Raw genomic sequence first — 56,692 nt, 5'->3', positions numbered from 1 at the left:
GACGGCGCGGGTGTTCTTCCCGAACTGGAGCCAGGAGCTGGCGGACCAGCTCATCGACGAGTTCCAGCTGCCGACCAAGAAGCGCATCAAGAAGCTCTCGCGCGGACAGCTGTCCGCCGTCGGAGTGATCATCGGGCTGGCTTCCCGTGCGGAGATCACCTTCTTCGACGAGCCGTACCTCGGCCTGGACGCAGTCGCACGCCAGATCTTCTACGACCGCCTGCTGGAGGACTACACCGAACACCCGCGCACCGTCATCCTCTCCAGTCACCTCATCGACGAGGTCGCCAACCTCATCGAGAAGGTGCTCGTGATCGACCGCGGGCGCATCGTCCTGGACGAGGACACCGACGCCCTGCGCGACCGGGCCGCCACCGTCGTGGGCGATGCCGCAGCGGTGGATGCCTTCGTCGCGGGGCGCGAGGTCATCCATCGCGAGAGCCTCGGCCACGTCCGCGCCGCCACGGTCCTCGGTGCCCTGTCTTCGGCGGACCGCGAAAGGCTCACCGGCGCCGGCCTGGAGATCGCGCCCGTGTCGCTCCAGCAGTTGATCGTCAGGCTCACCCAGCACGCCGCCGGAGATCCGGTCACCGTCCCCACCGAAGAAGGAGTCCTGCGATGACTGCGTCCACATTCAACGAGGCGGGGTCGGCCACGCGCGCACCCAACCGCACACTCAGCGTCGTGCGCATGCAGCTGATCAACAAGCAGACCTACATCTGGATCCCGCTGATCGTCCTGGCCGGTGCCTTCGCCCTCGCCCTGGCCGTCTACGCGATCCTCGCCAACGCCGGCGTCGACGGCCCCAAATACGGCGGTGGCGCCCAGGCGCCGCTGTGGTACTTCCTGGCCGTCGGGGTTCAGGCGCTCACACTCACCTTCCCGTTCTCCCAGGCGATGAGCGTGACGCGCCGCGAGTTCTACCTGGGCACCCTCCTCACCGCCGCACTGACCTCTGCGATCCTCGCCGGGATCGCCGTGGTCGGCGGGCTCATCGAGCGCGCCACCGACGGCTGGGGCGTGAACGGCTGGTTCTTCGGCTTGCCGTGGATCTGGGAGGCCGGCCCGCTCGGCGCCGTGCTTGTAAACTTCGTCGCGGCGATGCTCTTCTTCGTGATCGGGTTCTGGGCCGCGACGATCTACAAGCGCTTCGGCGCGCTGTGGCTCACGATCGTGCTCGTCGGGATCGGCATGCTGCTGGTCGCCGGGATGTGGCTGGTGGGTCGCCTGAACGCCTGGGTCGAGGTGTTCTCGTGGTTCGCCACCGTCGGGGTGGTCGGGCTCTCGCTCTGGGGAGCGGTGCTGACCGCAGTACTCGCGGGGATCGCCTTCCTCACGCTCCGACGCGCCATTCCCTGAGCGGCGGGAGGGATGCGTCGGCCGCTGACGGCGGGCCGAGGCATCGGCGTCGGCAGCGTGGTCGAGGCCTGAACGGACGGCTCAGCGGAGCGGCACCTTCACGTCGGTGCCCCCCTCGTGAGTGAGTCTGGCCCCCATCTGCACCAGGCTGGGCTGGTCGACGAAGCCGCCCGCGAACAGCACCTGGCCCTGTGCGAAGCCCGGCGAGCGCTCCAGCAGCGACTCCGGTGCGTACCCGAACACCGATGCCAGCTCCGCCAGGTCGCGGGGCGAACTCATTCGCAGCAGAGCCAGGTTGTCGCACTGCGAGAGGGCGTTCGGGTGCACTTTGGAGGGGCGCTGGGTGGACAGCAGCAGCCACAGCCCGTACTTGCGGCCCTCGGCCGCGATCTGCACGATCCTCTCGGTGAGCAGGCGCTCGACCGGCGTGGCGGGGTCGGGGGTGCAGAGATTGTGCGCCTCGTCGATGACGATCAGCCGTCCGATGCGCTGCTCGCGGTTCTCCCACAGGTGGTCGAGTACCGCGAGCGCGGCGGCGCGCGACTCGGCCTGGGTGGCGAAGCCGCCGAGGTCGACGACCGTCGCGTCCGGCTGCTCGTCGATGTCGTCGGTCACACTGCGCTGGCCCCACGCCCACAGCTGCCATTCCGTGACGCCGAGATTCTCCAGTCGCATCGCCAGCTGGTGGCGCACCCGGCCGGGGTGGCTGCGCATGAAGCGGACCAGGTCATGGTCCTCGACCTGCGAGAGGTCTCCCTCCATCCTCAGCATCGTGTTGTAATCCTCGGCGTCCAGAAGGGGGTCGATCTGCAGGATGGCCGCTCGGGAGCGCAGGGGCATCGAGAGGAATCGCGTACGCAGCGGCTCCACCGCGTCCGCCGAAGAGCGTCGGACCCGGATGTCGCGGGACGCAAGCTCCTCCGCCTCAGCCGCGGGCGCGTCCGCACGCAGGTCGCCCATCCGCACGAAGTCGGAGTTGGGGTCAAGGATGACCAGAGGCAGTCGGGTGTGCAGCATGATCTGCTCGAGCGCGACACCCAGGGCGTAGGTCTTGCCCGAGCCGCTCTGCCCGCACCAGAACGTGTGCCGGTTCAGCTTCGAGGCGAGCAGGCGGGCGGGGGCGGCGTTCTCGGACTCCAAGAGCGTTCCGATGACAAGCTCTGTGACCATTCTGTGCCGTCCTCCCCCGCGGGGCTCAGCGGTCCTCTGCCGCCTCGACGTGATGGCGGATGACCTCGGCCACGACGAACGTGAACCACTTCTGGGCGAACTCGGGGTCCAGCTCGGCGTCGATGGCCAGCGCGCGCAGCCGCGCAAGCTGCTGCTCCTCCCTCGACGGGTCGGATGCCGGCATCCCGTGCTCCGCCTTGAGCCTGCCCACCTGCTTGGTCGCACGGAAGCGCTCCGCGAGGAGGTAGACGAGTGCGGCGTCGATGTTGTCGATGCTGCCGCGCAGGCGCTGCAGGGTCTGGATCGCCGCGGCGTCGGCGGCGATCCGCTCGGACGTGTGATCGGTCATGTCGTTCCTCTCTCGCTCCCCGACGATACCGCGGCGAGCGCGCGGCAGCAGTCGCCATGACCACGCCCCGACTCCAGGCCTAGAGTGTGTCCATGACCGATGGCACACCCTCGCCCGAACCTCTCGCGGCCGGCCCCGCAGCCGGCACGGACGCCGGCGGATCGGCCATCCCAGCGGACCCGGCGGCCCCCGTCGAGAAGCACCGGTCGTTCTGGGCGCGCTTGGACAGCCCGTTCACGGCGGGATTCCTGCTGACCCTGGGCGGGCTCGCCGCCGCACTGCTGGGCATCGCGGTGACCAATATCGCCACGGTGATCATCTACATCGCCCTGGCGATGTTCGCCGCCCTCGGACTGGATCCGGTGGTCAGGTGGTTCGGCCGCCACAACGTTCCGCGCCCCTGGGCGATCGCCATCGTCTTCCTGATCTTCGGCGTGCTGGCTGTCGGCCTGCTCTGGCTGGTCGTGCCGACACTGATCGAACAGGTCCGCCAGTTCATCGACGGCATCCCGGACACCATCAAGGGCTTCGAGAGCTCCGACACATACACGTGGCTGGAGGGGATCTTCGGACCCGGGCTGACGACGCTCGTCAACGACCTCGAATCGTTCATCACCAACCCCTCGAACATCGCCGCGATCTCCGGCGGTCTGCTCAAGATCGGGGTGGGGATCGCGTCCGCGGTTTCCGGTCTGCTGATCGTCATCGTGCTGACCCTGTACTTCGTGGCATCGCTGCCCGGCATCAAGGTGTCGCTGATGCAGCTCGCGCCGGCGCGCAACCGGCCGAAGGTGCGCGACATGACCGAGCAGATCACCGACTCGATCGGTGGATACCTGATGGGCATGGTCATCCTGGCCTTCTTCAACTCGGTGGTGGCATTCCTGCTGCACCTGTTCCTCGGTCTGCCCTATCCCCTGCTGATGGGCGTCCTGGCGTTCTCGATCACGATCATCCCGCTCGTCGGCCCCGTCCTCTATTGGATCTTCGGCACCGTGCTGGCCCTGTTCACCAGCCCCATCGCAGCGCTGATCTTCGGACTGGCGTACCTCGTCTACATCCAGATCGAGGCGTACGTGATCACGCCGAGGGTGATGAGCAAGGCCATCTCGATCCCCGGATCGCTGGTGGTGATCGGGGCGCTGATCGGCGGCACCCTGCTGGGACTGCTCGGGGCGCTGATCGCCGTGCCGGTGACCGCCTCGATCCTCCTCATCATCAAACAGGTGTTCATCCCGAGGCAGGACGCCAAGGTCTGAGATGGGCGGGCCGCCCGGCGGCAGGATCGAGATCTCCCCTTCTCCTCCAGGAACACCCCAACCCGCGTGCATGCGGCTTCGACTCACGATCGAGCGGGCCGCGCAGCGGTGGCATCCGGGTCTTCCGCCTCGTCCGCCTGTCGTTCGACGGCCGTGGCCAGGGTGCCGATCCCGCTGCGGATCTGCTGCTCGTCAACGTTTCCGAAGCCGAGCACGAGAGCGGGTGGGTGGCCGGGGCCTTCGGCGTCCCGGCCACCCGCGAACCGGTAATGGCCGAGAGGGTTGACCCGCACGCCCATCGTCGCCGCGGTGGCCGCGACGGCACGCTCGGATGAGCGGTCCGGGAGCTGCAGCAGTGCATGACAGCCGGCTGCCAGCCCACGCAGCCGACCGGGGCCGAACGCCCTGTCCACTTCGGCCGCCAGAACGTCCCGCCGCCCTCGGTAGATCTCCCGCATGCGCCGCAGATGTCGATCAAACCGACCGGTCTCCATGAGCAGAGCCAGTGCTTCCTGATCCAGGCCGGGCGCGCCCCGGCTGCCGAGCCGCTTCTCCTCGATGATCCCGGCAACGAACCGCGCTGGTGCGAGCACCCAGCCCAGCCGGATCGCGGGGGCAAGGGTCTTGCTGACCGAACCCAGGGCGATCACACGGGCTGGACTGAGGCCCTGCAGAGAACCCACCGGCTGGCGGTCGTAGCGGAACTCGGCGTCGTAATCGTCCTCGAGGATCACGCCGTCCACCTCGTCCGCCCAAGCGATCAGGTCCCGGCGTCGGGACGGCGACAGTGCGACACCGGTCGGGCATTGGTGCGCCGGTGTCAGCAGGACCACCCGCGCCCCGGACTCGCGCAACCGGCCCACGTCCACGCCGGACCCGTCGACCGGAACCGGTACGGCCTCGAGCCCCGCACGCCGCGCGATCAGGTCGTGATCGCGCGGACCCGGGTCCTCCAGCGCGATGCGCCGCAGGCCATGGCGGGCCAGTGCCGCGAGCGTGAACGTCAGCCCCTGGCGGAACCCCGAGACCACGACCGCGTCCCGCGCCGTGGCGCATCCTGCGCGAACTCGCCGATGGTAGGCGGTGAGGACCTCGCGCAGGTGCCGCGACCCGGGCAGATCCTCGTCGCCCAACGCCGCAGTCGGAAGGGTCTGCGTCGCCTTCGAGACCGCCCAGCTCCAGTCGGTCAGCGGCACGGTGCGCAGGTCCGGGACGCCGTACTCGAAATCGACCGGCCGGGCGGAGCCGGGCCGAACCAGATGGACGCCCTCGTCGTGACCGGTCGCCGCGGCCGACGACGGGATGGACGCGACCCGCGTCCCCGAGCCGACGGCCGCCTCGAGATAGCCTTCGGCGAGCAACTGCTGGTAGACATCGACGACCGTCCCACGTCCGACTCCGAGCAGCTCGGCAAGTCGCCGGCTCGAGGGCAGACGCTCGCCGGCGCCCAGCCGTGCGTCGCGGATGGCGGTGCGCAGCTGATCCTGGATCTGCGCGCCCAATGCGCCCGCCCCGCGGTCCACCGCCACGAGCAGGTCGGGACCGCCGCGCGACCACTGCACCGCCATGCGACCATTACACCAAATGGTCCACTCCTCGGGAACCCAAGCGGATCTTCACTTCGGACCGCATCGGCCGCAGGGTCGATGACATGAGCATCGGCATCCTTCTGGCCATGGGATCGGCTGTCGCCTATGGCGCGTCGGACTTCATCGGCGGCGTCGGTTCCCGTCGGTACTCCTCGTGGCAGGTCGTGCTGGTGGGGCAGAGCGCGGGGGCGCTGGTCATGCTGGCCGGTGGACTGACCCTGCCGGGCAATCCGGTCGCTCTGGACTTCGTCTGGGCGGTTGTGGCCGGAGTCGGCTCGGCGACCGGCAGCATCTTCCTGTATCGCGGGCTCGCCCGCGGCCGAATGGGCCTGGTCGCACCCGTCTCGGCGGTCGGGGCGGCCACCCTGCCCGTGCTGGCCGGCGTCGCCTTCGGCGAGCGCCCCGGCTGGTTGGCCTGGATCGGGATGCTCGCCGCCCTGCCGGGGATCTGGCTGGTCTCGCGCAGGACCGACACGGACCGACCGACGAACGTGCGGGGCGGGCTCATCGACGGCATCGTCGCGGGTGTCGGTTTCGGCGTCCTCTTCATCGCACTGGCCCAGATCTCCGAGCACGCGGGTCTTCTCCCCCTCGCCGCCAATCAGCTGATCGGTGCCCTCCTGACCGTTCTGACCGCGGCCGGGCTCGGACAGGTCTGGCGTCCCACGTCCGGCGTGCTGGGCTGGGGAACCGCCGCCGGGGTCCTCGGCGCCGCGGGCACCCTCGCCTTCATGATCGCCACCGAAGCGACCACGCTCGGAATCGCCGCAGTCCTGGCCTCGCTCTACCCGGCCGTGACGGTGCTGCTCGCCGCAGGCGTCCTGCGCGAGCGGGTCGCCGTCACCCAGGGCGCCGGCATCGGCATCTGCACACTCGCCGTTGCGGCCATGGCATTGGGTTGAGTCGCGGCCGCGGCATCCGCTTCATCGCAGCATTCAACGCAGACAGGAGAGACCGATGAACGCCACCCTCACCGAGACCGAGCAGGAGGCAGCCGATGCTCACGCAGGTCGCTGAAGGCGTACTCGTCCACGAGAGCGAGTTCATCTCGAGCAACTCCACGGTCGTGCAGGGCCGGGACGGTGTGCTGCTGGTCGACCCGGGCCTGACGGTCGACGAGATGACGCAGCTGTCACACGACCTCCGCGAGCTGGGGCAGCCGGTCGTGGCGGGATTCTCGACCCACCCCGATTGGGACCACGCGCTGTGGCACGCGAGTTTCGGCGATGCGCCCCGCTACGGCACGGCCCGTTGCGCAGCCGCGCTGCGGGAGGTGCTCGCCGACCCGCAGTGGCAGGCCGGCCTCGCCGAGGCCCTGCCCCCGGAGTACGCGGAGGTGATCCCCCTGGGTCTGTTCGGTCTGATCACCGGCCTGCCGGTGGGGACCGAGCTCCTGCCCTGGGACGGCCCGAGAGTTCGGATCCTCGAGCATCGGGCCCACGCCGTCGGCCATGCGGCGCTGCTCGTCGAGGACGCGCGCGTACTCGTCGCCGGCGACATGCTCTCGGACATCCTGGTGCCGTTCCTGGACCTGGCAGCCGAGAATCCGATCGAGGACTATCTGGCTGCGCTGCGGCTGTTCCAGGGCGTGGCCGACGAGGTCGCGGTCCTCATTCCCGGTCACGGTTCGGTCGGTGGCGCCGGGCAGCTGCGGGCGAGAGTCGAACTGGATCGTGCGTACGTGCACGCGCTGCGCGCCGGCGGCGAGCCCGATGATCCGCGGATCGGTCCGTCGGCCCCGCTGGATTGGCTGGCCGACGTGCACCGATGGCAGCGGCAGCGCCTGGCCGAGAAGGAGCGGGGCGAAACCGCGTAGCGGGCGCCAGGATCACGACACCGCGGTACCGCGGGCGGCGGACACCGGATTCCCGCGCGTGCGCACCTACCGCGCGGTCAGCACACACGTCGGCGACGGTGCCTCGACACGGTGCCGGACCCGACCGGGGACGCCGGTGCGCAGATCCAGAGTCAGCGACGCGACTTCGTCCGAGCGCTGGCCGGCCACGAGCAGGGTGTCGCGCACCACCAGATGGTGACGCGGCCAGTCCACCCCTGAGTCGGCGAGGGCCACGGTCGCGAGCGAGTCCCCCGCCCCCCGCACGCGCAGGATCGCGATGGTATTGCTGCCGCGAACGCCGGCGTAGAGGAACTCTCCATCGCGGGACGCTGCCAGTTCGGCGGCCGTGTCGCCGGGGAGGATGCCCGCGCCCAGCGGCGTTCCGGCCACCACACGCCAGGAACCGGTCACGTCCGGGGCGAGCGCGTAGACCTCGCAGCTGTGCTCGGTGACGACGTACAGGTGGCCACTCGGGTGCCACACCATGTGCCGGGGTCCGGTGCCCGGAGGCAGCGTGACGTCCTGGACAGGCCGCAGCCCGTCCGGGCTCGTCCGCCAGACCCGCACCCGGTCGAGTCCGACATCCGTGGTCGCCACCAGGCCGGTCGGCAGGAAGACCGCCTGGTGCGCCCGGGAGACGGCGGATGCCGCGTCCTGCGCCACCGGCGGCGCCGGCGGCTCGGGTTCGGCCGTGTCGTAATCGGGTATGAGGTGCGCGTACTGCTCGCCCGCGGCTGCGCGCAGAGCACGGGCCGCCTGCGCGAGGTCGATGCCGCCGCCCGCCGACCCGGTGGAGTCCGCGTCGTCGGCAGCGGCCTCGGCCAGAACCGGAGTGGAAGGGCGCCCCGCGGCATCCAGCGTCATCCGGACGATACGTCCGTCCCCCCAGCAGGACGCCACGAGCGATCCGCCGTCGGGTGCCACCGCGACGTGGCACACGGCCTCACCCGCGACGACCGGACCGCCGAGCGGCACGAACGAGGTCTCGCCCGTGCGGCGGAAGGCTCGCACGGTGCCGGCGTCCTCCATCGCCGCGTAGATCACATCGAGTGTCGGGTGAACTGCGAGCCAGGATGGTGAACCATCGGTGCTCACCGCATCCCCGGCGAATCTGAGCTGCCCGCCGGCCAGGGGGTCGTCGGCGTCGCCTGCCACCAGAGTCCCTATGCCGGTGGCGGTGCCTTCGGAACGTGCCGTGTAGCCACCGAGCCAGAACCGCATCAGTCGATCAGATCATGGCGGACGATGACCGCGTCGCGCGCTGCACCCACACCGATCACCGAGATGCGGGTTCCGCTCATCGCCTCGAGCGCGAGAACGTACTCCTGCGCGGCCGGCGGCAGGTCCTCGAACGTGCGGGCACCCGAGATGTCCTCGGACCAGCCGGGGAGCAACTCCAGGATCGGCTTGGCGTGGTGGAAGTCGGACTGGTTGACCGGCACCTCGTCGAAGCGGACACCCTCCACGTCGTAGGCGACGCAGACCGGGATCTGCTCCAGACCGGTCAGGATGTCGAGCTTGGTCAGCACGAGGTCCGTGATGCCGTTGATTCGGGTGGCGTAACGCGTGATCGGAGCGTCGTACCAGCCCACCCGTCGCGGACGGCCGGTCGTGGTGCCGAATTCGAAGCCGCGCGAACGCAGCCATTCACCCTGCTCGTCGAAAAGCTCCGTCGGGAACGGTCCCGAGCCCACCCTCGTGGTGTAGGCCTTGACGATCCCCACGATGCGGTCCAGCCGGTTCGGGCCGACGCCCGCGCCCGTGGCCGCGCCGCCGGCGGTCGCCGATGAGGACGTCACGAACGGGTAGGTGCCGTGATCCACGTCCAGCATCGTGGCCTGGCCGCCTTCGAAGACGACCACCTCACCGGCATCCAATGCCTCGCTGAGCAGCAGCGAGGTGTCGCTGACCATCGGCCGCAGTCGCTCCGCGTACGAGAGCAGGTCTTCGACGATCTCGTCGCACGTGATGGCGCGGCGGTTGAAGACCTTCACGAGCAGGTGGTTCTTCTGATCGAGGGCGCCATCGACCTTCTGGCGCAGGATGTTCTCGTCGAACAGATCCTGCACGCGGATGCCGACGCGATTGATCTTGTCGGCGTACGCCGGTCCGATGCCGCGGCCGGTCGTGCCGATCATCCGCTTGCCCAGGAACCTCTCGGTCACCTTGTCCAGCACGCGGTGGTACTGCGTGATGATGTGCGCGTTGGCGCTGATCTGCAGGCGGGAGGTGTCGACTCCGCGGGCGTTGAGCGCCTCGAGCTCCGCGAAGAGCACCTCGAGGTCGACCACGACGCCGTTGCCGATCACGGGCGTGACACCGGGGGAAAGGATGCCGGAGGGCAGCAGGTGCAGCGCGTACTTCTCATCACCGATCACGACCGTGTGACCGGCGTTGTTGCCGCCGTTGAATTTGACGACCCAGTCGGTGCGACCGCCGAGAAGGTCCGTCGCCTTACCCTTGCCCTCGTCTCCCCACTGGACTCCGACGATCACGATGCCTGGCATGGGCTACTCCCCCGTTATCGGACGGTTACACCCCATCCTATCCGGCGGTGGTCGGCCGCTTCGCCGGACCGTGTCCGTGCGTGCCCGGGGCCATCCGAACGTGAGGATAAGGTGACGGTCATGACGGCACGGCGGCCGGGGGGCCGCGCACGACCGCTGCCTGGGGAGGCGCCGCGATGAGCGCGAGGGCCTGGGCGTGCGTGCGTGCCGCGGTCGCCGTCGTGATCGCCGTGGCGTTGACGGTGCAGCTCGTGGCCAGCGCCGGTGCGGCAGTGGACCGGGGCTGGGACCTGGCCACGACCGTGGCGAACTTCTTCAGCCTGTTCTCGGTGCAGGCCAACATCCTCGCGATGCTCTCGCTGGGCGCAGCCGCGGGCTGGACCTGGTGGGCTCGGCGTCGCGGGGCGGACGAGCCGCCCCTCATCGCGGCAGCGCTGGCCGCGGTCACGACCTACATGATCTGGACGGGCATCGTCTATAACGTCGTGCTCCGCTCACCCCCGGTGCCGGAGGGGACGCGCGTGTTGTGGTCCAACGAGGTGGTCCACGTGGTGGTGCCGCTGTTCCTGATCGCCGACCTGCTGCTCGCGCCCCGCCTCCGCACAGTGCCATGGACCGCGCTCGTGGCCCTGCCGGTCTTCCCGATCTGGTGGGGCTTCTACACTCTGTTCCGCGGTCCGGTCACGGTGGATCCGCGCACCGGTGCGCCCTTCTGGTACCCGTACACCTTCTTCAACCCGAACGTCGTGCCCGGCGGTCTGGTCGGCGGGTACGTCGGCGTCGGCGTCCGTTTCGTCACGATCGCCCTCGTGCTGACGGCGATCGGTGCTGTGGTGATCTGGTTGAGCCGGCGACGGGTCACCACGGGCCGCAGCCCTGCACCGGCCGGCCCGCCGGCCGGCCGCATCAGTGGGTGACCGCGAATTCTCGGGCGTACTGCGCGACCTGCTCATCGGCGGGCCGGATGAGGCCCAGCGCCGACGATAAGCTGGAGTCCATGTCGAAAGTGCTCCAGTCCCTGCCCGTCGGCGAACGCGTCGGCATCGCCTTCTCCGGGGGCCTGGACACATCCGTCGCCGTGGCCTGGATGCGCGACAAGGGCGCTGTGCCGTGCACGTACACCGGCGATCTCGGCCAGCCCGACGAGGATGACATCGACGCGATCCCCGGCCGCGCGCTGGAGTACGGCGCCGAGATCTCACGCCTGGTCGACTGCAAGACCGCGCTGGTCGAGGAGGGTCTGGGCGCCCTGGCCTGCGGAGCCTTCCACATCCGCTCGGGCGGCAAGACGTACTTCAACACCACCCCGCTGGGCCGTGCGGTCACCGGCACGCTGCTGGTGCGCGCCATGAAGGACGACGGCGTGGACATCTGGGGCGACGGTTCCACCTACAAGGGCAACGACATCGAGCGGTTCTACCGCTACGGCCTGCTCGCCAACCCCCGCCTGCGCATCTACAAGCCCTGGCTGGACGCCGACTTCGTCACCGAGCTCGGCGGTCGCGCCGAGATGTCGGCGTGGCTCACCGAGCACGGCTTCCCCTACCGCGACAGCGCCGAGAAGGCATACTCGACCGACGCGAACATCTGGGGGGCCACACACGAGGCCAAAACACTCGAGCACCTGGACGTCTCGCTCGAGACCGTCGAGCCGATCATGGGTGTGCGCTTCTGGGACCCGGCCGTGCACATCGAGACCGAGGACGTGACGATCACGTTCGAGCTGGGTCGGCCGGTCGCCCTCAACGGCGTCGAGTACGCCGACCCGGTCGAACTCGTCCACGAGGCGAACCGGATCGGCGGGCGACACGGCCTGGGCATGAGCGACCAGATCGAGAACCGCATCATCGAGGCCAAGAGCCGCGGCATCTACGAGGCACCCGCCATGGCGCTGCTGTTCATCGCCTACGAGCGTCTGGTCAACGGCATCCTGAACGAGGACACGCTCGCGACCTACCACGAGCAGGGGCGCCGGCTGGGGCGCCTGATGTACGAGGGCCGCTGGCTCGAGCCGCAGTCCCTCATGCTGCGCGAGTCCATCCAGAAGTGGGTGGGTTCGACCATCAACGGCACGGTCGCACTGCGACTGCGCCGCGGTGAGGACTACACGATCCTGGACACGACGGGCCCGAACCTCTCCTACGCTCCCGCGAAGCTGTCCATGGAGCGCGTCGGCGACGCGGCGTTCGGCCCGACCGACCGCATCGGCCAGCTGACCATGCGCAACCTGGACATCGCCGACTCGCGGGCACGCCTCGAGCAGTACGCGGGGCTGGGAATGATCGGCGGCGCCACCGGCGCCCTGGTCGGCCGCATCACCTCCGGTGAAGCGGACGAGATCACCGAATCGGCCGCACCGGCGGATGCCGAGACGGAGGCCCTCGAAGAGGCGATCGAAGCGGCATCCGAGTCCGTGATGTACGACGCCGGCACCGACTGACTCGACCGGCACGACCCGGGTGCGCACGAGGCGGGCCGTGACTTCGACATCGGGCGGTGTGGGGCTAGCATTCCAGACAGTGCCCGCGCGACCGGACCCGTGGGACTGAGGGCCGCGGCGGATGACACCGCGTCTCCCCCGGAACCGATGAAAGCCCTTCGATGCTGAAGCCCGCCACCGCCCCGCTGCCGACCTCGCAGCCGGAGCGCCCGGGAAAGCGCTCGATCGGACGCACGCTCGGCATGACGGTCTTCGGCCTGATCGCGGGTCTCACCGTGATCGCACTGGTCGCGGCGGGCTTCGTGGTCTGGACCATTCAGCGATCCTTCCCGCAGCTGGACGGCACGGTGGCGGTGTCCGGTCTGGACCGCGACGTCGTCGTCCAGCGGGATGAGCTCGGCATCCCCACCATCACCGCGTCCGGCAGCGACGATCTGTTCTTCGCCCAGGGCTACGTGCACGCGCAGGACCGGTTCTGGGAGATGGACTTCCGACGCCACGTCACCAGCGGCCGCCTGTCCGAGCTGTTCGGCGCATCCCAGCTGCAGACCGATTCGTTCCTGCGCACCCTCGGGTGGCGGGAGGTCGCGGCAGCCGAGGTCGCCGCGCTGGAGCCGGCGGTCGCGTCCTACTACGAGGCGTATGCCGACGGGGTGAACGCCTATCTCGCAGATCACGACGGTGCCGACGCATCGCTGGAGTACGCGGTCCTCGGACTGCAGAACGCCGACTACGAGATCGAGCCGTGGACGCCCGAGGACTCCGTCGCATGGCTGAAGGCCATGGCCTGGGATCTGCGCTCCAACCTCGAGACCGAGAGCGAACGGGCGCTGCTGGCGACCCGGCTCGCGCCCGAGGAGGTCGCGGAGCTGTACCCCGGGTATCCATACGATCGTCACCCCGTGATCGTTCCCACCATCGCCACGACCCGGTCCGCAGGCGCGGCGACTCCGGCCGGCCCCGGTACGGTCACCGCGTCGGTCGAGTGGACCGAAGCCGAGGGCGTGCTGGCTGCTGTCAGCGCCCTGGTCGGCGGCGCCGGTGAGGGTATCGGCTCGAATTCGTGGGTGGTGTCGGGGGAGCTCACCGAGACCGGGATGCCGCTGCTGGCGAACGACCCCCACCTGGGCGCCGCGCTGCCCAGCGTGTGGCACCAGGTCACCCTGAAGTGTCGTGCCACGACGCAGAGCTGTCCGTTCGACGTGTCCGGCTTCGCGTTCTCGGGCGTGCCGGGCGTGGTCATCGGCCACAACAGCCGCATCGCGTGGGGCTTCACCAATCTGACCACCGATGTCACGGACCTGTACCTCGAGAAGGTGGACGGCGACTCCTATTGGCGCGACGGACAGCTGGTCTCGCTGCAGGAGCGGTCCGAGACGATCCGCGTCGCGGGCGGAGACGACGTCCAGCTGCGGATCCGCTCGACGGTCAACGGACCGATCGTGTCCGGCCTGACCCCCGCGTTCGACGCCATGGCCGCGGATCCGATGATGGGCACGCAGGGGGTCGCCACCGACCCGGCGGCGCCACCGGAGGGGGAATATGCGGTCAGCCTGAAGTGGACCGCGCTCACTCCCGGCACCACCGCGGCATCCATCTTCGACCTCAACGTGGCGCAGGACTTCAACGAGTTCCGCGCCGCGGCCGCCCGGTTCACCGTGCCGGCGCAGAACCTGGTCTACGCCGACGTGGACGGCAACATCGGTTACCAGACACCCGGCATGCTGCCGATCCGCGGCGCCGGCGACGGCTCACTGCCCCAGCCGGGCTGGGACTCCGCGTACGCGTGGCAGGGCTTCATCCCGTTCGAGGAGCTGCCCACCTCGTTCAATCCCACCGCCGGCTACATCGTCACAGCCAACAACGCCATCGTGACGGACGCGTTCCCGTACTTCCTGACCGACGACTGGGATTACGGCTGGCGCGCCGCGCGGATCGTCGACCTCCTTCAGCGCAAGTCAGCGATGGGCGAGCTCAACGCCGAGGATATGCGCGAGATCCAGGCCGACAACGAGTTCGCGATGGGCAGGCAGCTCGCCTCGGCATACATGGACATCCAGACCGGGCGCCGCGGACCGGACGCCGCGTTGGACCTGTTGCGCTCCTGGGACGCCCAGAACAGCCCGGATTCGGATGCCGCGGCCTACGCGAACGTGCTGTGGGATGAGCTGGTGACCGACCTGTTCGTCGCGGGACGCGACTCGCCGGCGCCGGTCACCGGGCAGAGTCGTCTCTTCCTCGTCGTGGACCGGCTTCTGGAGGACCCGGACGCGCAGTGGTGGACCAACGCCGAGCTGGGCATCCGCGGCCGGGACGAGATGCTCGTGTACGCCGCGGACCGTGCCTACGACCGACTGGTCCAGCTGCAGGGGGACAACCCGGCGAAATGGAACTGGGGCTCCCTGCATGCCCTCTCGCTGAGGAACGGCACCTTCGGGTCCTCGGGCATCGCGCCGATCGAGATGCTGTTCAATCGTGGACCGTACCGGGTCGGCGGGGGAACGTCGGTGGCCAACGCGACCGGCTGGAACATCGGCGGCGGGTTCGAGACGGTCACGGTCCCATCGATGCGCATGGTGATCGATCTGTCCGACTTCGACGAATCCGGCTGGAACCATCTCACCGGCGCCAGCGGCCACGCCTTCCACCCGAACTACGTGGACCAGACCCCGACGTGGCAGCGGGTGGAGCTGACGCCATGGGCCTTCAGCGACAGCGCGGTCGACGCTTCAACCACGCACACGCTGACCCTGGTCCCGGCATCCTGACGCGAGGAACTGCTCAGCCGCCGGCCGCGGGCGGTGTCCGCCGGGACTCGGCGAGCTCGTCGACCAGAAGCGAGCTTTCGTCGACGGTGCCGTTGCGGTAGGCCTGCCGGCTGACCATGTGCGCGGAGAGGGGAGCGGTGGCGAACTGGATCAGCACCACCGGCACGAGGAATGCCACCACCGGCCAGGAACGCAGCGAGAGGGCGATCGCCAGGCAGATCACCATGAGTCCGAGCACCTGCGGCTTCGTCGCGGCATGCAGCCGGGTCGGCACATCACGCCAGCGCAGCAGGCCGATCGCGGCGGTCAGGCACAGCAGCGCGCCGAAGAGGATGAGCACCAGCGACGTGGCGTCCAGCCACAGGTCCACAGGTGTGGGGGCGCGCGTGTCCACGCCGTCCGCAACGGTCGCCGCCCAGGCGACGGGCCCAGAGATGAGTGCGGTCATCGGTCGACGTTGTCCTTCCTCGCCACGAAGCGCGCGATCGAGATCGAACCGAACACGCCCACCGCGGCGATGATCAGCAGCACCGGCAGCGCGCGGGTGTGCTGGTTGATGGCCATGTCGGCACCCAGCACGCACATGACCTCGGTGAGGAGGACGTCGGAGGCGACCGCCCGGTCCAGGATCGACGGACCCAGCACGATCCGCCACAGCGTGAGGAGCGCGGCGACGCCGAAGACGATGTAGATCGCCACAAGCAGCGGGTTCATGGCGCTCCTCCCGAGCCGGTGTCCGTAGCGGCGGCCGCACCGGACGTGCCTGCGCGGGACGCGACAGCAGCGACCTGTGCGCGGGAACCGACCGCCATCACGATGCGGCGCTCCCACCCCAGCACGGCCTGCCGCTGCGCTTCGACGTCTTCGGCGTTGCGCACCCCGATGACGTGCAGGTAGAGGATGCGCCGGTCGCGGTCGGCGTCGACGATGAGGGAGCCGGGGATCAGCGAGGCCGTGATCGCCGTGTGCGTCATGATCAGGTCGTCGTCGATGCGCACCGGAACGGCGATGATGGCGGTGCCGGGCTGGTGGCGGAAGTCGAGCACCTGCGCGGCCACGGTCAGCGAGCCGCGGACGACGGCCCACAGGAAGGAGACCACGAAGATGGCGCCGTACCAGATGTTGACACGCCCGGAGAGCTCGACCGGCGGCAGCCGGAACACACGGGTGACGGCCACCGCGGCGATCAGGCCGGTGACGAACGCGAGCACGGTGAACTGTCCCCACAGCAGCATCCACAGCGCGATGAGCCAGACGAAGAACGGCAGCTGGCGCCACACCTGCTGCAGGACGCCGCGCTTGCCGCCCAGCACTCCGGACCCACCGCGGGCGGCGCCGCGGATCGGGTCGCCCGCCTCGTGCCCCGCGGTATGACGGGGGCGCGAGGTGTGATGGATCGGCGCGGTCATCGGCCTGCCTCGTCCTCGAGCTGCGAGATGCTCACCGGCTCCAGCAGCGCCGCGCCGATGCGCGTGCACACCGCGTAAAGCGGTCCGGCGAAGATCGTCAGCGCCACCGTGACCGCGACCATGCCGGCGGTGGCGGCGGTCATGATGCGGGGGATGACGCGACGCTCGGTCTCCACGGCGGCGGCGGGGGCACCGCCGAGATAGGAGATCCGCGCCTCGGTCTCGGCGGAGTCGTCCTCCTCGCGCCAGAACGCCAGGTTCCATGCCCGCATCAGCGCGTACAGGGTCAGCAGCGAGGTCACGATTCCGCCGACGATCAGCACGAGCATGATCGGCGTGCCCACCTCTGCGGCCGCGTCGAACAGCGCGTACTTGCCGATGAAGCCGGAGAACGGCGGGAGTCCGCCGAGGTTGATCGCCGGGATGAAGTAGAGCACGGCGATCACCGGCGCCGCGCGCATCAGTCCTTTCACCCGCAGAATCGACGTGCTGCCCGCGTTGCGCTCGATGAGCCCGACCGCCAGGAACAACGTCGTCTGCACGACGATGTGATGGACCATGTAGTAGATCGTCGCGCCGATCGCCGCCGGGGTCGCGATCGCCAGGCCGAACACCATGTACCCGACGTGGCTGACCAGTGTGAAGGACAGGATGCGTTTCAGCTCCGCCTGCGCGACCGCGCCGAGCACCCCGACGATCATGGTGGCGAGCGCGACGATCAGCAGCAGCAGGTTGACGTCGTTGTCGCGGAACAGCTCGGTCTCGGTGCGGATCATCGCGTAGACGCCGACCTTGGTCAGCAGGCCGGCGAAGACCGCCGTGACCGGAGCCGGCGCGGTCGGATACGAGTCGGGCAGCCAGAAGGACAGCGGGAAGACGGCCGCCTTGATGCTGAATGCGAGCAGCAGCAGGATGTGCAGCACGGTCTGCGTCTGCTGCGGGAGCTGGATCATCCGCTCGGAGATCTGCACCATGTTGACCGTGCCCAGCGCGCCGTAGATCACCGCGATCGCGGCCAGGAACAGGATCGACGAGACCAGCGAGACCACGATGTAGACGACACCGGTGCGGATGCGGGATTCGGTGCTGCCGAGGGTGATCAGAACGTACGACGCGACGAGCAGAATCTCGAACCCGACGTAGAGGTTGAACAGGTCGCCGGCGATGAACGCCGTGAAGATGCCCGCCGCCAGGATCAGATACGACGGGTGGAAGATCGAGACGGGCGTATCGTCATCGCCGTCGGCGGCGCCCTGGCCGACCGAGAAGAGCAGCACCGCCAGGAGGACGACGCTGGAGACGACCACCAGCAGGGCCGCCAGGCGGTCCACGTACAGCACGATCCCGAACGGGATCGGCCAGTTGCCCACCGAGACGGCGAGGGGGGCGTCGCCGACGTCGACGACCACCAGCAGCACAGCGGCGATCACCAGCACCGCAGTGAGCGTCAGGACCGAGACCGCCACCTGTGCCTTGCGGTGCCGCCCCGCGATCAGCGCCGCCGCGGCACCGAGCAGCGGGAGGGTGACCAGGAGAGGAACGAGGGCGTTCACGAGTCGTTCCCGTCTTCGGGGGGCCTGATGCGCCGCGGCGGCTCGTCGCGCCGTGCGGCCGGTCGGTCGGTGGGGGCGTCGTCGCGGATGCCCGCGAAATCCCGGCTGCCGAGCAGCGTGATCGGCGCGGTTTCGGTCCCCAGGAAGTCCGTGGTGGTGTCGTCGCTGACCAGCTCGGTCTCGTCGTCCATCGCGTCCTCGGCGACCGCGCCGCGTGCGCGCAGCGCGATGTCCTCGGCGTCGTCCTCGACCGTGTCGGCCTGGCCGAGCTGCCAGGAGCGATAGATCAGCGCGAGCAGGAACGCCGAGATGCCGAAGGTGATGACGATGGCGGTGAGCGTGAGGGCCTGCGGCAGCGGGTCCGACATCTCTTCGGGCGTTGCGGCGGCGCCGAAGAACGGAGCGACGCCGGGGCGGCCCATCACGATCAGCAGCAGCAGGTTCGTCGCGTTGCCCAGCAGCAGGAAGCCAATCAGCACGCGGGTCAGGCTCCGCTCCAGCATCGCGTAGACGCCGCAGGCGAACAGCACAGCCATCACGATGATCAGCACGAGCGAGACATCCATCAGGTGCTCACCCCGCTGCGCGCGTTCGACGTGCCGGATGCGGAGGGCAGGCTCAGCTCGTACGTCTGGCGGTCGACCTCGGCTCCCAGGCTGCGCAGCACGTCGAGCACGAGGCCGATGACCACCAGGTACACCCCGATGTCGAAGAACGTCGAGGTCACGAACTCGAGGTGTCCGAGGATCGGCACCTGGATCTCGAAGAACGCACTGGTCAGCGGTGGTGCGCCGAAGAAGAGCGGAATGATCGCGCAGGCGACGGCGATCGACATTCCCGTGCCGAGCAGTCGACCGGCGTCCGTGGGGGCGGCGGCCCCGAGTTCGTAGCGACCGCCGGCCACATAGCGCATGACCAGCGCCATCCCGGCGATCAGCCCGCCGGCGAATCCGCCCCCGGGCAGGTTGTGCCCGGCGAAGAGGATGTACAGCGACACGATGATGATCGAGTGGAACAGGACGCGCACGACCACTTCGAGCATGATCGACCGGTTCTCGGGTCGCACACGCTGGCCGCCGACGAGCCAGGCCATCCGCTCGGTGCCGGCGCTGTCGCCGCGGGGGCGAACCCCTTCGTCGGTCTCGACGAGCGGCCGCCGTGTGCGCGCCGCCGCGGGCGGCAGCGCGGTGGAGAGCGAGAGGGTGTCGGCTCGGTGGGTGACGAAGACCAGCGATGCCACTCCCGTCGCAGCCAGGATGAGCACCGACAGTTCACCCATCGTGTCCCACCCGCGCAGGTCCACCAGCGCCACGTTGACGACGTTCTTGCCGTGGCCGAGTTCGTACGCGAGCTCCGGGAAGGAGTCGGAGATCGGCTTGGCCGACCGTGCGGCGGTCGCGACGATGGCGATGACGCCCATGGTGACGCCGACGGCGGCGGCCAGGACGGCGCGGGCGACCGGCCAGACCGAGGCGTTGTGCTCACCCATGCGGGAGGGGATCCGGCGCAGCACCAGGGCGAAGGCGACCAGGGTGACCGTCTCGACGAGGATCTGGGTGAGAGCCAGGTCGGGGGCCCCGCTCGTGGCGAACAGCAGCACCATGCCCAGCCCGGTCACCGAGACCAGGACGACGCCGCTGTAGCGCTTCTGGGCGCGCACGGCCAGCAGACCGGCGGCGATCATCAGCGGAGCGACGACCAGTTGCATCGGGGTCTGGAAGGCGTCCAGCTTGGCCGTCCACTCCGTCCCGAGCAGCAGTGCCGTGCCCTCGGCGGCGACGAAGACCACGAAGATGGTGCCGACGTACACCGGGAGCGAGCCGCGCTGGGTGAAGGTGGTGATCACGACCGACAGCCGAGCGATGCCCCGCAGCGCCCCGTTGTAGATGTCCGCCGCCGTGAAGGGCAGCATCCGCCGACTCCAGCCCGTCGTCCCGACCAGCCAGAACAGTGCGGCACCGGCCGCAATGGTGCCGAGCGAGATCCACAGCGCCGGCTCGAGACCGTGCCAGAGGGCCAGATGCGCAGGATGCGCGGGCGCCGCCACCCCCGCGGAGGACGCCGGCGCCAGCGCCGCGTAGGTTGCCAGCACGGGGTCCAGCACAGAGGCGGCGAGCCCGGCCACGACGGTCAGCGCGGCGAGCAGGACGGGGGCTCCGAGGAATCCGATCGGGGGGTCCGGCCATTCGGTCGGCGGCAGCGTCGTGCCGCGTGCCGGCCCGAGCCGGGCGGCGGCCACGCGCAGCGCTTCGGGGTCCTCGGGGGCCGGTGCGGCCACCTTCTTGGTCCAGAACGCTCCCCACAGGAAGCGGATGCCGTATGCCGCCGTAAGAATGGATCCCAGGACGATGCCGATCAGGCCGACGATGCCCCAGACCGCGCCGCCCTGAGCCTCGTGCAGGAAGGCGGTCAGGATCGTCTCTTTGGCCACGAAGCCGATCGTCGGGATGACCCCCACCATCGAGGCGATGGCGATGAACGAGAACGTCGCCATGACCGGAGCCTGACGGCCGACTCCGCTCAGCTCCCCGATGTCGCGTGTGGAGAGCTGCCGGTCGATGACGCCCACGACCAGGAACAGCGCCGACTTGAACAGCGCGTGGCTGATCAGCAGGGCCAGACCTGCGAGAGCGGCATCCTGGATGCCGTAGCCGAGCACGACCGTCAGAAAGCCCAGCTGGCTGACGGTGCCGAAGGCGAGGATCCTCTTGAGGTCGGTCTCCCGCAGAGCCTGCACGCCGCCGAGCAGCATGGTCAGCGCGCCGAGCCCGACGACGATCGGTCGCCACGGCGCGGAGGCGGCGAAAACGGGCGCGAACAGGGCGATGAGATAGATGCCGGCCTTGACCATCGCGGCGGCGTGCAGATACGCGCTGACCGGAGTGGGCGCGGCCATCGCGCCCGGGAGCCAGAAGTGGAAGGGGAAGATCGCCGACTTGCTGAGCGCGCCGACGAGGATCAGGACGAGCGCCGCGTCGACGACGGCCCCGGTGGGCGCGGCCGTCAGAATCGCGGAGATGCTCGATGTGCCGGTGTCGACCACGAGAAGCACCACCCCGATGAGCATGACCAACCCGCCGAGGGTGGTCACCAGGAGCGCCTGGAGCGCGGCCCGACGGCTGGTCGCGCGGCGGTTGTAGAAGCCGATGAGCAGATACGACAGGACGCTGGTCAGTTCCCAGAACATCACCAGGACGATGAGGTCATCAGTGATGACAAGTCCGTACATCGCGCCGGCGAAGCCGAGAAGCACCGCGGAGAACTGACCGACGCCCTCGGTCTTGCCGCGGAAATACCACCGGCAGTAGAGCATCACCAGGGCACCCACGCCGGTCACGATGAGCGCCATCATCCACGACAGCGTGGTCAGGCGGGCGGACAGCTCGATGCCGAGGGAGGGGATCCAGTCGAATGCCTCGAACGGAATGTCTCCGGCCAGCACGGCCGGCATCTGCACCGCGGTGTAGACGAACGCGGCGATGGGCAGCAGCGCCGCCCCGTAGAAGGCTCTCGCTCCGATGCGTCGGACCAGCCACGGCAGCAGCAGTGGGACGAGCGCGAACGCGCCGAGGAGGACCAGCATGCGGCCTCCTCGGTGTTCGTCGGCCGAACGACTCGGGGGCGGCGGCGCGGGCGATCGGCGTGTCCGAATAAGTGTAACCGCGCGAATCCACGCGCCCCGCGCGACGGGAGCCGTGCGGGGGGCGGATTCAGGCGCGCGGACCGGTCGTGTTTCCCACCCGGAAGACGCACGTGAAACGGATGGATGCGGCGGGCTGACCGGCCAGCATGGCAGCGACGGCCTGTCCCGCGGCGCGGCCCTTCTCGGCGGCGGGTTGGACCAGCGTGGTCAGTCGATACGGTGCCAACCCGTCCACCACGATCCCGTCGAATCCGGTGACGCTGAGCTGCTCGGGAACCCGGAGGCCAAGCTCGTCCGCGGCACGGATGACCCCGGCGGCGAGCAGATCGCTCTGCGCCAGAACGGCGGTCGGACGGGTGATCGGATCGGCCAGCAGTGCGCGGCCGGCCGCCAGTCCCTCGTCGATGGAGCTGCCCTGCGCCGCGTACGCGGGGGCATCGGGGAAGACCTCGCGCGCGCCGGCCAATCGTTCGCGCGTGACGTCGACGGTGATCGCCGCCTCGGGCCCGAGCCGGCCGCGCACCCATCCGGCGTGCGCCGGCAACGTGACCAGGGCGACCCGGGTGTGACCCAGGGTGCGCACGTGGCTGGCTGCCTGGCGCTGCGCCTCGCGGTTGTCGAGCTGGATCTGAGGGATGCCGTCGCCGGCGTCCCCTTCGATCACCACGACCGGGATGCCCCGTGCCTGGACCGCGTCCAGCGACTCGCGCAGCATGCCGCTGCACCCCACGAGCACCGCCGCGTCGAGCGGTGCGGTGGTCAGCGACGGTTCGGTGCCCAGCGGCGCCCGGTCGCGCAGCAGCAGCAGGCCGGCACCGAGGGAGGCGACCCCGTCGGTCAGACCGTCCATCATGAGCGTCTTGACCGGGTCGAGGAACGCGGCGCCGAGGTGCTCTTCGAAGACGACCCCCACGATGCCGGAGCGGCCGCGGCGCAACGACGCCGCGCGGGGGTCGGGGCCGGTGTAACCCAGTGAGCCCGCGGCGTCGAGCACGCGCTGGCGGGTGGCATCGGAGACGGCTGTCTTGCCGCTGAAGACCACGGACGCGGTGGAGGGCGAGACACCGGCACGGCGGGCGACGTCGTTGATCGTGGGTCTGCGAGCGGTCATGGCGCCTCGATGCTACCCCGCGGCTGCGGTACGCGGCCGAATCGATTCGACCTGCCGAGGACGCTGATGGAATCGAATCGATTCGCTAAGGTTGCCCGCATGGAACTCGAACTCGCCCGCGCGCAACTGGTGCGGTGGCGCACCGCGATCTTCGCGATCTTCCTCGCCAGCGGTCTGAGCATCGCGACGTGGGCATCTCGCGTGCCGGCGATCAAAGTCGCGCTGGACGTCGACAACATCCAGATCGGCCTCATGCTCCTCAGCGCGGGCATCGCCTCGATTCTGGGTCTGTCGCTGGCGACGCTGGTGCTGGCGCGGTTCGGCGCACGAAGCGGCATGCTCGGAGCGATCCTGGTGTTCGCGCTCGGGGTGGCGGTCATCGGCGTCGGCACCGACGTGCTCCACTCGTACGTCGCAGTGGTGGCCGGTCTGGCGCTGTTCGGCCTGGGCAACGGGGCGGTCGACGTCATGATGAACGTCGAGGGCGCCGCGATCGAGAAGCAGGTGGGAAAGACGATCCTGCCGCTGTTCCACGCATTCTTCAGCGTCGGCACGGTGATCGGCGCCGGCCTGGGCGCCCTCGCCGCGACGATCGGGCTGAACGTGCTGGTCCACACTTCGGTGATGGCAGTCGTCATCGTGGTCATCGCCTTCGCCTCCCATGCCAACGTTCCCGCCCGGGAGATCACGCTCGACCGGGTCGAGGCCGGACCGAAGTCCCGCTGGCAGACACGGCTGCACACCGCGCTGTCCGCCTGGCGAGAACCGCGCACCTACGCGCTGGGAGTCATCATGCTCGGGATGGCATTCGCCGAGGGCGGCGCCAACGATTGGCTCGCGCTGGGGATGGTCGAAGGCCACGGCGCCACTCAGGCTGTCGGTGCGCTCGGCCTGACGGTCTTCTCGGTGAGCATGACGGTCGTGCGCGTCTTCGGGGGTCCGCTGGTGGACCGGTTCGGTCGGGTCTGGATCCTGCGCGTGCTCTCCGTTCTGGCCACGGCGGGTCTGCTGCTGTTCATCCTGGCCCCCAGCATCCCGCTGGTGTTCGTCGGGGCGGCGCTCTGGGGAGCGGGCGTCTCGCTCGGCTTCCCGCTCGGTATGTCGGCGGCCGCCGATGATCCGGCCAAGGCGGCGGCGCGCGTGAGCGCGGCCGCCACGATCGGCTACATCTCCTTCCTGTGCGGGCCGCCCATCCTGGGGTTCATCAGCGAGCACATCGGCCTGCTGAACACGCTCTACATCCTGGTCGGGCTGGCGATCGCCTCCGGACTCGCGTCGGGCGCCGCCAAGCCGCTGCCCGGAACGACCGTGGACGCCGCTGCGTCGCACGCGCCGTCCGAGCGGGGTTGACCATTCCCTGATCTCTGACGCCGGAGACGCGATCAGGCACCTGCTGCTCGGGGTGATGGAGAAACGCGCCTCCGATCGCGGTCTCGACGCGATCCTCACCGCGCCGGGCCGAAACGCGCGGTTCGCCGATGAGTTGGGCCGCCGATTCATTCCGACCGTGGACCGGCTCGTTGCCGGCGCCGTCGAGGCCGGCGAGCTGCGTCCCGACTTCAGCGGCCAGGAAGTCTGCTTCCTGCGGTTCATGGTCGGCAAGGTCGCGGACATCACCCGGGAATCGAACCCCGAGGTGTGGCGTCGCTGCGCACAGCTGCTCATCGACGGCACTCGCCCGTCGGAGAAGACCCGACCGCGACCTGGAGTTCGATGTGCTGGTCCCCTGGGGAACCACCGACGAAGGTTCCTCCGTGGGACCCGTGCGCTCGCGGACCGAGATCCGCGACCGATCCACGCGATCATCGACCGCGTCCGCGCCGGAGGCAACCGCTAGGGCGCCGCCCTCGGCACGTTCCACTGCCGCACGCGCGGCCGGTACCGTAGCAGGAATGAGACTCGTCATAGCCCGGTGCTCCGTCGACTACACGGGACGTCTCACTGCGCATCTGCCGCTCGCCACCCGACTGCTGATGGTGAAGGCCGACGGCTCAGTCCTGGTTCACAGTGACTCGCTCAGCTACAAGCCTCTGAACTGGATGAGTCCGCCGTGCACGCTGACGGTCTCCGCGCCCACCGAAGCTGACGCCGCGGGCGGGGTGGTCGAGCTGTGGAAGGTCGCACACACCAAAACCGGCGATGCCCTCCTGGTCCGCATCCATGAGGTCGTGCACGACACATCGCACGAACTGGGCGTCGATCCGGGCCTCGTCAAGGACGGCGTCGAGGCTCATCTGCAGCGACTCCTGGCCGAGCAGGTCGCAGTCATCGGCGAAGGGCTCACCCTGGTGCGTCGAGAGTTCCCAACGGCGATCGGCCCGGTGGACCTGCTCCTGCGCGATGCCGCCGGCGGCACGGTCGCCGTCGAGGTCAAGCGCCGCGGCGACATCGACGGAGTCGAGCAGCTCACGCGCTACCTCGAGCTGCTCGGCCGCGACCCGCATCTGGCACCCGTCACGGGCGTGTTCGCGGCGCAGGAGATCAAACCGCAGGCGCGTGTACTCGCCGCCGATCGGGGCATCCGCTGCGTCACCTTGGACTACGACGGCATGAAGGGCGTCGATTCCGGCGCGCCGCGGCTGTTCTGACCGCCGGTTCCCGGTGCGAACGCACGCGCACCCCCTCGGTTCACTTGTCCTGGATGTACGCGCACCGAGCGGTTTCCGGTACATCCAGGGCAAGTGAACGGCCGTGGGGGGCGCAATCTCGCCGGCGAGAGTGCCCGCATAGGCTGGTGCCATGGGGAATCGATCGCCGTGGACGTGTGTGCTCTGGGATGTCGACGGCACCATCGTGGATGCCTCCGAGGGCATCCTGCGACGACTGACCGTCACGCTCGAGCACTTCGGCAAGACCGCGCCGACCAGGGCGGAGCTGGTCCACTGGATCGGACCGCCGATGTTCCAATCGTTCCAGGTCACCGGCGGCATGACTCCGGACCAGGCCGCGGAGGCCGTCGCGTTCTACCGGGTGCTGGGCAAAGCCGACGGCTACACCGCCGGCGCAAAGCTCTTCGCCGGGGTCGGCGAGCTGATCAGGCAGCTCGCCGAGGACGGTGTGCCCCAGGCCACCGCCAGCTCGAAACCCGAGGTGCAGGTCGCGGCGCTCATGGATCATTTCGACCTCTCACCGTGCTTCACCGCGATCGTCGGAGCCACCCCCGACGAGCGGACGCTGGCGGCCAAGGCGGACATCGTCGCCGAAGCGCTGCGCAGACTGGAGGCGGCGGGCGTGGACACGAGCCGCCCGGTGCTCGTCGGCGACCGGCACCATGACGTCGAGGGCGGCGCCGAGAGGGGCGTGCCCGTGATCTTCGTCCGCTGGGGGTTCAGCTGGCCGCACGAGGCTGCCGGCGCGCAGGCGGCCGTGGCCACGGTGGACGAGTTGCGGCATCTGCTGCTGATCGGGGATGCCGGTGCCTGAGGTCCTCGGCGGGGTGCTCGCGTGGGCGGTGCCTGCGCTGATCGTCTTCGGTGCCACGGCCATCGCCGTGGTGGTGGCGGTGTGGGCGATCCGCCGGGCGCGGCGTTCCCCGCGGGCTCGGGCGGCCGCGGACAACCTGCGCGCCCGCGCCGGTGCGGCCCTCGTGACGCTGGATGATGCCGTTGACGAGCTCGACCTCGAGGTCGGCCTTTCCGGGGCGCTGTATGGGGGAGGTGCGCCGGCATCACTGCGCCGTGCCCGCCTGACCGCGCAGCACGTGCGGGATGCCTCGTTCGAGGAGTATCGGCAGCTCGCCGAGCCCGACGCCGCTCCCGACGAGATCAGGCGCGTCTCGACGCGGATCGAGCGGCGCAGCGCCGAGGCACTCGCGACGATCTCCGCCGCCCGGGCCGAGCATTCCGGCTGGGTGCACGCCAATGTCTCCGCGGCAGCGCAGATCGCGGCCGCGCAGCAGCGCCTGGCCGCTCTGCGCGCCACCATGGGCGACCCCGCTGCTCTGGTCGCCGAACTGTCGTCGCGGTTCGCCGAGGACGAGTGGACGGATGCATCCCGCGCCGCGCGCGCCGCCGTCGACCACGCGGACGAGGCGGCCCGTCATCTCGCGAGCGCGGCCCGCACGGCCGAGGATCCGACCCGCACCGCGCTGGTCGAGCTCGCGGAGGCGGAGCGGGCCCTGCGCCGCGCCGAGGTCGAGGCGCGCGCCCTGGAGGAGACGCACCGGCTGGCCACGCAGGCCGCGCAGGCGGTCGCCGGTGAGATCGCCGCGGCGCGCACCGCCCTGCGGCAGGCGTTCGCAACGCGCGACCAGCTGGAGCCGGCGGATGCCGCTCGCCTCGGCTCGGAACTGCGCGCTCTGGAAGCCGAGCTGACCTCGCTCGAGGCGGATGCCGCGCAGCGGCCGACCCGGACTATCGATCGCGTCGCACGGCTGCGCGATCGCCTCGACCTCGCACTCGGCGACGCGCGCACCGCGCAGCAGCGCCTCCGCGGCGCCCGCACCGCTCTGCCCGGGACCCTCGCGGCGGCCCGCAACGCGGTCGCGCACGCCGAAGCATCCCTCGGTCATGTCCGGGCGAGCGCCGACGCCCGCTCGCGACTGATCTCCGCGCAGCGGGAACTGGCCGCGGCCCGCCAGATGCAGGATCCGGTCGACGCGCTGGATGCCGCCCGGCGGGCGATGCGCGACGCCGAGGACGCGAAAGCCCTCGCCGACTACGACCGTCTCGCCGGACGGTGAGCCGGTCGGCCGCGCGCCGGGGGCCGGCGCCGACGCCGCTATCGTGAAGCCATGACCGACGTCCAGACCACGCCGCGCCGTCCCCTGCTCGTCGTGATGAGCCGGATACCGGCGACGCTGATCCTGGTCGCCTCGCTTCTGGTCGTCGGCGTCCTCTCCGCGGGACTCTGGACCCCGTTCCAGGACTCGCCGCTGTGGGAGAACGTCGCCTACGGTCTGCCTGCGTTCCTGGACGGGAGATGGTGGACGCCGATCACCGGCACGTTCTTCGTCAACCACCCGCTGGTCTACATCCTCACCATCGGCAGCTTCGTCGGAATGGCATATCTCGAGTTCCGGCGTGGTTCCCGGGTCGCCATCGCGTATTACACGGTCGGTCAGCTGTTTGCGATCTTCGCCAGCGCCCTGCTGGTGTGGCTGTTCGCATTCCTGCCGTGGCCGTGGGCCCAGGCTGAGGCGCTGGCGTTGGACGTGGGTCCTTCCGGGGGGGCGATGGCGTGCCTCGCGGCGGCCGCCGGCCTGCTGAGCGCCCCGTGGCGGGTGCGCGCCTGGGTGGTCCTGCTCGGATTCACCGTGGTGAGCCTGTTGTTCTGGGGATCCCTCGCCGACCTCGAGCACGCAGTTGCGGTGGTCCTGGTGCTGTTCGTGGACCGATCGCTGCGACTTCAGCGCACGACGATGCGCGAACAGCGCCTTCTGGCGTTCGCGACGATCCTGACCCTGCTCGCCGTCGAGATCCTGACCTTCCTCGTGCCCACCGACGGGCCGTTCGGCAGCACCACGGCGCGGGGAGGATCGATCCTGGACATCGGGATCGACATCGTGGTGGTGCTGATCGTGGCCAACGGGCTGCGTCGCGGCCGGCGCTGGGCGTGGGTGATCAGCATCATCCTGGGCGCCTTCAACGTCCTGACCGGCGTGCTGTTCGTGGCGCTGCTCGTGTTCGTGCCGGGCGCCGAGATCGAAAGCTCCGTCGGCGACGTGAGCGTGGCCATCGCGCAGTCCGCGCTGTGGGGCGTTCTGCTGGTCTACCTCCTGTGGGTGCGCGGCGCATTCGCCGCTCACCGCAAGGCGACGATCGGCACCGGGCCCGAGCCGTCGGTCGAGGACGTGAAGACCGCACTGCATGCGCACGGAGGCGGCACGCTGTCCTGGATGACGACGTGGCGCGGCAACAGCTACTCCCGAACGACCGACGGCATCGTCGCCTACCAGAAGCGGGCGGGAGTGGCGATCGCTCTGGCCGACCCCCTCGGACCGGAGCGGTCACGCGCCCAGTCGGTCCAGGAGTTCATCACCATGGCCGAACGTGCCGGCCTGATCCCGTGCTTCTTCAGCGCCGGCGATGCGACCAAGGCGGCGGTCCCCGACTCGTGGCGCAACCTCGTTGTCGCCGACGACACGATCGTCGACCTGCCCGGTCTGGAGTTCACCGGCAAGGCATGGTCGGCTGTGCGCACGTCGATCAATCGCGCGGCCCGCGAGGATGTGACCTTCCGAATGACGCGGCTGTCCGACGAGCCGTGGGGAGTCCAGCAGCAGCTGCGCGCCATCTCCGAGATGTGGGTGGGCGACAAGGGGCTGCCGGAGATGGGGTTCACCCTGGGCACCCTGGACGAGGCGAAGGACCCCGAGGTTCGGCTGGCGCTGGCCGTCTCGGCGAACGGCGACGTGGACGGCTTCCTGTCATGGCTGCCGATCTTCGGCGATGACGGAAAGGCGCGCGGCTGGACGCTGGATCTGATGCGGCGCCGGGACGGCGGATTCGGTCCCGTGATGGAATTCCTGATCGGCTCCTCGGCGAAGCACTTCTCCGAGGAGGGCGCCCAGATCATGTCCCTCTCCGGTGCGCCGCTCTCTCATGACTACCCGCCGGATGCCGGGGCCATCGCCGGTCTCTCGGACTGGCTGGCGAAGATGCTCGAGCCGGTATACGGCTTCGGCTCGCTCCACCGGTTCAAGGAGAAGTTCCACCCGCGGTACGAGACGATGTACCTGCTCTTCCGCGACGAGACCGACCTGACCCGCATCGGGGCGGGACTGACCCGCGCGTTCCTGCCCGATGCGACGCTGCGGCAGTTCGCCGGGGCAGGGGTGGAACTCATGCGGGGCGAGCGCGACTGAGCCGGTGCGTGGCCGAGCCGGTTCGAAGGCCGAGCTGGCACCGAGATCGGACGCGACCCGCCCCGCATGTCGCGGCGCGAGCGCCGCGTGTCAACCGATCAGACCGGACGAATGTTCTCAGCCTGCAGGCCCTTCGGGCCCTGGGCTACTTCGAACTCGACGCGCTGGTTCTCTTCAAGCGAGCGGTAACCGCCCGACTGGATCGCGGTGTAGTGCGCGAAGACGTCAGCGCCGCCGTCATCAGGAGCAATGAAGCCGAAGCCCTTCTCCGCGTTGAACCACTTGACCGTGCCCTGGGTACTCATGTATTGCCGTTCTGTTGTGCCCGCGCCATCTGCGTCGAGTCCCGATCAGGGTACCGAAAACTGGGCTGATAGCGGGAAAACTCGGGAAAGAAGGTGACACGAATGTTGCATGTCGCCATCGTCCGCCCGGGCTGAGAGAAGACACTCGAAGCCCGGGCGTCGACGGATCCCCCCGGATAGGCCACGCGTGGCGTGACATCGCACACTCTATCGATATATCGGCCTTTCGGCGAGGAAATCCGTCAGCCGGAATCGTCCGTCGATCGGACGTAAAATACGAGTGCAATGAGATCGTCCCTTCCTCCCCTCGAACCACAGGGCAGCGTCCTCGGTGATGAGGTGTATTCGCTCCTCGGCGAGGCGATCCTCGACGGTCGGCTCAGCGCCGGCGAGCGGCTGCGGGACCAGGAGCTGGCCGGGCAGCTGGGTGTCTCGCGCACCCCGGTCCGGGAAGCACTCCAGCGGCTGGAGCGGACCGGGCTGGTCGAGGTCTTCCCCAATCGCTACACGCGCGTGTCCGTGCCGGGCGAGCGCACGCACGCGGACACGAACGAGTTCTTCGTGTACATGATGGGCAACGCGCTGCTGCTGGCCCTGCGGCGCTGCTCCGACGAAGCCCTCGCGCACAGTCTGGAGCACGCGGACGCGATCATCGCGGCATCCCGCATCGACGATCATGACGGCATCATGGCGGCGACGTCGCGATTCCTCGAACGCATCATCGCGGACAGCGAGAACGTGGTCTTTCTCAGGGTGATGCGCGAAGCAGAGTTGGCCATCCGGCGCAACCTGGCGGGATGGCACCCGTTCGTTCAGTGTCCGATCCAGCGCACCGAGAGGTACGTGGAGTTCCGCGATGCCGTCGCGTCGCGCGACGGGATTCGCGCCGAGGCGATCCTGCGCGACCTGCACGGGCTGGCCTGACCACTGACGCCTGTCGCCGCCCCTCGCTAGCGTTGTGGGTGTGAGTCACATCGAACTGCGCGACCTCGACGAGGATGACCTTGACGCGATCTTCGAGATGATGCGCGATGAGGCCGCCGTGGAGATGGCCGCGTTCACCGCCGCGGACCCGAACGATCGGGACGTCTTCGACGAGTGGATCGCCCGGCAGCGTGCCACCGCGGATGTCGCGCTCTACGTGGTGACCGAGGGTGGCGGGTTCGCGGGCACGGCGGCGCTCTTCTCCGCCGACGGCGAGCGGGAGGTCACGTACTGGATCGCGCGGCACGCCTGGGGTCGCGGCGTCGCGACAGAGGCGCTGCGGCGGCTGGTCTCCCGCGAACCGGAACGGCCGCTGTTCGCCCGCGTCGCCGCGCACAATGCGGCATCCGTGGCCGTCCTGACCAAGGTCGGGTTCACCGAGGTCTCCCGCGACATCGACTTCGCGCCCGGCCTCGGGCGGGATGCCGAGGAGATCGTGCTGGTGCTGGTGCCCACGCTGGAGTAGCCGAGACGGGCGGCAGGGGGCGGTTGTCCGCCACCGGTCACCCGGACGAATGAAGAAGGCCCCCGTTTCCGGGGGCCTTCTTCGTGTCGTGCGCGAGGGGGGAGTTGAACCCCCACGCCCTTTCGGGCACTGGCACCTGAAGCCAGCGCGTCTGCCTATTCCGCCACTCGCGCGAGATGCGGCATCCGGAGATACTGCGCAACTCAACTTGCCGAGGATATCACGCGCGCGGCCAGACCCCGCATCGCGGTCGGACCCCCGCCTCGGCGCGTGCCCGCGCACCGGTCAGGACGGCAGCGATCCGGCGTCTCGGCTCCGTCGGATCCGCCCCCGGGCCGCGGAACTGCGCCGCCCCGGCCGTGCGCACCGCCCGCAGGACGCAGTTCCCAGCTCCGCACAGCGTATGCAATTAGCATGTACCGACTGGCATCCCTGCCTAAGGAGTCGTGTGGGACTACTTGACAGCTTCGAGAAGGGTCTCGAGCGCGCCGTGAACAGCGCGTTCGCGAAGACCTTCCGCAGCGGTATCCAGCCCGTCGAGATCGCTTCCGCACTGCGCAGCGAACTGGACAAGAAGGCCGCCATCGTGAGCCGAGACCGGATCCTGGCGCCCAACTCCTTCACCGTGCATCTGTCCACCGCCGACGACGAGCGCATGCGCACCCTCGGCGGCGCCCTCGGCGAAGAGCTGGACACCCTCGTGCACAAGCACGCCAAGTCCCAGGGCTATTCATTCGCCGGACCGGTGTCGATCACGCTGGAGCGCGACCCGCAGCTGTCCACCGGTACCCTGCGCGTGGATTCCTCCACCGCCGAGGGCCGCGTGGCGTGGCGCGGTGTGCTCGATGTGGAAGGAAAGCGGCATCCGCTGGTGAAATCCCGCACGGTGATCGGCCGGGGCAGCGACGCCGACATCACGATCTCGGACTCCGGGACCAGCCGCAAGCACGTCGAGATCCTGTGGGACGGCGAGCGGGCGATGGTGCGCGACCTGCAGTCCACGAACGGAACGCTGCTGGACGGGCGCAAGGTGACCGAAGCGGCGCTTCCGCCGGACTCGACCGTCACGATCGGGCGCACCGACATCGTCTTCCGCGTGGTCGCGCAGGCCGCCCCGGCACGCCCGGTGCAGCCGGCCGCCGACGCGACCCGCGCCTACGACCTTCGCGACGGGGGGCCGCTGCGGTGAGCGAACTGACCCTCCTGCTGCTGCGCATCGGATTCCTGCTGCTGCTGTGGTTCTTCGTGTTCGCGGTGGTGTACTCCCTGCGCGCCGATCTGTTCGGCGTGAAGGTGCGACGGATGCCGGAGCCGGTCGCAGCGCCGGCCGCGGCGGCACGGGCCACGGCGCCGGTCGCCCCGCAGCGAGCAGCGCCGTCCGGCGCGCGCGGCGGACGGGCCACCACCGAGACCGTCTCGCGCATCGTCATCACCAGCGGGCCGAAGGCCGGACTCGAACTGCCGCTGGGCACCGAGCCGCTCACCATCGGACGCTCCAGCGAATCCGGCCTGGTGATCCGCGATGACTACACGTCCAGCCACCACGCGCGTCTCGTGCTGTGGGGCGAGCAGTGGATGATCCAGGACCTGGACTCCACGAACGGAACCTGGCACGACGGTGCCCGCGTCAGCTCTCCGGTGCCGATCATCTCGGGTGCACCGATCAAGGTCGGCGCGACGACCTTCGAGCTGCGGAAGTAGCGGACCCCTCACACATGGTCTTCCAGGGTTCGAGCGCCGCCATCTCGCACACCGGCAAGGTGCGCTCCAACAACCAGGACTCCGGCTATGCCGGCTCGAACCTGTTCGCCGTCGCCGACGGAATGGGCGGCCACGCCGGCGGCGATGTCGCCTCCAGCCTCGCCATCGCACGCCTGGAGCGCGTGGACCACCCGTTCGAGTCCACGTCCGAGGCCGAGCGTGCACTGCGCGATGCGATCGCGGATGCCGCGGTCGAGCTGATCGACACCGTCCACATCAAGCCCGAGCTCGCGGGCATGGGCACCACGGTGAGCGCGCTGGTCATGGTCGATGACTACGCGGTGATCGCGCACATCGGCGACTCGCGCATCTACCTGTACCGCGACGACGCGCTGACGCAGATCACGACCGACCACACCTTCGTGCAGCGCCTGGTCGATTCGGGTCGCATCACACCGGAAGAGGCACGGTTCCACCCGCGCCGGTCGGTGCTGATGCGCGTGCTGGGCGACATGGACCCCGACCCCGAGCTGGACACCTTCATCATGCCGACCCAGCCCGGGGATCGCTGGCTGCTGTGCTCGGACGGGCTGTGCGGCGTCATCGACGACGCGCACACCGCGAAGGCGCTGGCGCTCGGGCTGGCACCGGGCCGCACCGCGGACAATCTGCTCAAGCAGGCGCTCGATGCCGGAGCGCCCGACAACGTCACGATCGTCCTGGTGGACGTGGGCGGGCAGCATCCGATCTTCTCCGGCACGCCCACCATCGTCGGCTCCGCCTCCAACCCGCTGGGCGTCGAGGTGCCCGCCGCGCGGACCGGACGCAGCGGATGGCTGCACCCGAACCGGCAGGCGGCCAACGAGCCGAGCCACTTCGAACCGGCGGCCGAGTTCCTGGAGGAGCTCATCGAGGAGGATCGCCGCCGCGCCAAGCGTCGGCGCATCGGCTGGATCGTCGGGCTGGTCCTGGTGCTCGTGCTCATCGCGGGGGTTCTGCTCGCGGCCTACAACTGGACGCAGACGCGCTACTACGTCGGTGCCGACGAGGACACCGTGGTGATCTTCCAGGGGATCCAGCAGAACATCGGTCCGATCGCGCTGTCCACACCGTACGAGGACACCGAGATCCTGCTGGCCGACCTTCCCTCCTTCAGTCGCGCCACCGTCGAGCGCACCATCTCGGCGCGCTCACTGGCCGACGCCGAGGCCATCGTGGATCGGCTGCGCAGTTCTGCGGAGGCCACCCGATGAGCGCACCATCCCGCAGCACCGAGTCGATCGCCGCCGACACCGCCGTCATCCGTGCGCTGCGCCGCATCCGGGTGCCACAGACCCAGCGCAACCGCGAGCTGTTCCTGCTGATCTTCGCCTTCGCCATCAACGCCTCGTCCGTCGCACTGGTGCAGCTGGGCGCGCTGGGCGCGATCGACGCCACCTTCCTGATCTACTGCGGCGGTCTGATGGCGCTGGTGCTCGCCCTGCACATCGTGCTCAGGCTGCGAGCGCAGGATGCCGACCCGTTCGTCCTGCCCATCGCAACCGTGCTCACGGGCCTGGGCATCGCGATGATCTACCGCATCGACATCGCGCTGGACCTGCACGGGTGGGACGCGTACTCGACCAAGCAGCTGGCCTGGGCGGGCATCGCGGTCAGCGGTGCGATCGCGGTGGTGCTCCTGCTGCGCAACTACCGGCTGCTCTTCCGCTACACGTACATCGCCGGCCTGGTCGGCGTCGTGCTGCTGATCCTGCCGATCGTCCCCGGCCTCGGAACGGACGCGAACGCGGATGTCTGGGTCTCGCTCGGGTTCTTCTCGTTCCAGCCCGGCGAGCTGGCCAAGATATCCCTGGCGATCTTCTTCGCCGGCTATCTGGTGCGCACGCGCGAGAGCCTCACGTCGGTGGGTACGCGGTTCCTCGGGCTCACCTGGCCGCGCGCCCGCGAGCTCGGCCCGCTCCTGGTGATCTGGCTGGTCTCCCTGGGGATCATCGTGCTGCAGCGGGATCTCGGCACCGGCCTGCTCATCTTCGGGATGTTCGTGGCGATGCTGTACGTCGCGACCGGCAAGACCAGCTGGGTCGTCATCGGCGTGCTGCTCGCGGCCGCCGGCGCCTTTCTCGCTTCACGCGTGCTGCCCTACGTCGGCGGCCGGTTCACCAACTGGCTCGACGCGTTCAACCCGGAGGTGATCGAGCGCAGCGGCGGAAGCTACCAGCTCGTGCAGGGGATCTTCGGGCTCGCCCACGGCGGTCTGCTGGGCACGGGCCTGGGTCAGGGTCGCCCCTACATCACGCCGCTCTCGCAGAGCGACTACATCCTGCCGAGCCTCGGCGAGGAGCTGGGCCTCATCGGGGTGTTCGCGATCCTCTGTCTCTACATGGTCTTCACCAGCCGCGGCATCCGCATCGGGCTGGCCGGTCAGGACGACTTCGGCAAGCTTCTGGCGACCGGGCTGTCCTTCACGATCGCGCTGCAGGTGTTCATCATGGTCGGCGGCGTGACACGGCTGATCCCGCTGACGGGGCTGACCACCCCGTTCCTCGCCGCGGGCGGATCATCGCTCGTGGCCAACTGGATCATCGTCGCGATCCTGCTGCGGATCTCCGATGCGGTGCGCAGCCGTCCCCGGGTGGTGATCGGGTGATGACCACGACCCACACCCGCGCGGCGGGGGGAGCGGGATGACGAAAGAGCTCAGGCGTCTGAGCATCCTGATGCTCCTGATGTTCCTCGCCCTGTTCGCCTCGACCAGCGTGATCCAGGTCGTCCAGGCCGAGACGCTGGCCGAAAACGACCGCAATACCCGATCGCTCTACGACTCGTACGAGGTGCAGCGCGGCTCGATCATCGCCAGCGGTGCCGCGATCGCGTCCTCGGTGCCCTCGGACGACGTGTTCAGCTGGCAGCGGGTCTACGCCGACGCGCCCATGTGGGCACCGGTGACCGGCTACATCAATCCCGCCCTGGGCGCGGCGACCGGCCTGGAGCAGGCGATGAACCAGGAGCTGAGCGGCACCGCCGGATCCCAGTTCCTCGACCGCGTCGAGCGCATCTTCACCGGGCAGCCGCCGCGGGGCTCCAACGTCTTGGTCACCCTGGATGCCGACATCCAGCGGGCTGCGTATGACGCCCTGGGCACCCTGGAGGGCGCGGTCGTGGCGATCGAGCCGTCCACCGGCAAGGTGCTGGCGATGGTCACCAGCCCCAGCTTCGACACCAATCTGCTGGCCTCGCACAACACGAACGAGGTCAACGCCGTCTACGACCAGCTGGAGACGGACCCCGCGCACCCGCTGTTCAACCGCGCGATCGGCGGAGACCTGAACCCGCCGGGGTCGACCTTCAAGCTGGTCGTCGCCTCCGCCGCTCTCGCCTCCGGTGAGTGGACTGCGCAGTCTGCGCTGCCCAATCCCGCCTCCTACCAGCTACCGCAGTCCAGCAGCGTGGTCTTCAACGCCAGCGGCGGCACGTGCGGACCCGGCGAGACGGTGACGCTCGCCGATGCGCTGCGCCTCAGCTGCAACATCCCGTTCGCGGAGCTGGCGGTGCAGCTCGGCGACACCGCGATCCGCGAGGAGGCGGACAAGTACGGCTTCAACGCGGGGCTGTCCATTCCGCTGAAGGCGACACCCTCCAGCTATCCGCGGGGGCTGGATGATCCGCAGACGGCGCTCACCGGATTCGGCCAGGGACAGGTCACGGCGACTCCGCTTCAGATGGCGATGGTCTCGGCGGGCATCGCGAACAAAGGACTGGTCATGAACCCACGCATGGTCGACCAGGTCATCGGCGCCGATCTCTCGGTGCAGCAGAGCTTCCAGGACACCGAATTCGGACGAGCGCTGGATTCCGCGCTCGCCGCGGATCTCGCGGCGATGATGGTCGCCAATGTCAGTGACGGTGCTGCGTCGGGTGCAAGAATGGACGGGGTCGATGTGGGCGGCAAGACAGGCACCGCGGAGAACGGATCAGGTCAGCCGTACACACTGTGGTTCACCGGGTTCGCTCCCGCGGACAACCCGCAGGTGGCCGTTGCCGTCGTGATCGAAGACGGCGGCGGCGAGGGTCAGTCGGGCAGCGGCAATACGATCGCAGCACCGGTCGCGAAGAAGGTCATGGAGGCGGTGCTGGGACGATGAGACCGACGCAGGGAGTGACCTTCGGCGGCCGCTACGAGTTGGACTCGCGGATCGCGATCGGCGGCATGGGTGAGGTGTGGGAAGCGACGGACCACGTCATCGGACGTACCGTCGCCATCAAGATCCTCAAAGACGAGTACATGGGCGACCCGGGATTCCTGGAGCGGTTCCGCGCCGAGGCGCGTCACGCCGCTCTGGTGAACCACGAAGGCATCGCCAGCGTCTTCGACTACGGCGAGGAGGCCGGCAGTGCGTTCCTGGTGATGGAGCTCGTGCCCGGCGAGGCGCTGTCCACGATCCTCGAACGTGACGGATCGCTCTCGACCGACAAGACGCTCGACATCGTCGCGCAGACCTCCGCGGCGCTGCAGGCGGCGCATGCTGCCGGGCTCGTGCACCGAGACATCAAGCCGGGCAACCTGCTGATCACCCCGGACGGCCGCGTCAAGATCACCGACTTCGGCATCGCGCGCATCGCTGACCAGGTTCCGCTGACCGCGACCGGCCAGGTGATGGGCACCGTGCAGTACCTCTCACCCGAGCAGGCGTCCGGCCATCCCGCGTCGCCGGCCACCGACACCTACTCACTGGGCATCGTCGCGTACGAGTGCCTCGCCGGACGGCGGCCCTTCACCGGCGAGTCCCAGGTCGCCATCGCCATGGCCCAGATCAACGAGCAGCCGGCGCCGCTGCCGCCGACCGTGGCCGTGCCGGTGCAGAACCTGGTCATGGCCATGATCGCCAAGAAGCCCGAAGACCGCCCCGCGTCTGCGGCGGCGGTGGCCCGTGCGGCCACCGCACTGCGGCGGGGCGACGTGGCCGCCGCCGCAGCGGCGGTTCCGGCGGTCGCGACCGGTGCATCGACCGGCGACGACATGACCCAGCTGCTGACCTCGGCCGGGCAGACCGGCGCCGCGACGCGTCTGCTGCCGGCACCCGATGCCCCGGAGCAGACTCCGGAGCCCAAGAAGCGCAGCCCGTGGACCTGGCCGCTGATCGCCCTCATCGTGCTGCTGCTGCTGGTCCTGGGCGGCACGGTCTGGGCGTTCCTGGCCAATCAGCAGCCGGAACCGGCCCCCACGACGACTTCGGCGACTCCGACGGAAACCCCGCCGACGCCCACACCGACGCCGACCACGTCGACCATCCCGGTGGACACGCTCGGCCTGGAGGGGCTGGATTGCACCGAGGCGGCCACGCGGGCGCGCGATGCGGGCGTGGATGCCGTGGACTGCGTCGCGGGAGACCCGGCTCCGACCGCGAACGATGTCAACAAGGTCTACCGCGTGAGCCCATCGGGCAACATTCCGCCCTCGCAGCTGCTGACGCTGACGTACTACGTGGATCAGGTGGCTCTGCCCGCTCCGGCCGCGCCGACCATGGAGGGAACCGTGGTCGCCGGCGAGGAGACGCAGATCTCCTGGTCGGGATACACCTGTCCCTCCGGAACGGGCCAGGTCAGCGCGTACAACTTCACGGCCGTGCATGGGACGTTCTCGAGCACCGGTCAGTCCACGGCCGCGTTCGGTCCGAACGACCGCAACGGTCGGCTGCTGGCCGACAACAGCCCCGGTCAGACGATCATCGTGACCTATACCGTGACGTGCTCGGGCGGTTCGGCCGGGCAGCGCGAGAGCGGGCCCTCCGGCGAAGCGAACGCGCAGATCCAGCCGTCCGCACCGGATCCCACGCCGACCCCGTAAGCGTTCGATTCAGTGAGTCGAGCCGCAGCGGTTAGGCTGGCTCTGTTCCACCCAGGGAGTGACCGTGACAGCTGAGCCGCGCGTGCTTTCGGGGCGCTACCGAGTCGACGAGCTCATCGGTCGTGGCGGTATGGCCACCGTCTATCGCGGGTACGACCTGACCCTCGGTCGGCAGGTGGCCATCAAGCTGCTGAACCGGGACCTCGCCAACGACAATGCGTTCCGCACACGCTTCCGCCTGGAAGCTCAGGCTGCCTCGCGAATGGCGCATCCCACGATCGTGCGCGTCTTCGATGCCGGCGAAGACACCGAGATGGGCCCGGACGGCACGGTGCGGCCGGTGCCGTACATCGTCATGGAGCTGGTCCACGGCGCGCTCCTGAAGGACATCATCAGCGCCGGCCCGGTACCCGTGCCGGACGCCGTGCGCTATGTGGACGGCATCCTGGAGGCGCTGGAGTATTCGCACCGCGCCGGTGTGGTGCACCGCGACATCAAGCCCGGAAACGTCATGGTCACCGACGCCGGCCAGGTCAAGGTGATGGACTTCGGCATCGCCCGCGCGGTGTCGGACTCGTCCTCGACGGTCGCCGAGACCACGGCGATCCTGGGCACCGCCGCGTACTTCTCGCCCGAGCAGGCCAAGGGCGAGCCGGTCGACGCGCGGGCGGACGTGTACTCGGCCGGTGTGGTCCTGTACGAGCTGGTGACCGGCCGTCCCCCGTTCCGCGGCGAATCGCCGGTCGCGGTCGCCTACCAGCACGTCAGCGAGGCACCCCTGCCACCGTCCGAGGTGAATGAGTCGGTCCCGCGCACGCTGGATGCGGTGATCCTCCGTGCGCTCGCGAAGGATCCGTTCCAGCGCTACCAGGATGCCGCCGCGTTCCGCGAGGCCCTCGACGCGACGGTGGGCGGCAAGGTGCCGTCCAAGAAGGCGGTCGGCGCCCTGACCAGCGAGCTGTACGGCCCCAACCCGCGGCAGGCCGCCGAGACGGCGCGATCCCTCCGTCAGCTCAGCACCGACACCACCATGAAGCGGACCCAGGCGGGCCCGCCGGTGGCCTGGATCTGGGCGAGCGTGGCCATCCTTGCCGTGCTGCTGATCTCCGTGCTCTTCTGGGTCCTGTCCATCCGGCCCGGAACCGACGTGCCGTCCAACGCGCGACTGGTTCCCGATGTCGCCGGTATGACCTACGAGCGCGCGAGCGTGGAGATCGGCGACGAGGATCTGACCGCCTTCCGCGTGGACGAGCCGAACTCCAGCGTCGCGGTGGGAAATGTCATCCGCACCGACCCCGGCGCGGGCGCCTCGGTAAGCCCCGGCCAGGAGGTGCGTGTCTACGTGTCCACCGGGCAGGCGACCACGACCGTCCCGACTCTGGAGGGGCTCGGTCAGGATGCCGCGGCGGCCGCACTCGCCGACGCGGATCTCGCGCTGGGCGCGGTCACCCCGCGCAACGATCCGGCGCTGGGGGCCGGCACGATCATCTCGGCCGATCAGCCGGCGGGGGCCAAGCTCCCGGTCGGAGCGACGGTGAACGTCGTGGCGGCCACCGGACGCGTCGTGATCAACGACGTCACCGGATACACGCTCGAGGCGGCCACCCGCGAGCTCGAGGGGCCGGAATCCCAGCTCGTCGTCACCGCCCAGGAGGATCCCTCGTGCACGGCCGTGGACCCGCCGGTCGTCAGGACGCAGTCGATCGCACCGGGTGAGGCGCCGATCCACTCCGACGTGATCCTCACCTACTGCTCCGGACCCTGATCGGCCGCGCATCCGGGAACGCTCGGGCAGCGCGGTCGATGCCGTGTGCGGGCAGGGTGGGTCGTCGGGTCAGCGCCGCGGATGCAGCGCGGCGCCGCGGGCGGACGCGTCGGCGAAGCCGACGGATTCGAGCCAGTTGCCCAGCAGGCGGTGGCCGCCCTCGGTGAGCACGGCCTCCGGGTGGAACTGGACGCCCTGGATCGGCGCCGTCCGATGCGCGATGCCCATGATGACGCCGCTGTCGGTCTGACTCGTGACGACCAGCTCCGCCGGCAGCGTGCCAGGGACGATCGCGAGCGAGTGATACCGGGTCGCCGTGAACGGACTGGGCAGCCCCGCGTAGAGGGGATCGTCGTCGTGCTCCACCAGGGAGACCATTCCGTGCATGAGTTCGGGGGCATGAGCCACCGTCGCACCGTACGCCTCGGCGATGGCCTGATGGCCGAGGCAGACGCCCAGCAGCGGGATCCGGGCGGTCGCGGCGGCTCGCACCACTGCGATCGACGCTCCCGCGCGCGCCGGAGTGCCGGGACCGGGTGAGACGAGCACGCCCCGGTAGTCCGCGATGACGGATGCCGCGGCATCCGTCGCGATCGCATCCGCCTCGACGAGGTCCGTGTCCGCACCGAGCTCGTGGAGGTACCCGACGAGCGTGTGGACGAAGCTGTCGTGATTGTCCACGACGAGGATCGGCGCGCTCACCTCAGCCGCCCGGGTGCGCACTCAGCCAACGGTGACGTCCTGGGGGTTGACGATCTCGCCGATCCAGGGGAATGCGTAGAAGAACAGGCCGTACAGCACCGCAGCGATCAGGACCAGCAGAATGAGGAGCCGAACCCACCACGGGCCGGGCAGGACTCGCCATAGCGCCGCGTACATCAGGCGGTCACTCCTTCGGTGAGGGATGCCGGTGGCCCGGCCGAGCGTGGGGTGAACGACTCGAACACGCCGTACGCGATCACGCGTTCGGAGAATCCGTAGCGCGGACTGCATGTGGTCATCGTGATGAGCTTGTCGGTCGCCGTCGCATCGTCGACCTGTGGCACCGGCAGCAGCACCTCGACCTGGTCGGGCTGGACGTATTCGAGGTTGCGGAACCGGTAGGTGTACCAGCCGTCGGCGGTCTCCACCACGATCGCATCGTTCACCCGAAGCGCGGGCAGGTCCTGGAAGGGAGCTCCATGGCTGCCGCGGTGGCCGGCGACGGCGAAGTTGCCCGTCGCCCCGGGCATGGACGTGCCCGGGTAGTGCCCGATGCCGATGGGGTTGAGCGTGACCGATGCGTCCACCCCGCCGGCCATGTTGAAGAAGTAATCCGGGCCCAACCGCGGGATCCGCATGATGCCGAAGATCTCGCCCTCTGCCGGCTCGGCAAGGATCGGCGCCTCCACGGGGGTCGGCTCGATGGGGTCGGCGACGGGCGGCTCGTTGGGTGCGGTGGGCTGCGCACTGCTCGTCGGCGGCTCGGTCGGCTCCTGTGAGGCCCACTGCTCAGACAGCGACTTCGCCTCGTCCTTGAACTGGGCGCCGATGATGAGGTCCCCGATCCACAGTTGCCACGACACGTACAGCAGCGCGATCACGCCGACCGTGATGAAGAGCTCGCCCAGGACGCCCATGATCGAGAGGCCTCGTCGCGACGGTGGATTCCTGCGCCGATCGCGTCGCGTCGGGGTGTTGCGCCCGTCGTCGTTCGTCGCCTCGTCCACAGGTGGATTCTAAGCCAGTGCCGCTGTGGTCCCGCCGGGAGCCGGGTCCGGGCGATCGCCGGGCCGCCTGGGGCGGCAGGGTAGGATATCGCTATGGCGCGACCCGGCAAAGACGACGACTCCCTCGTGGAGCGCACCGAAAGCGAAGCCGCACCCAACCCGGTGTGGTTCAAGCCGATCATGATCGGCCTGATGCTGGTCGGGCTGGTCTGGGTGCTGGTGTTCTATCTGAGCGGCCAGCAGTTCCCCATTCCCGGCGTCGGTGCCTGGAACCTCGTCATCGGATTCGGCATCGCCTTCGTCGGATTCCTCATGACGACACGCTGGCGCTGACGCCCATCCGCACACCACCGGCTCGGGAATTACACCGGTGTGATTCATCCCCAGCTGTGGATGAATCTGTGGATAACTCTTGCCGCGTGAACGGGGCAAGGTCGAGTAGCGCGCAGAGCGCGCGTATCGAGGCCCCGCGTGAGCGGATCACCCGTAGATCAGCGGCGGCACCAGCAGCAGCGCGAACAGCCCCACCGTGATGGCGGCGAGCAGCCACAGCTGCAGGGCCCGGCGTCGAACCGATCGCGTCCGCGCGTAGACCAGGCCGACCAGCGCACCGACGGCGAGACCGCCGATGTGCGCCTGCCACGCGACCTGGAAGCCCGGGACGAAGCCGATCACCAGGTTGATGCCCAGGATCAGGACGATGCCGCGGATGTTGGCGCCGATGTGCCGACCGATCACCAGCAGCGCGCCGAGCAGGCCGAAGACCGCACCGGATGCGCCGACCACCCAGATGCCCGGAGCGATGAGCGCCACGCCCACCGAGCCGCCGAGTCCACCCAGCAGGTACAGCGCGAGGAACCGCCAGCGTCCCAGCAGCGGTTCCAGGCTGCGGCCGATCATCCACACGGCGAGCATGTTGAGCCCGACGTGGAAGAAGCCGCTGTGCACGAGCAGCACGGTGAACAGACGCCACGGCTGAAAAGGTGCGACACCCCACGCCGGCATGACGAACAGACTGTTGAAGGCGAGCAGCTCCTGGACGGCCAGTCCCGGGATCAACTGCGTCAGGTAGACCAGCAGCGTGAGCCCGATGATCCCGTAGGTCACCAGCGGCCGGGAGTCGGCGACGGTGACGGCCCGCGGACGGGTCCAGCGTCGTTCGGCCTTGCGCTGCGCCGCGGTCTGGCTCTTCTGCTGCTCGCCCATGCACTCCGGGCAGATCACGCCGACCGCGCCCTGCGTCTGGCACTCCGGACAGACCGTGCGCAGACATCGCTGGCACAGCACGAAGCTCTGCCGGTCGGGATGCCGGTAGCAGTAGTTGTCGCTGTTGCCAGCGAAATCAGGCGAGGTCACGCGCGGTGCGAGGTCCTAGACGGCGACGACGTCGACCGACTGCAGCACGACGGGCTCGAGCGGACGGTCGCCGGCTGCCGTGGGCAGTGCGCTGATCGTGTCGACCACGGCCTTGGAGGCGTCATCGGCGACCTCGCCGAAGATGGTGTGCTTGCCCTGCAGCCACTCCGGTCCGCGTCCGCCCTGACCGGGGACCGTGATGAAGAACTGCGAACCGTTGGTGCCCTCGGGCTGACCGGTGATCGCGTTGCGTCGCAGACCTGCATTGGCCATCGCCAACTTGTACGGCGCGGTGAAGGTCAGCTCGCCGTTGATCTCGTCGTTGAAGTTGTAGCCCGGGCCGCCGGTGCCCTGTCCGAGCGGGTCGCCGCCCTGGATCATGAACCCCGAGATGATGCGGTGGAACACGACGTCCTTGTACAGCGGGCCGGTGCCGGGCTTTCCGCTTGCCGGGTCGGTCCACTCCTTTGATCCGTCGGACAGCCCGATGAAGTTCGCGACCGTCTGGGGAGCGTGGTCTCCGAAGAGGTTGACGACGATGTCGCCGTAGTTGGTGTGCAGGGTGGCTACCGCTGTGTGCTGAGGCATGTCATCCATTCTCTCAGAGTTCCGTGGGAACCCTCCCGTCCCGGGTGCGGTCTGGCAAGATGGGAAAACTACTACCCCCGGCCTTTGGGAGGGCAACCGTGAGCGTCAACCGCAAGCGCAAGAAGGAACTCCGCCGACTCCAGGTGCAGGCGAACAATCTCTGGGAGTCACAGCAGGTCCTCGTCGGCGAAGCCGCGAACGTGGCGCGCGAGGCCAGCAGGCAGCTCGGCCACTTCGGTCGCGAACAGGTCGTGCCCTCGGTGCAGGCGGGTTACGGAAAGTATGCCGCCCCTTATGTCGACAAGGGGATGCAGTTCTCCAAGCACGTGCTGAGCGACAAGGTCGTCCCCACCGCCGGAGCCGTGGTCGGATCCGCGCTGTCGGTGTGGGACGCCGCGAACGACACCCGTTCGCGTCTCACCACCGGTAAGGGGTTCGCGCTCCCGGATGCTGCAGCGTATGCGAAGAAGGCCGACAAGTACGGCGCGCAGGCATCCAAGCGCATGGCGCAGAAGCTGCGCGTCCTCGACCCGCCCAAGAAGGGCATCGGCGCCGGAGGCGTCGTCGCGATCATCCTGGGTGTCGTGGCTGCTGTCGGCGTGGTCTACGCGGCCTGGCAGACGCTTCGGGCCGACGATGAGCTGTGGGTCGCCGACGACCCGCTGCGCGCACCCGACGCCTGAGCGGAATCGACGAAGAGCCCTGCCATTCGGTGGGGCTCTTCTTCGTCGCTAGCCTGGGACGATGAACGACGCCATGGACCCGACGGCGCGGGTCCGCGCTGCCGCTGCGGCCCGCGGACTGCCCATCCAGATACGGCAGCGCCCGGCAGCGAACAGCCTCGCCGAGGCGGCCGAGCTGCTCGGCATCCCTCCTGCGGGAATCGTCAAGACACTCGTGGTCAAGCGCAGCGATGACACCTATCTGTTCGCGCTCATCCCCGGCGACCGCGCGATCTCCTGGCCGAAGCTGCGCGCTGTGGTCGGCGTGAACAAGCTGCAACTGCCCGATCCGGCCCGGGCGCTGGCGGCGACCGGCTATGAGCGGGGCACGATCGTGCCCATCGGCAGCATCCACGACTGGCCCGTCTTCGCCGACGAGCGCATCGTCGGCCAGCGTGTCGCCATGGGCGCCGGCGCCCATGGCTACAGCCTGTTCGTGGAGGCCGATGACCTCATCGGTGCGTACGGCGCATCCGTGGCCGACATCTCGCAGTCGATCCCGTAGCTTCCGGCGCCTCAGTCGCGGCGCGCCATCTTCAGCGCGATGTCCACCAGCTTGACCCGGTGCAGCGTGTGCAGGCTCTGCAGCAGGAACCACCCCGCGCGATCGGTGGACCCGTTGGTCTCGTTGCGCAGTCGGCCGCCGATCACCCTCGCGCGGTACACGATGCGAAGGGCGTGCAGGGGACCCGTGGCACCGGGTGTGAGCCGTCGTGCGGCCGGAATCACCCGCGAGTGGATGCCGAGGAGCTCGCCCACGGCCACCCGGTAGCCCGTCTCCTCGCGCACTTCACGGCGCACGGCATGCACCGGATCCTCGCCGGGATCCAGCCCGCCCCCGGGAAGAGTCCACGCCGCACGGCGCCCCTCGTTCCAGTGGGCCAGCAGCATCCGATCATCGGCGTCGATGATGACGGCGTACGCCGCGACCCGCGTGTCCATGGCTCGACTCTACCGACGAGCGATCGCGGGAGCCGATCGAATCCCTCCACCCGGAAACCCAAGAAGCACCGACCCTGACGGGCCGGTGCTTCTTGCACTGTGGAGCCTAGGAGATTCGAACTCCTGACATCCTGCTTGCAAAGCAGGCGCTCTACCAACTGAGCTAAGGCCCCGGACTTGTGGGGCTACCAGGACTTGAACCTGGGACCTCTTCATTATCAGTGAAGCGCTCTAACCGCCTGAGCTATAGCCCCGTTTTCGCTGCGACGCGAGCGCCGTCAACCTGCAAGACTTTACCCGAATCGCGGGCATTTGACGAATCCGGGCCACGGGCGCGCATCGCCCGCCGTCTGTGCGCCGCCGAGGCGACCCGGAGTCGGCATCAGTTCGAGGTGAACCCGACCAGCAGGCCGCCGGTCACCTTGACCGCAAGGTTGTAGATCCCGGCGATGACCGCGCCCAGCACGGTGACGACGACGAGGTTCAGGATGGCCACGATCGCGGCGAACGCCATCACCTGCGGCAGTCCGATGAACGCCGTGATGGAGATCCCACCGTCCGAGAAGCTCTGGAAGAACTCGTCGACCTTGCCGATCAGGCCCGTGGTCCGAACGATCAGATAGACCAGGAAGAAGCTCACCACGGTGACGATCGCGAGGGCGACGGCGGCCAGGAACGACAGCTTCACCGCCGACCAGAAGTCGACGTACACCAGGCGGAGGCGCACCTGCTTGGCGCTGGTCTTGTGGCTGGACTTCTTTGCGAGCTTGTCGGCTACGGTGCTCATGCGTCAGTACTCTCTTCGGGGGTCTCGGCGGAGGCCTCGGGTGTGCCGGGCACGAGAACTGCTTCCGTGTCGGCGGCCTCTGATGTCTCGGTGAGGCCACGCTCTCCGTTGCGGGCGATCGCGATGATGCGATCATCGTCGTCGGCGCGGGTGAAGACGACGCCCATGGTGTCGCGACCCTTGGCAGGGACCTCGGCCACGGCAGAGCGTACCACCTTGCCACTGGCAAGAACCACCAAGACCTCGTCGTCCTCGGAGACCATCAAACCGCCGGCCAGGACGCCCCGATCGTCGCTCAGACGCGCCACCTTGATGCCCAATCCGCCGCGGCTCTGGCGGCGGTACTGCTCGATGGCGGTGCGCTTGGCGTACCCGCCATCGGTGACCACGAAGACGAAGGCGCCGGGCTCGGCGACGGATGCGGACAGGAGGCTGTCCCCCTCGCGGAAGGACATCCCCTTCACTCCCTCGGTGGAGCGTCCCATCGGCCGCAGCGAATCGTCGGTGGCGACGAAGCGGAGCGACATCCCGTGACGGCTGATGAGCAGGATGTCATCGCCTTCCTCGACCAGCAGTGCACTGGTCACTTCGTCACCCTCGCGCAGCCGGATCGCGATGACCCCGCCTTGGCGGTTGGTGTCGTACTCGGTGAGCCGCGTCTTCTTGACGAGTCCGCTGCGCGTGGCCAGCACGAGATAGGTGGCCACGCTGTAGTCCCGGATGTCGAGGATCTGTGCGATCTCCTCATCCGGCTGCAGCGCCAGCAGGTTCGCGACGTGCTGGCCCTTCGCATCGCGGCCGGCCTCCGGCACCTCGTACGCCTTCGCGCGGTACACCCGGCCCTTGGTGGTGAAGAACAGGAGCCAGTGGTGGGTCGTGGTGACGAAGAAGTGCTCCACCACGTCGTCGGCGCGCAGCTGCGCGCCCTTGACTCCTCGACCGCCGCGGTGCTGCTGGCGGTAGTTGTCGCTGCGGGTGCGCTTGATGTAGCCGTCGCGGGTGACGGTGATGACCATCTCCTCCTCGGGGATCAGGTCCTCGATCGACATGTCGCCGTCGTAGCCGGGCAGGATCTGGGTGCGTCGATCGTCACCGAACCGCTCGACGATCGAGGTGAGCTCGTCGCGGATGATCGTGCGCTGACGCACCGGGTCGGCCAGGATCGCCTTGAAGTCCGCGATCTGCGACTCCAGCTCCGCCGCCTCGTCGATGATCTTCTGACGCTCCAGGGCTGCCAGGCGACGCAGCTGCATCGTCAGGATCGCGTCCGCCTGGATGTCGTCGATCTCCAGCAGCGCCTTCAGGCCTTCGCGGGCGTCGTCCACGGTCGGTGAACGGCGGATGAGCGCGATCACCTCGTCGAGCGCGTCAAGCGCCTTCAGATAGCCGCGCAGGATGTGCATGCGCTCCTCCGCCTTGCGCAGCCGGAACTGCGTGCGGCGGACGATGACCTCGATCTGGTGATCGATCCAGTGCGTGATGAACCCGTCCAGCGGCAGCGTGCGCGGCACGCCGTCCACGATCGCGAGCATGTTCGCGCCGAAGTTCTCCTGCAGCTGGGTGTGCTTGTACAGGTTGTTCAGCACGACCTTCGCGACGGCATCCCGTTTCAGGACGATCACCAGTCGCTGCCCGGTGCGCCCGGAGGACTCGTCGCGGATATCGGCGATGCCGGTGATCTTGCCCTCGCGGGCGAGGTCGCTGATCTTGACGGCGACGTTGTCGGGGTTGACCTGATAAGGCAGCTCGGTGATCACCAGGCAGGTGCGGCCCTGCACCTCTTCGACGTTCACGACGGCACGCATCGTGATCGAGCCGCGCCCGGTGCGGTAGGCGTCCTTGATGCCCCGGGTGCCGAGGATCTGCGCGTGCGTCGGGAAGTCCGGCCCGGGGATGCGCTCCATGAGCGCTTCGAGCAGCTCCTCGCGGTTGGCGTCCGGATGGGCCAGCGCCCACAGTGCCCCGCTGGCGACCTCGCGGAGGTTGTGCGGCGGGATGTTCGTGGCCATTCCGACGGCGATGCCGACCGAGCCGTTGACCAGGAGGTTGGGGAAGCGCGCGGGCAGGACGACCGGCTCACGGGTCTGACCGTCGTAGTTGTCCTGGAAGTCGACGGTCTCTTCTTCGATGTCGCGCACCATCTCGAGCGCGAGCTGAGCCATCTTGGTCTCGGTGTACCGCGGCGCAGCGGCGCCCTGGTTGCCGGGGGAGCCGAAGTTTCCCTGACCCTGCGCCAGCGGGTAGCGCAACGACCACGGCTGCACGAGGCGCACCAGTGCGTCGTAGATCGGCGCGTCGCCGTGCGGGTGGTAGTGACCCATCACCTCGCCCACGACGCGTGCGCACTTGGAGAAGGACTTGTCCGGGCGGAAGCCGCCGTCGTACATCGCGTAGATGACGCGGCGGTGCACGGGCTTCAGGCCGTCCTCGACGCGGGGCAGCGCGCGCCCGATGATCACGCTCATCGCGTAGTCGAGGTAGCTGCGCTGCATCTCGGCCTGCAGATCGATCTGGTCGATGCGGCCGTGGTTGTGCTCGGGGACGGCGGGGCGTGATTCGTCAGTCATCGGTTTCGTTTCGTTTCTTCGCAGCCGGGATCACAGAGGCATCCGATCGGGGGATCAGATGTCGAGGAAGCGGACGTCTTTCGCGTTGCGCTGGATGAACCCGCGGCGGGACTCGACGTCCTCGCCCATCAGGATGGTGAAGATCTCGTCGGCCGACGCGGCGTCGTCGATCGTCACCTGCCGCAGCGTGCGGGTCTCCGGATCCATGGTGGTCTCCCACAGTTCCTTGTCGTTCATCTCACCCAGACCCTTGTACCGCTGGATCGCGTTGTCCTTGGGGATGCGCTTGCCGGTGGCGAGGCCCTCGGCCAGCAGCGCGTCCCGCTCCCGGTCGCTGTAGACGTACTCATGCGGCGAGTTCGACCACTTCAGGCGGAACAGCGGCGGCTGGGCGAGGTAGACGAAGCCCGCTTCGATCAGTCCGCGCATGTAGCGGAACAGCAGCGTGAGCAGCAGTGTCGTGATGTGCTGGCCGTCCACGTCGGCATCGGCCATCAGCACGATCTTGTGGTACCGCGCCTTGGCGATGTCGAACTCTTCGCCGATGCCGGTGCCGAACGCCTGGATCATCGCCTGGACTTCTTTATTGCCCAGGGCGCGGTCCAAGCGGGCGCGCTCGACGTTGAGGATCTTGCCCCGCAGGGCGAGGATCGCCTGCGTGTGCGGGTCGCGGCCCTGCACCGCCGAGCCGCCGGCCGAGTCGCCCTCCACCAGGAAGATCTCGCTGATCGAGGGGTCCTTGCTCGTGCAGTCCTTGAGCTTGTCGGGCATGGCGGCGCTCTCGAAGACGCTCTTGCGACGCGCCGTCTCGCGGGCCTTCCGTGCGGCCAGTCGTGCAGTGGCCGCATCGATCGCCTTGCGCACGACGTTCTTGGCCTGCGCGGGGTTGCGGTCGAACCAGTCCCCGAGCCGATCTCCGACGACCTTCTGCACGAACGCCTTGGCCTCGGTGTTGCCGAGTTTCGTCTTGGTCTGGCCCTCGAACTGCGGTTCGGACAGCTTCACCGAGATGACCGCGGTCAGTCCCTCGCGCACGTCGTCGCCGGAGAGGTTCTCGTCCTTCTCCTTGAGCAGGCTGTTCGCGCGCGCGTACTTGTTCACCAGGGTGGTCAGCGCGGCGCGGAATCCTTCTTCATGCGTGCCGCCCTCGTGCGTGTTGATGGTGTTGGCGTAGGTGAAGACGTTCTCGGTGTACGAGGTCGTCCACTGCATCGCCACCTCGAGCGCGATCTTGCGTTCGGTGTCCTCGGTCTCGAAGTCGATGATGTCCTCGTGCACATGCTCGGCCTTGCGCACTCGATTGAGGTATTCGACGTAGTCCACCAACCCGCGCTCGTACAGGAAGCTGTCGTTCGGCTGCTGCAGCACGACTTCGCCGGGCGCCACCTCTTCTTGGTATGCCGCACCGGGTCGCTCGTCGACCAGGTCGATGCGCAGTCCCTTGTTCAGGAACGCCATCTGCTGGAAGCGCGTGCGCAGCGTGTCGTAGTCGAAGTCGATCGTCTCGAAGATCGACTCGTCAGGCCAGAACGTGATTGTCGTCCCGGTCTCAGAGCTCTCCTCGGCACGTTCCAGAGGTGCCTGCGGGACACCCCCGTCACGGTAGGACTGGCGCCACACGTAGCCCTGACGGCGCACCTCCACCTCCAGCCGGCTCGACAGGGCGTTGACCACGGACGAACCGACGCCATGCAATCCGCCGGAGACCGCATAACCGCCGCCGCCGAATTTTCCCCCGGCGTGCAGCACGGTCAGCACGACCTCCACCGTCGATCGGCCCTCGGCCTGGTGCATGTCCACCGGGATGCCGCGGCCGTTGTCGACGACGCGCACTCCGCCGTCGGGCAGGATCGTCACGGCGATGGTGTCGCAGTACCCGGCGAGGGCCTCGTCGACGGAGTTGTCGACGATCTCCTGGACGAGGTGGTGCAGTCCGCGCGGCCCGGTCGAGCCGATGTACATGCCCGGTCGCTTGCGAACCGCTTCGAGTCCCTCGAGAACCTGGATGTCCTCGGCCCCGTACCGCACGTGTGTCCGCTCGGCCGGTTCTGGTACCTCGGAATGCTGATCGGATTGCTCGGGCAGGCTGTCAGGGGTATCAGACGACATATTTTCGGCGCGCTCCACATCGTAATTCCGGGCCCCCCCAGTCTACCAAGGAACGCGTCGGTCCCGCGCCATGTGCGGCTCTGTGGCGCGTTGGATTTCGTCCGGATAGGACAGGAGGTATCTCAGCCGTAGGTATCGCGCGGACCACGCCCTGGAGTCGTTCTGGGACCCCATTTCCAAGAGGGGACGTCCGGCCCGATAAAGCGGATGCCGTCCACCCCGGCTTCGGGGAACCTCCGGACGATCTCGGAGAGGATCTGCGAACGCATCAGCTGAAGCTGCTTGGCCCACGCCGTCGAGTCGGCCTGAACGGTCAGAGTGCCCTCCGTGAACGCGATCGGACGGGTATGCCGGGCGGTGTCCTCACCGGCGACCTCGGCCCACGTCCGCACGACGTCCTCGCGGGCCAGCTGCGAGTCCCAGCCCGCGTCACGGGTGAGGTCGGCCAGGACATCGGCGACGCCCTTCGGATCGCGACCGGGGGTGAACGGGGCATTCTCATCATCCGGTCCGCGGCGACGACGTTTCCGGTACGTGCGGGCGGACGGCTCGAGTCCGCGCAGCCGAAGATATGTCGCAACCGTCTCGGGAACCGGCTCGGCCTCGACCGATTCCCGGCGCGCACCGCGACCGTGCGGGACGCCGGACTGCTCCGGAACGTCCTGGTCAGGCATCCGTCGCCGCCAGCACCCGACCCGCTTCGACCCGGACGACGCGAGCGCGGAGCGCGGAGGGCACGTCCTCTTCCACCGCGGCGGTGACGATGACCTGTTCGTAGTCCGCGGTGAGCTGAGCCAGCCGCCCGCGGCGGTCGGTGTCGAGCTCGGCGAACACATCGTCCAGGATCAAGACGGGATCTCCCAACCGGGAATCGGCGCGCAGAAGATCTGCCGACGCCAAGCGAAGGCCCAGCGCGAAGGACCAGGATTCGCCGTGCGATGCGTAGCCCTTGACCGGCAGACCGCGCACGCTCAGCAGCAGGTCATCGCGGTGCGGGCCCACGAGCGTCAAACCCCGATCGAGCTCGGCGGCGCGCTTGTCGGCGAGCGCCTGTCGGAACTGCTCCGCGATCAGACCGCCCTGCGGCTGCGCGGCCGACGGCGCCGCATCCTCTTCGGGGTCGCCGCCTCGCACCGACAGCACCCACTCGATCCGGGGGCCATGGTCGGCGCCGGCGATCGCGGCGTACGCGGCGGTCAGCGGTCCGCTCAGGTCCGCGGCGAGGGCGAGCCGCGCCTGGATCAGCTCGGTGCCGAGTGCGACCAGCTTGTCGTCCCACACATCGAGCGTCGACAGCTGGTCACCGCGGATGCCGCGGGCGCGTGCGGATTTGAGCAGAGCCGTCCGCTGCCGCAGCACGCGGTCGTAATCGGACAGGACACCCGCGAACCGCGGCGATCGCTGCACGAGGAGCTGATCCATGAAGCGCCGGCGGGACGACGGATCGCCGCGCACGATGTGAAGGTCCTCGGGCGCGAACAGCACGACCTGTGCATAGCGCGGCAGATCCGAGCTCTTGACCGGGGCTCCGTTGACACGCGCCTTGTTCGCACCCTGCCGGTTCAACTGCACTTCCAGCAGCATCCGCCGCTCATCGTGGGCGAGCCTGGCGCGGATGATCGCGGCATCCGCACCGTCGCGGACCATCGGCGCGTCGGTGGAGACGCGGTGCGAGCCGAGGGTGGCGAGAAACGCGATCGCCTCGGCCAGATTGGTCTTGCCCTGGCCGTTGCGGCCGACGAACACGTTCGGACCCGGGCTCAGCGCGACATCGGCGACCGCATAGTTGCGGAAGTCGACGAGGCTCAGATGCTCAACGATCACTGTGCAACCCTAAGACCGCAGTCGGACGTTCTCATCCCGCTCGCGGCGGATGCGCCCGCTTCGCGTCACCGCAGCAGCAGGTTCGGCTGCAGCAGGTACTTGAAGGACTCGGTGCCGTCCTTGTCGACGGAAGTCTGCGGGGTGATCAGCACAGGGCTGAGCTTGTTCGCGTTGTCGCTCGATGTGAACGTGATCCGCACGAACTCGCTCTTGACCGCGCCGAGCGACTCGAGCAGATACTGCGGGTTCAGGCCCAGCGTGACATCCTCGCCCACCAGGTGGGCGTCCACGGACTCGGATGCCCGCGCCTGCTCGGTGCCGGAGGCATCCATCGAAACGCTGTCCGTTGTGAACGTGAAACGCAGCGGCGCCGACCGGTCCAGGACGAGCGAGACACGACGTACGGCCTCGGCCAGCTCGGCGGTGTTCAGAACCGCGTGATGTTCGGTCTGCTCCGGAAAAAGGCGACGGACCGGGGGGAAGTTGCCCTTGATCAGCAGTGAGGTCACGGTCTTGTTGCCGGCCGTGAACGCGATGATCTCGCGGTCTCCGGACCCGGAGAAGGCAATCGAGATGTCGCCGCCGTGCGCGAAGGTCTTGCCGACCTCGGTCAGCGTCCGTGCCGGTACGAGCGCGGTGGTCGGCTCTTCGGTCGCCGTGGACCCGCCATCCCAGGGGATCTCGCGGAGCGCGACGCGATAGCGGTCGGTGGCGACCAGGCTCAGCTGCGTGCCGGAGACCTCGAGCTGCACGCCGGTGAGCACCGGGGTCACGTCATCACGCGACGCGGCGAATGCGACCTGCGCGATCGCTGTCGCGAAGTCTTCGGCGGGCACCAGACCGGTGTCTCCGGAAACTTCGGGGATCGCGGGGTACTCCTGCACCGGCATCGAGGCCAGCGTGAAGCGTGCCGATCCGCAGGTCAGCACGATGCCGCCGTCGTCATCGACCTCGACCTGGATCGGCGCGTTGGGGAGCCGGCTGGCGATCTCAGAGAGCAGCCGGCCGTGCACCAGAATCGTGCCCGGATCATCGACTGTTGCTTCGATGGTGGTGCGCGCGGACGCTTCGTAGTCGAATGCGGCGAGCGACAGTCCGCTCTCGGACGCTTCGATCAGGACCCCGGCCAGAATCGGCTGGGGGTTGCGCTGCGGCAGGAGCTTGACGACGAACGACACGGCTTCGCTGAACACATCGCGATTGACGTGGAACCTCACTGGCGCTCCCTTGACATCGGCGTGGGCTCTCCCATGCTAGTGCCCAGCATGCCGCCGCCCGCAGACCACGGCCGGAGAGGGTTCGGCCACCGTCAAGGTGATCGAACGGTTTCCCATTAACTATTTCTCTGTCATCTTCTTAACGCCTGTGGAAACTGTGGATAACTCGAGCGATCCGGGTCGGGAGAGGGAAACTACAACCGTGTGAGTTGTGGACGGGCTGCGGATTGAGCGCCGTCGGAATTACAAGAATCGGCGCTCCACTGCTGGCTCCTCCACAGCTTCGCCGCGATTGCACACAACGTTTCCGCAGCGCCGCGGAGTTATCCACAGGTTTTCCACATGTGAAGAACCGGGATGATTGCGCTCCGGCGAGGGTCTGTCAAGCACCTCTTGAGGCATACGTCACAGTCGACGGGTCGACGAAACAGCGACTGGTCGGCTCTGGGCGCCAGGGCGCGGCGAAGGCGCTTCAGCGCGCGTTGCGGCCGAGCTGAGCGGTGATCTCGGAGACCTGGTTGTAGATGGAGCGGCGCTCCTTCATCAGGTCGCTGATCTTCTTATAGGCATACATCACGGTCGTGTGATCACGGTTTCCGAACAGATGCCCGATCTTGGGCAGGGAGAGACTCGTCCGCTCGCGGCACAGATACATGGCGATCTGGCGTGCCGTGGCAATGGACTGCGACCGGCTCGAACCGTAGAGGTCATCGACCGAGAGCTTGAAGTACTGCGCCGTGGCCGTGATGATGTCCGTCGGCGAAATGACGTTGGCGTCATCCTGATCGATGATGTCCCGCAGCACCGTCTGGGCGAGGGACATGTCCAGAGTCGAGCGATTGAGGCTCGCGAAGGCGGAGACGCGGATCAGAGCGCCCTCCAGTTCGCGGATGTTGGAGGACACCACCGTGGCGATGTACTCGAGAACCTCGTCCGGAATCTGCAGGCGCTCGCTCTGTGCCTTCTTCCGGAGGATCGCGATGCGCGTTTCCAGGTCCGGCGCCTGGACGTCGGTGATCAGACCCCATTCGAAGCGGCTGCGCATCCGGTCCTCGAACCCGGTGAGGTGCTTGGGCGGCACGTCGCTGGTGATCACGACCTGCTTGTCGTGATCGTGCAGCGTGTTGAAGGTGTGGAAGAACGCTTCCTGGGTCTCGGCCCGGCCCTGCAGAAACTGGATGTCGTCGATGAGCAGGATGTCAACGTCACGGTAGCGGGCCTGGAAGGCCGATCCGCGGTTGTTCGCGATCGAGTTGATGAAGTCGTTCGTGAACTCTTCGCTGGAGACGTAGCGGACGCGGATGCCGGCGTAGAGACTCAGCGCGTAGTCGCCGATCGCGTGCAGAAGGTGGGTCTTGCCCAGCCCAGAATCGCCGTAGATGAACAGCGGGTTATAGGCCTTTGCGGGGGCCTCGGCCACCGCAACCGCGGCCGCGTGCGCAAAGCGGTTCGACTGCCCGATCACGAAGTTGTCGAAGGTGTACTTCGGATTCAGACGCGTGTCGCTGCGGGACGCGGCGGCTGCGGCATCCATTGTCTCTTCGATGTGCTGCCGCACTGGGGCGGCCGGAGCAGGCGCCGAGGCCTGCATCTGATTCGGAGCGGCGACGCGGGCGTCGGCCAGTTCCGGATTGACCACGACGCGGAACGCCGTCGCCGACGGATCATGATTCTGATCCTGGTCGACTTTGGTCAGCGCCTCCATGATCGGCGTCCGCATGCGCTTGTTGATCTGCGCGGCGGTCAGATCGTTCGGCACGTCCAGGTAGAGGGTTCCCCCCATCACACCCTGGGGAACGGCGAGACTGAGGAAACCTTGCAGCTGCGGGGTGACCCGGTCGTCCCCGGCGAGCTGGTCGAGCACGGCTGACCAGACGGGAACATCTGGAAGTTCGTGCGATGACATGGGACCCCCGGGTGTATTGACGCGCCTCAGGTGTGAAACGGTGATCGTCACGTCCAGCCTGTGGATAACTGCCCGTGCCAGGCTAGTTCGCGGGCGTGGC

Annotated in this window: 52 protein-coding genes and 3 tRNA genes (1 of these 55 cut by a window edge); 26 read left to right on the top strand and 29 right to left on the bottom strand. The window is 68.7% G+C overall.

Going from position 1 to position 56,692, the window contains the following annotated elements; translation table 11 throughout:
- Both QNO12_RS00275 and QNO12_RS00270 read left to right on the top strand, forming a co-directional pair.
- Window positions 1-622: the 3' portion of an ABC transporter ATP-binding protein gene (locus QNO12_RS00275; RefSeq protein WP_257500915.1), read on the top strand. Its footprint begins 293 nt before the window's first position; 622 of the gene's 915 nt are visible here — the last part of the coding sequence; its start codon lies beyond the left edge, outside the window; the stop codon is at window positions 620-622.
- Window positions 619-1,359, top strand: coding sequence for a hypothetical protein (locus QNO12_RS00270; RefSeq protein WP_257500916.1), 741 nt, complete (start codon window positions 619-621; stop codon window positions 1,357-1,359). The genes QNO12_RS00275 and QNO12_RS00270 overlap by 4 nt, the downstream gene beginning before the upstream one ends.
- Before the next feature lie 81 nt (window positions 1,360-1,440).
- On the opposite strand, the gene QNO12_RS00265 is transcribed toward QNO12_RS00270, so the two are convergent.
- Together QNO12_RS00265 and QNO12_RS00260 are read right to left on the bottom strand one after the other, a co-directional pair.
- A complete protein-coding gene (locus tag QNO12_RS00265; RefSeq protein ID WP_257500917.1) occupies window positions 1,441-2,529 on the bottom strand; it encodes an ATP-binding protein in 1,089 nt (362 codons plus the stop codon).
- Window positions 2,530-2,554: 25 nt separating this feature from the next.
- Window positions 2,555-2,878, bottom strand: a complete 324-nt coding sequence (locus QNO12_RS00260; protein ID WP_257500918.1) for a chorismate mutase — start codon at window positions 2,876-2,878, stop codon at window positions 2,555-2,557.
- A gap of 92 nt (window positions 2,879-2,970) precedes the next feature.
- Here QNO12_RS00260 and QNO12_RS00255 point away from each other — a divergent pair, with 92 nt between their 5' ends.
- On the top strand, window positions 2,971-4,137 hold the full coding sequence (locus QNO12_RS00255) for an AI-2E family transporter (RefSeq protein WP_257500919.1): 1,167 nt from the start codon (window positions 2,971-2,973) through the stop codon (window positions 4,135-4,137).
- An 83-nt stretch (window positions 4,138-4,220) separates the two neighbouring features.
- Here the strand turns inward: QNO12_RS00255 and pdxR are convergent, their stop codons facing one another.
- Entirely contained in the window at window positions 4,221-5,705 is a 1,485-nt protein-coding gene (gene pdxR / locus QNO12_RS00250) for a MocR-like pyridoxine biosynthesis transcription factor PdxR (protein ID WP_257500920.1), read from the bottom strand.
- Window positions 5,706-5,788: 83 nt separating this feature from the next.
- Here pdxR and QNO12_RS00245 point away from each other — a divergent pair, with 83 nt between their 5' ends.
- A complete protein-coding gene (locus QNO12_RS00245) occupies window positions 5,789-6,628 on the top strand; it encodes a DMT family transporter (protein ID WP_257500921.1) in 840 nt (279 codons plus the stop codon).
- 95 nt (window positions 6,629-6,723) lie between these two features.
- Window positions 6,724-7,542 carry an MBL fold metallo-hydrolase gene (locus QNO12_RS00240; protein WP_257500922.1) on the top strand — a complete coding sequence of 273 codons (819 nt, stop codon included), beginning with the start codon at window positions 6,724-6,726 and terminating at the stop codon, window positions 7,540-7,542.
- 66 nt (window positions 7,543-7,608) lie between these two features.
- Here QNO12_RS00240 and QNO12_RS00235 read toward each other — a convergent pair whose 3' ends face one another.
- Together QNO12_RS00235 and QNO12_RS00230 are read right to left on the bottom strand one after the other, a co-directional pair.
- Window positions 7,609-8,784 carry a lactonase family protein gene (locus QNO12_RS00235; protein ID WP_257500923.1) on the bottom strand — a complete coding sequence of 392 codons (1,176 nt, stop codon included), beginning with the start codon at window positions 8,782-8,784 and terminating at the stop codon, window positions 7,609-7,611.
- On the bottom strand, window positions 8,784-10,070 hold the full coding sequence (locus tag QNO12_RS00230) for an adenylosuccinate synthase (RefSeq protein ID WP_257500924.1): 1,287 nt from the start codon (window positions 10,068-10,070) through the stop codon (window positions 8,784-8,786). The genes QNO12_RS00235 and QNO12_RS00230 overlap by 1 nt, the downstream gene beginning before the upstream one ends.
- A 176-nt stretch (window positions 10,071-10,246) precedes the next feature.
- Between QNO12_RS00230 and QNO12_RS00225 the strand changes: the two genes are divergently transcribed.
- From QNO12_RS00225 to QNO12_RS00215, 3 genes are all read left to right on the top strand, one after another.
- Window positions 10,247-10,987: a Pr6Pr family membrane protein gene (locus QNO12_RS00225; protein WP_257500925.1), complete on the top strand. Its 741-nt coding sequence runs from the start codon at window positions 10,247-10,249 to the stop codon at window positions 10,985-10,987.
- A gap of 80 nt (window positions 10,988-11,067) precedes the next feature.
- The gene (gene argG, locus QNO12_RS00220) at window positions 11,068-12,510 is read left to right on the top strand and encodes an argininosuccinate synthase (protein WP_257500926.1); all 1,443 of its coding nucleotides are present in this window, start codon (window positions 11,068-11,070) and stop codon (window positions 12,508-12,510) included.
- A 161-nt stretch (window positions 12,511-12,671) separates the two neighbouring features.
- Complete coding sequence (locus QNO12_RS00215; protein WP_257500927.1) at window positions 12,672-15,278, top strand: penicillin acylase family protein; 2,607 nt, start codon at window positions 12,672-12,674, stop codon at window positions 15,276-15,278.
- A 13-nt stretch (window positions 15,279-15,291) separates the two neighbouring features.
- Here QNO12_RS00215 and mnhG read toward each other — a convergent pair whose 3' ends face one another.
- The 7 genes from mnhG to QNO12_RS00180 all read right to left on the bottom strand — a co-directional run bounded on the left by mnhG (window position 15,292) and on the right by QNO12_RS00180 (window position 22,994).
- The gene (gene mnhG / locus QNO12_RS00210) at window positions 15,292-15,726 is read right to left on the bottom strand and encodes a monovalent cation/H(+) antiporter subunit G (RefSeq protein ID WP_306820476.1); all 435 of its coding nucleotides are present in this window, start codon (window positions 15,724-15,726) and stop codon (window positions 15,292-15,294) included.
- The gene (locus tag QNO12_RS00205) at window positions 15,723-15,992 is read right to left on the bottom strand and encodes an MrpF/PhaF family protein (RefSeq protein ID WP_257500928.1); all 270 of its coding nucleotides are present in this window, start codon (window positions 15,990-15,992) and stop codon (window positions 15,723-15,725) included. Before QNO12_RS00205 ends, mnhG begins: the two co-directional genes overlap by 4 nt.
- Window positions 15,989-16,687 (bottom strand): Na+/H+ antiporter subunit E, encoded by a 699-nt coding sequence (locus tag QNO12_RS00200; RefSeq protein ID WP_257500929.1) that lies wholly within the window; start codon window positions 16,685-16,687, stop codon window positions 15,989-15,991. Before QNO12_RS00200 ends, QNO12_RS00205 begins: the two co-directional genes overlap by 4 nt.
- Window positions 16,684-18,240, bottom strand: coding sequence for a Na+/H+ antiporter subunit D (locus QNO12_RS00195; RefSeq protein WP_257500930.1), 1,557 nt, complete (start codon window positions 18,238-18,240; stop codon window positions 16,684-16,686). Before QNO12_RS00195 ends, QNO12_RS00200 begins: the two co-directional genes overlap by 4 nt.
- Window positions 18,237-18,806: a Na(+)/H(+) antiporter subunit C gene (locus QNO12_RS00190; RefSeq protein ID WP_257500931.1), complete on the bottom strand. Its 570-nt coding sequence runs from the start codon at window positions 18,804-18,806 to the stop codon at window positions 18,237-18,239. The genes QNO12_RS00195 and QNO12_RS00190 overlap by 4 nt, the downstream gene beginning before the upstream one ends.
- The gene (locus QNO12_RS00185) at window positions 18,806-21,823 is read right to left on the bottom strand and encodes a Na+/H+ antiporter subunit A (RefSeq protein ID WP_257500932.1); all 3,018 of its coding nucleotides are present in this window, start codon (window positions 21,821-21,823) and stop codon (window positions 18,806-18,808) included. Before QNO12_RS00185 ends, QNO12_RS00190 begins: the two co-directional genes overlap by 1 nt.
- Window positions 21,824-21,950: 127 nt before the next feature.
- Window positions 21,951-22,994: a LacI family DNA-binding transcriptional regulator gene (locus tag QNO12_RS00180; protein WP_257500933.1), complete on the bottom strand. Its 1,044-nt coding sequence runs from the start codon at window positions 22,992-22,994 to the stop codon at window positions 21,951-21,953.
- A gap of 99 nt (window positions 22,995-23,093) precedes the next feature.
- On the opposite strand from QNO12_RS00180, the gene QNO12_RS00175 reads away from it, so the two are divergent.
- The 6 genes from QNO12_RS00175 (at window position 23,094) to QNO12_RS00150 (ending at window position 29,799) form a co-directional block, all read left to right on the top strand.
- Window positions 23,094-24,344 (top strand): MFS transporter, encoded by a 1,251-nt coding sequence (locus tag QNO12_RS00175; RefSeq protein ID WP_257500934.1) that lies wholly within the window; start codon window positions 23,094-23,096, stop codon window positions 24,342-24,344.
- Window positions 24,313-24,831: an SbtR family transcriptional regulator gene (locus QNO12_RS00170; protein WP_502883271.1), complete on the top strand. Its 519-nt coding sequence runs from the start codon at window positions 24,313-24,315 to the stop codon at window positions 24,829-24,831. The genes QNO12_RS00175 and QNO12_RS00170 overlap by 32 nt, the downstream gene beginning before the upstream one ends.
- Window positions 24,832-24,886: 55 nt before the next feature.
- Window positions 24,887-25,582, top strand: coding sequence for an endonuclease NucS (gene nucS, locus QNO12_RS00165; protein WP_257500936.1), 696 nt, complete (start codon window positions 24,887-24,889; stop codon window positions 25,580-25,582).
- 151 nt (window positions 25,583-25,733) lie between these two features.
- Window positions 25,734-26,417, top strand: coding sequence for an HAD hydrolase-like protein (locus QNO12_RS00160; RefSeq protein WP_257500937.1), 684 nt, complete (start codon window positions 25,734-25,736; stop codon window positions 26,415-26,417).
- Complete coding sequence (locus QNO12_RS00155; RefSeq protein ID WP_257500938.1) at window positions 26,404-27,675, top strand: coiled-coil domain-containing protein; 1,272 nt, start codon at window positions 26,404-26,406, stop codon at window positions 27,673-27,675. Before QNO12_RS00160 ends, QNO12_RS00155 begins: the two co-directional genes overlap by 14 nt.
- 51 nt (window positions 27,676-27,726) lie before the next feature.
- On the top strand, window positions 27,727-29,799 hold the full coding sequence (locus QNO12_RS00150; RefSeq protein ID WP_257500939.1) for a bifunctional lysylphosphatidylglycerol flippase/synthetase MprF: 2,073 nt from the start codon (window positions 27,727-27,729) through the stop codon (window positions 29,797-29,799).
- A gap of 98 nt (window positions 29,800-29,897) precedes the next feature.
- Here the strand turns inward: QNO12_RS00150 and QNO12_RS00145 are convergent, their stop codons facing one another.
- The gene (locus tag QNO12_RS00145) at window positions 29,898-30,104 is read right to left on the bottom strand and encodes a cold-shock protein (RefSeq protein WP_091485579.1); all 207 of its coding nucleotides are present in this window, start codon (window positions 30,102-30,104) and stop codon (window positions 29,898-29,900) included.
- A gap of 285 nt (window positions 30,105-30,389) precedes the next feature.
- On the opposite strand from QNO12_RS00145, the gene QNO12_RS00140 reads away from it, so the two are divergent.
- Together QNO12_RS00140 and QNO12_RS00135 are read left to right on the top strand one after the other, a co-directional pair.
- A complete protein-coding gene (locus QNO12_RS00140) occupies window positions 30,390-31,028 on the top strand; it encodes a GntR family transcriptional regulator (protein WP_257500940.1) in 639 nt (212 codons plus the stop codon).
- 40 nt (window positions 31,029-31,068) lie between these two features.
- The gene (locus QNO12_RS00135; protein WP_257500941.1) at window positions 31,069-31,554 is read left to right on the top strand and encodes a GNAT family N-acetyltransferase; all 486 of its coding nucleotides are present in this window, start codon (window positions 31,069-31,071) and stop codon (window positions 31,552-31,554) included.
- A gap of 89 nt (window positions 31,555-31,643) precedes the next feature.
- On the opposite strand, the gene QNO12_RS00130 is transcribed toward QNO12_RS00135, so the two are convergent.
- Window positions 31,644-31,727 (bottom strand) — tRNA-Leu (locus tag QNO12_RS00130).
- 275 nt (window positions 31,728-32,002) lie between these two features.
- Between QNO12_RS00130 and QNO12_RS00125 the strand changes: the two genes are divergently transcribed.
- The 7 genes from QNO12_RS00125 (at window position 32,003) to pknB (ending at window position 40,865) form a co-directional block, all read left to right on the top strand.
- Window positions 32,003-32,743 carry an FHA domain-containing protein gene (locus QNO12_RS00125; RefSeq protein WP_257500942.1) on the top strand — a complete coding sequence of 247 codons (741 nt, stop codon included), beginning with the start codon at window positions 32,003-32,005 and terminating at the stop codon, window positions 32,741-32,743.
- Window positions 32,740-33,255, top strand: coding sequence for an FHA domain-containing protein FhaB/FipA (locus QNO12_RS00120; protein WP_257500943.1), 516 nt, complete (start codon window positions 32,740-32,742; stop codon window positions 33,253-33,255). Before QNO12_RS00125 ends, QNO12_RS00120 begins: the two co-directional genes overlap by 4 nt.
- A gap of 14 nt (window positions 33,256-33,269) precedes the next feature.
- Window positions 33,270-34,508 (top strand): PP2C family protein-serine/threonine phosphatase, encoded by a 1,239-nt coding sequence (locus QNO12_RS00115; protein ID WP_257500944.1) that lies wholly within the window; start codon window positions 33,270-33,272, stop codon window positions 34,506-34,508.
- Window positions 34,505-35,902 carry an FtsW/RodA/SpoVE family cell cycle protein gene (locus QNO12_RS00110; protein WP_257500945.1) on the top strand — a complete coding sequence of 466 codons (1,398 nt, stop codon included), beginning with the start codon at window positions 34,505-34,507 and terminating at the stop codon, window positions 35,900-35,902. Before QNO12_RS00115 ends, QNO12_RS00110 begins: the two co-directional genes overlap by 4 nt.
- Window positions 35,903-35,939: 37 nt before the next feature.
- Window positions 35,940-37,397: a peptidoglycan D,D-transpeptidase FtsI family protein gene (locus QNO12_RS00105; protein ID WP_257500946.1), complete on the top strand. Its 1,458-nt coding sequence runs from the start codon at window positions 35,940-35,942 to the stop codon at window positions 37,395-37,397.
- Window positions 37,394-39,100 (top strand): serine/threonine-protein kinase, encoded by a 1,707-nt coding sequence (locus QNO12_RS00100; protein WP_257500947.1) that lies wholly within the window; start codon window positions 37,394-37,396, stop codon window positions 39,098-39,100. Before QNO12_RS00105 ends, QNO12_RS00100 begins: the two co-directional genes overlap by 4 nt.
- Before the next feature lie 64 nt (window positions 39,101-39,164).
- Entirely contained in the window at window positions 39,165-40,865 is a 1,701-nt protein-coding gene (gene pknB, locus QNO12_RS00095) for a Stk1 family PASTA domain-containing Ser/Thr kinase (RefSeq protein WP_257500948.1), read from the top strand.
- A 69-nt stretch (window positions 40,866-40,934) separates the two neighbouring features.
- Here pknB and QNO12_RS00090 read toward each other — a convergent pair whose 3' ends face one another.
- Genes QNO12_RS00090 through QNO12_RS00080 form a run of 3 tightly spaced genes read right to left on the bottom strand, consistent with a single transcriptional unit; the run spans window position 40,935 to window position 42,574 of the window.
- Window positions 40,935-41,567, bottom strand: coding sequence for a glutamine amidotransferase-related protein (locus tag QNO12_RS00090; protein ID WP_257500949.1), 633 nt, complete (start codon window positions 41,565-41,567; stop codon window positions 40,935-40,937).
- 21 nt (window positions 41,568-41,588) lie between these two features.
- On the bottom strand, window positions 41,589-41,744 hold the full coding sequence (locus tag QNO12_RS00085) for a hypothetical protein (protein WP_257500950.1): 156 nt from the start codon (window positions 41,742-41,744) through the stop codon (window positions 41,589-41,591).
- A complete protein-coding gene (locus QNO12_RS00080; protein WP_257500951.1) occupies window positions 41,744-42,574 on the bottom strand; it encodes a class E sortase in 831 nt (276 codons plus the stop codon). The genes QNO12_RS00085 and QNO12_RS00080 overlap by 1 nt, the downstream gene beginning before the upstream one ends.
- 93 nt (window positions 42,575-42,667) lie before the next feature.
- On the opposite strand from QNO12_RS00080, the gene QNO12_RS00075 reads away from it, so the two are divergent.
- The gene (locus QNO12_RS00075) at window positions 42,668-42,907 is read left to right on the top strand and encodes a cell division protein CrgA (RefSeq protein WP_257500952.1); all 240 of its coding nucleotides are present in this window, start codon (window positions 42,668-42,670) and stop codon (window positions 42,905-42,907) included.
- Between the two features lie 147 nt (window positions 42,908-43,054).
- Here the strand turns inward: QNO12_RS00075 and QNO12_RS00070 are convergent, their stop codons facing one another.
- Window positions 43,055-43,930, bottom strand: coding sequence for a rhomboid family intramembrane serine protease (locus QNO12_RS00070; protein WP_257500953.1), 876 nt, complete (start codon window positions 43,928-43,930; stop codon window positions 43,055-43,057).
- A gap of 15 nt (window positions 43,931-43,945) precedes the next feature.
- Window positions 43,946-44,518: a peptidylprolyl isomerase gene (locus QNO12_RS00065; protein WP_257500954.1), complete on the bottom strand. Its 573-nt coding sequence runs from the start codon at window positions 44,516-44,518 to the stop codon at window positions 43,946-43,948.
- 98 nt (window positions 44,519-44,616) lie between these two features.
- Between QNO12_RS00065 and QNO12_RS00060 the strand changes: the two genes are divergently transcribed.
- The gene (locus tag QNO12_RS00060) at window positions 44,617-45,201 is read left to right on the top strand and encodes a DNA helicase (RefSeq protein WP_257500955.1); all 585 of its coding nucleotides are present in this window, start codon (window positions 44,617-44,619) and stop codon (window positions 45,199-45,201) included.
- A gap of 61 nt (window positions 45,202-45,262) precedes the next feature.
- Entirely contained in the window at window positions 45,263-45,745 is a 483-nt protein-coding gene (locus tag QNO12_RS00055) for an aminoacyl-tRNA deacylase (RefSeq protein ID WP_374761003.1), read from the top strand.
- Window positions 45,746-45,756: 11 nt separating this feature from the next.
- On the opposite strand, the gene QNO12_RS00050 is transcribed toward QNO12_RS00055, so the two are convergent.
- From QNO12_RS00050 to dnaA, 10 genes are all read right to left on the bottom strand, one after another.
- A complete protein-coding gene (locus QNO12_RS00050; RefSeq protein ID WP_257500956.1) occupies window positions 45,757-46,182 on the bottom strand; it encodes an NUDIX hydrolase in 426 nt (141 codons plus the stop codon).
- Window positions 46,183-46,282: 100 nt separating this feature from the next.
- A tRNA-Ala gene (locus QNO12_RS00045) sits at window positions 46,283-46,355 on the bottom strand.
- A gap of 7 nt (window positions 46,356-46,362) precedes the next feature.
- Window positions 46,363-46,436: transfer RNA gene (locus QNO12_RS00040), tRNA-Ile, on the bottom strand.
- Window positions 46,437-46,564: 128 nt separating this feature from the next.
- The gene (locus tag QNO12_RS00035; RefSeq protein ID WP_257500957.1) at window positions 46,565-46,969 is read right to left on the bottom strand and encodes a DUF3566 domain-containing protein; all 405 of its coding nucleotides are present in this window, start codon (window positions 46,967-46,969) and stop codon (window positions 46,565-46,567) included.
- Window positions 46,966-49,536: a DNA gyrase subunit A gene (gene gyrA / locus QNO12_RS00030; protein WP_257500958.1), complete on the bottom strand. Its 2,571-nt coding sequence runs from the start codon at window positions 49,534-49,536 to the stop codon at window positions 46,966-46,968. The genes QNO12_RS00035 and gyrA overlap by 4 nt, the downstream gene beginning before the upstream one ends.
- A 54-nt stretch (window positions 49,537-49,590) precedes the next feature.
- A complete protein-coding gene (gene gyrB / locus QNO12_RS00025; protein ID WP_257500959.1) occupies window positions 49,591-51,645 on the bottom strand; it encodes a DNA topoisomerase (ATP-hydrolyzing) subunit B in 2,055 nt (684 codons plus the stop codon).
- Between the two features lie 122 nt (window positions 51,646-51,767).
- Window positions 51,768-52,319 carry a DciA family protein gene (locus tag QNO12_RS00020; protein WP_257500960.1) on the bottom strand — a complete coding sequence of 184 codons (552 nt, stop codon included), beginning with the start codon at window positions 52,317-52,319 and terminating at the stop codon, window positions 51,768-51,770.
- Window positions 52,312-53,469, bottom strand: coding sequence for a DNA replication/repair protein RecF (gene recF / locus QNO12_RS00015; RefSeq protein WP_257500961.1), 1,158 nt, complete (start codon window positions 53,467-53,469; stop codon window positions 52,312-52,314). Before recF ends, QNO12_RS00020 begins: the two co-directional genes overlap by 8 nt.
- A gap of 65 nt (window positions 53,470-53,534) precedes the next feature.
- On the bottom strand, window positions 53,535-54,686 hold the full coding sequence (gene dnaN, locus QNO12_RS00010; RefSeq protein ID WP_257500962.1) for a DNA polymerase III subunit beta: 1,152 nt from the start codon (window positions 54,684-54,686) through the stop codon (window positions 53,535-53,537).
- Between the two features lie 472 nt (window positions 54,687-55,158).
- Complete coding sequence (dnaA, locus tag QNO12_RS00005) at window positions 55,159-56,592, bottom strand: chromosomal replication initiator protein DnaA (RefSeq protein WP_257500963.1); 1,434 nt, start codon at window positions 56,590-56,592, stop codon at window positions 55,159-55,161.
- Window positions 56,593-56,692: the final 100 nt, after the last annotated feature.

This window comes from Microbacterium sp. zg-B185 (assembly GCF_030246885.1).
In the GTDB taxonomy this organism is placed as follows: Bacteria; Actinomycetota; Actinomycetes; order Actinomycetales; family Microbacteriaceae; genus Microbacterium.
Note: the sequence above shows the minus strand (reverse complement) of the source record. Positions and strands in the feature narration are given on the sequence as shown.

Coding starts and splice junctions, on each gene's coding strand:
- QNO12_RS00270 (WP_257500916.1), top strand. CDS start 619: ATGACTGCGTCCACATTCAACGAGGCGGGGTCGGCCACGCGCGCACCC.
- QNO12_RS00265 (WP_257500917.1), bottom strand. CDS start 2,529: ATGGTCACAGAGCTTGTCATCGGAACGCTCTTGGAGTCCGAGAACGCC.
- QNO12_RS00260 (WP_257500918.1), bottom strand. CDS start 2,878: ATGACCGATCACACGTCCGAGCGGATCGCCGCCGACGCCGCGGCGATC.
- QNO12_RS00255 (WP_257500919.1), top strand. CDS start 2,971: ATGACCGATGGCACACCCTCGCCCGAACCTCTCGCGGCCGGCCCCGCA.
- pdxR (WP_257500920.1), bottom strand. CDS start 5,705: ATGGCGGTGCAGTGGTCGCGCGGCGGTCCCGACCTGCTCGTGGCGGTG.
- QNO12_RS00245 (WP_257500921.1), top strand. CDS start 5,789: ATGAGCATCGGCATCCTTCTGGCCATGGGATCGGCTGTCGCCTATGGC.
- QNO12_RS00240 (WP_257500922.1), top strand. CDS start 6,724: ATGCTCACGCAGGTCGCTGAAGGCGTACTCGTCCACGAGAGCGAGTTC.
- QNO12_RS00235 (WP_257500923.1), bottom strand. CDS start 8,784: ATGCGGTTCTGGCTCGGTGGCTACACGGCACGTTCCGAAGGCACCGCC.
- QNO12_RS00230 (WP_257500924.1), bottom strand. CDS start 10,070: ATGCCAGGCATCGTGATCGTCGGAGTCCAGTGGGGAGACGAGGGCAAG.
- QNO12_RS00225 (WP_257500925.1), top strand. CDS start 10,247: ATGAGCGCGAGGGCCTGGGCGTGCGTGCGTGCCGCGGTCGCCGTCGTG.
- argG (WP_257500926.1), top strand. CDS start 11,068: ATGTCGAAAGTGCTCCAGTCCCTGCCCGTCGGCGAACGCGTCGGCATC.
- QNO12_RS00215 (WP_257500927.1), top strand. CDS start 12,672: ATGCTGAAGCCCGCCACCGCCCCGCTGCCGACCTCGCAGCCGGAGCGC.
- mnhG (WP_306820476.1), bottom strand. CDS start 15,726: ATGACCGCACTCATCTCTGGGCCCGTCGCCTGGGCGGCGACCGTTGCG.
- QNO12_RS00205 (WP_257500928.1), bottom strand. CDS start 15,992: ATGAACCCGCTGCTTGTGGCGATCTACATCGTCTTCGGCGTCGCCGCG.
- QNO12_RS00200 (WP_257500929.1), bottom strand. CDS start 16,687: ATGACCGCGCCGATCCATCACACCTCGCGCCCCCGTCATACCGCGGGG.
- QNO12_RS00190 (WP_257500931.1), bottom strand. CDS start 18,806: ATGGATGTCTCGCTCGTGCTGATCATCGTGATGGCTGTGCTGTTCGCC.
- QNO12_RS00185 (WP_257500932.1), bottom strand. CDS start 21,823: ATGCTGGTCCTCCTCGGCGCGTTCGCGCTCGTCCCACTGCTGCTGCCG.
- QNO12_RS00180 (WP_257500933.1), bottom strand. CDS start 22,994: ATGACCGCTCGCAGACCCACGATCAACGACGTCGCCCGCCGTGCCGGT.
- QNO12_RS00175 (WP_257500934.1), top strand. CDS start 23,094: ATGGAACTCGAACTCGCCCGCGCGCAACTGGTGCGGTGGCGCACCGCG.
- nucS (WP_257500936.1), top strand. CDS start 24,887: ATGAGACTCGTCATAGCCCGGTGCTCCGTCGACTACACGGGACGTCTC.
- QNO12_RS00160 (WP_257500937.1), top strand. CDS start 25,734: ATGGGGAATCGATCGCCGTGGACGTGTGTGCTCTGGGATGTCGACGGC.
- QNO12_RS00155 (WP_257500938.1), top strand. CDS start 26,404: ATGCCGGTGCCTGAGGTCCTCGGCGGGGTGCTCGCGTGGGCGGTGCCT.
- QNO12_RS00150 (WP_257500939.1), top strand. CDS start 27,727: ATGACCGACGTCCAGACCACGCCGCGCCGTCCCCTGCTCGTCGTGATG.
- QNO12_RS00145 (WP_091485579.1), bottom strand. CDS start 30,104: ATGAGTACCCAGGGCACGGTCAAGTGGTTCAACGCGGAGAAGGGCTTC.
- QNO12_RS00140 (WP_257500940.1), top strand. CDS start 30,390: ATGAGATCGTCCCTTCCTCCCCTCGAACCACAGGGCAGCGTCCTCGGT.
- QNO12_RS00115 (WP_257500944.1), top strand. CDS start 33,270: ATGGTCTTCCAGGGTTCGAGCGCCGCCATCTCGCACACCGGCAAGGTG.
- QNO12_RS00110 (WP_257500945.1), top strand. CDS start 34,505: ATGAGCGCACCATCCCGCAGCACCGAGTCGATCGCCGCCGACACCGCC.
- QNO12_RS00105 (WP_257500946.1), top strand. CDS start 35,940: ATGACGAAAGAGCTCAGGCGTCTGAGCATCCTGATGCTCCTGATGTTC.
- QNO12_RS00100 (WP_257500947.1), top strand. CDS start 37,394: ATGAGACCGACGCAGGGAGTGACCTTCGGCGGCCGCTACGAGTTGGAC.
- QNO12_RS00085 (WP_257500950.1), bottom strand. CDS start 41,744: ATGTACGCGGCGCTATGGCGAGTCCTGCCCGGCCCGTGGTGGGTTCGG.
- QNO12_RS00075 (WP_257500952.1), top strand. CDS start 42,668: ATGGCGCGACCCGGCAAAGACGACGACTCCCTCGTGGAGCGCACCGAA.
- QNO12_RS00065 (WP_257500954.1), bottom strand. CDS start 44,518: ATGCCTCAGCACACAGCGGTAGCCACCCTGCACACCAACTACGGCGAC.
- QNO12_RS00055 (WP_374761003.1), top strand. CDS start 45,263: ATGAACGACGCCATGGACCCGACGGCGCGGGTCCGCGCTGCCGCTGCG.
- QNO12_RS00050 (WP_257500956.1), bottom strand. CDS start 46,182: ATGGACACGCGGGTCGCGGCGTACGCCGTCATCATCGACGCCGATGAT.
- QNO12_RS00035 (WP_257500957.1), bottom strand. CDS start 46,969: ATGAGCACCGTAGCCGACAAGCTCGCAAAGAAGTCCAGCCACAAGACC.
- gyrA (WP_257500958.1), bottom strand. CDS start 49,536: ATGACTGACGAATCACGCCCCGCCGTCCCCGAGCACAACCACGGCCGC.
- gyrB (WP_257500959.1), bottom strand. CDS start 51,645: ATGTCGTCTGATACCCCTGACAGCCTGCCCGAGCAATCCGATCAGCAT.
- QNO12_RS00020 (WP_257500960.1), bottom strand. CDS start 52,319: ATGCCTGACCAGGACGTTCCGGAGCAGTCCGGCGTCCCGCACGGTCGC.
- dnaA (WP_257500963.1), bottom strand. CDS start 56,592: ATGTCATCGCACGAACTTCCAGATGTTCCCGTCTGGTCAGCCGTGCTC.